The organism is Pseudomonas iridis (genome assembly GCF_017980685.1).
Lineage (GTDB): Bacteria > Pseudomonadota > Gammaproteobacteria > Pseudomonadales > Pseudomonadaceae > Aquipseudomonas > Aquipseudomonas iridis.
Genome location: NZ_JACXXO010000002.1, coordinates 514,855 through 572,525, shown reverse-complemented (window position 1 = coordinate 572,525; position 57,671 = coordinate 514,855). Strand labels below are relative to the sequence as shown.

The 57,671-nt window shown below is 60.3% G+C and carries 48 protein-coding genes and 3 pseudogenes (2 of these 51 only partly in view); 35 read left to right on the top strand and 16 right to left on the bottom strand.

The genetic code is table 11. The features are described 5' to 3' along the window. From aroQ to IEQ42_RS07355, 10 genes are all read left to right on the top strand, one after another. A protein-coding gene (aroQ, locus tag IEQ42_RS07400) for a type II 3-dehydroquinate dehydratase (protein WP_042557475.1) crosses the window boundary here: on the top strand, nucleotides 1-210 show its 3' portion. 243 nt of this gene lie to the left of the window's left edge; 210 of the gene's 453 nt are visible here — the last part of the coding sequence; its start codon lies beyond the left edge, outside the window; the stop codon is at nucleotides 208-210. A gap of 48 nt (nucleotides 211-258) precedes the next feature. Beyond that, entirely contained in the window at nucleotides 259-717 is a 459-nt protein-coding gene (accB, locus tag IEQ42_RS07395; protein ID WP_042557474.1) for an acetyl-CoA carboxylase biotin carboxyl carrier protein, read from the top strand. A 17-nt stretch (nucleotides 718-734) separates the two neighbouring features. Beyond that, nucleotides 735-2,093, top strand: a complete 1,359-nt coding sequence (accC, locus tag IEQ42_RS07390) for an acetyl-CoA carboxylase biotin carboxylase subunit (RefSeq protein WP_210703059.1) — start codon at nucleotides 735-737, stop codon at nucleotides 2,091-2,093. Between the two features lie 279 nt (nucleotides 2,094-2,372). Then, nucleotides 2,373-3,251 carry a 50S ribosomal protein L11 methyltransferase gene (gene prmA / locus IEQ42_RS07385; protein WP_042557472.1) on the top strand — a complete coding sequence of 293 codons (879 nt, stop codon included), beginning with the start codon at nucleotides 2,373-2,375 and terminating at the stop codon, nucleotides 3,249-3,251. A gap of 30 nt (nucleotides 3,252-3,281) precedes the next feature. Next, nucleotides 3,282-4,544, top strand: a complete 1,263-nt coding sequence (locus IEQ42_RS07380) for a DUF3426 domain-containing protein (RefSeq protein ID WP_210703058.1) — start codon at nucleotides 3,282-3,284, stop codon at nucleotides 4,542-4,544. A gap of 185 nt (nucleotides 4,545-4,729) precedes the next feature. Then, nucleotides 4,730-5,740 carry a tRNA dihydrouridine synthase DusB gene (gene dusB / locus IEQ42_RS07375; protein ID WP_210703057.1) on the top strand — a complete coding sequence of 337 codons (1,011 nt, stop codon included), beginning with the start codon at nucleotides 4,730-4,732 and terminating at the stop codon, nucleotides 5,738-5,740. After that, nucleotides 5,737-6,057, top strand: a complete 321-nt coding sequence (gene fis / locus IEQ42_RS07370; RefSeq protein ID WP_003221275.1) for a DNA-binding transcriptional regulator Fis — start codon at nucleotides 5,737-5,739, stop codon at nucleotides 6,055-6,057. The genes dusB and fis overlap by 4 nt, the downstream gene beginning before the upstream one ends. A gap of 82 nt (nucleotides 6,058-6,139) precedes the next feature. After that, a complete protein-coding gene (gene purH, locus IEQ42_RS07365) occupies nucleotides 6,140-7,747 on the top strand; it encodes a bifunctional phosphoribosylaminoimidazolecarboxamide formyltransferase/IMP cyclohydrolase (RefSeq protein ID WP_123530916.1) in 1,608 nt (535 codons plus the stop codon). 166 nt (nucleotides 7,748-7,913) lie between these two features. Further along, complete coding sequence (gene purD, locus IEQ42_RS07360) at nucleotides 7,914-9,209, top strand: phosphoribosylamine--glycine ligase (protein WP_042557467.1); 1,296 nt, start codon at nucleotides 7,914-7,916, stop codon at nucleotides 9,207-9,209. 99 nt (nucleotides 9,210-9,308) lie between these two features. Next, nucleotides 9,309-12,083 (top strand): hybrid sensor histidine kinase/response regulator, encoded by a 2,775-nt coding sequence (locus IEQ42_RS07355; protein ID WP_042557466.1) that lies wholly within the window; start codon nucleotides 9,309-9,311, stop codon nucleotides 12,081-12,083. A 5-nt stretch (nucleotides 12,084-12,088) separates the two neighbouring features. Here IEQ42_RS07355 and IEQ42_RS07350 read toward each other — a convergent pair whose 3' ends face one another. From IEQ42_RS07350 to IEQ42_RS07340, 3 genes are read right to left on the bottom strand one after another with little or no spacing between them, the layout of a single operon-like run. Beyond that, nucleotides 12,089-12,730: a hypothetical protein gene (locus IEQ42_RS07350; protein WP_210703056.1), complete on the bottom strand. Its 642-nt coding sequence runs from the start codon at nucleotides 12,728-12,730 to the stop codon at nucleotides 12,089-12,091. Further along, nucleotides 12,715-13,428: a hypothetical protein gene (locus IEQ42_RS07345; protein WP_210703055.1), complete on the bottom strand. Its 714-nt coding sequence runs from the start codon at nucleotides 13,426-13,428 to the stop codon at nucleotides 12,715-12,717. Before IEQ42_RS07345 ends, IEQ42_RS07350 begins: the two co-directional genes overlap by 16 nt. A 56-nt stretch (nucleotides 13,429-13,484) precedes the next feature. Further along, the gene (locus IEQ42_RS07340) at nucleotides 13,485-14,273 is read right to left on the bottom strand and encodes a hypothetical protein (RefSeq protein WP_210703054.1); all 789 of its coding nucleotides are present in this window, start codon (nucleotides 14,271-14,273) and stop codon (nucleotides 13,485-13,487) included. Nucleotides 14,274-14,504: 231 nt separating this feature from the next. On the opposite strand from IEQ42_RS07340, the gene IEQ42_RS07335 reads away from it, so the two are divergent. Further along, the gene (locus IEQ42_RS07335; protein WP_042557462.1) at nucleotides 14,505-15,098 is read left to right on the top strand and encodes a MarC family protein; all 594 of its coding nucleotides are present in this window, start codon (nucleotides 14,505-14,507) and stop codon (nucleotides 15,096-15,098) included. Between the two features lie 56 nt (nucleotides 15,099-15,154). Here the strand turns inward: IEQ42_RS07335 and IEQ42_RS07330 are convergent, their stop codons facing one another. From IEQ42_RS07330 to cobG, 5 genes are all read right to left on the bottom strand, one after another. Further along, a complete protein-coding gene (locus tag IEQ42_RS07330) occupies nucleotides 15,155-22,252 on the bottom strand; it encodes a TcdA/TcdB pore-forming domain-containing protein (protein ID WP_210703053.1) in 7,098 nt (2,365 codons plus the stop codon). A 350-nt stretch (nucleotides 22,253-22,602) separates the two neighbouring features. After that, nucleotides 22,603-24,303 carry a precorrin-3B C(17)-methyltransferase gene (gene cobJ, locus IEQ42_RS07325; RefSeq protein ID WP_210703052.1) on the bottom strand — a complete coding sequence of 567 codons (1,701 nt, stop codon included), beginning with the start codon at nucleotides 24,301-24,303 and terminating at the stop codon, nucleotides 22,603-22,605. Further along, nucleotides 24,303-25,037, bottom strand: a complete 735-nt coding sequence (locus tag IEQ42_RS07320; RefSeq protein WP_390896383.1) for a precorrin-2 C(20)-methyltransferase — start codon at nucleotides 25,035-25,037, stop codon at nucleotides 24,303-24,305. Before IEQ42_RS07320 ends, cobJ begins: the two co-directional genes overlap by 1 nt. Further along, nucleotides 25,034-25,660, bottom strand: a complete 627-nt coding sequence (locus tag IEQ42_RS07315) for a precorrin-8X methylmutase (RefSeq protein ID WP_210703051.1) — start codon at nucleotides 25,658-25,660, stop codon at nucleotides 25,034-25,036. Before IEQ42_RS07315 ends, IEQ42_RS07320 begins: the two co-directional genes overlap by 4 nt. Beyond that, complete coding sequence (cobG, locus tag IEQ42_RS07310) at nucleotides 25,653-26,966, bottom strand: precorrin-3B synthase (protein WP_332461526.1); 1,314 nt, start codon at nucleotides 26,964-26,966, stop codon at nucleotides 25,653-25,655. Before cobG ends, IEQ42_RS07315 begins: the two co-directional genes overlap by 8 nt. A 132-nt stretch (nucleotides 26,967-27,098) precedes the next feature. Between cobG and cbiE the strand changes: the two genes are divergently transcribed. From cbiE to ureC, 20 genes and pseudogenes are all read left to right on the top strand, one after another. Then, complete coding sequence (gene cbiE, locus IEQ42_RS07305; RefSeq protein WP_210703049.1) at nucleotides 27,099-28,310, top strand: precorrin-6y C5,15-methyltransferase (decarboxylating) subunit CbiE; 1,212 nt, start codon at nucleotides 27,099-27,101, stop codon at nucleotides 28,308-28,310. Beyond that, nucleotides 28,303-29,400, top strand: a complete 1,098-nt coding sequence (locus tag IEQ42_RS07300) for a cobalt-precorrin-5B (C(1))-methyltransferase (protein WP_210703048.1) — start codon at nucleotides 28,303-28,305, stop codon at nucleotides 29,398-29,400. The genes cbiE and IEQ42_RS07300 overlap by 8 nt, the downstream gene beginning before the upstream one ends. After that, nucleotides 29,397-30,125, top strand: coding sequence for a cobalt-precorrin-6A reductase (locus IEQ42_RS07295; RefSeq protein WP_210703047.1), 729 nt, complete (start codon nucleotides 29,397-29,399; stop codon nucleotides 30,123-30,125). Before IEQ42_RS07300 ends, IEQ42_RS07295 begins: the two co-directional genes overlap by 4 nt. Nucleotides 30,126-30,275: 150 nt before the next feature. Continuing rightward, nucleotides 30,276-30,438 (top strand): annotated as a pseudogene (locus IEQ42_RS27270) (addiction module antidote protein); the annotation flags it as partial. 96 nt (nucleotides 30,439-30,534) lie between these two features. After that, complete coding sequence (locus IEQ42_RS07290; protein WP_210703046.1) at nucleotides 30,535-30,933, top strand: DUF2946 domain-containing protein; 399 nt, start codon at nucleotides 30,535-30,537, stop codon at nucleotides 30,931-30,933. A gap of 48 nt (nucleotides 30,934-30,981) precedes the next feature. After that, nucleotides 30,982-31,461: a copper chaperone PCu(A)C gene (locus tag IEQ42_RS07285; RefSeq protein WP_150594088.1), complete on the top strand. Its 480-nt coding sequence runs from the start codon at nucleotides 30,982-30,984 to the stop codon at nucleotides 31,459-31,461. 21 nt (nucleotides 31,462-31,482) lie between these two features. After that, nucleotides 31,483-31,914 (top strand): DUF2946 domain-containing protein, encoded by a 432-nt coding sequence (locus tag IEQ42_RS07280; protein ID WP_210703045.1) that lies wholly within the window; start codon nucleotides 31,483-31,485, stop codon nucleotides 31,912-31,914. 84 nt (nucleotides 31,915-31,998) lie between these two features. Next, a complete protein-coding gene (locus IEQ42_RS07275; protein ID WP_210703044.1) occupies nucleotides 31,999-34,014 on the top strand; it encodes a TonB-dependent copper receptor in 2,016 nt (671 codons plus the stop codon). A 163-nt stretch (nucleotides 34,015-34,177) separates the two neighbouring features. Further along, nucleotides 34,178-35,554, top strand: a complete 1,377-nt coding sequence (locus tag IEQ42_RS07270; protein WP_210703043.1) for a PepSY-associated TM helix domain-containing protein — start codon at nucleotides 34,178-34,180, stop codon at nucleotides 35,552-35,554. Nucleotides 35,555-35,906: 352 nt separating this feature from the next. Further along, nucleotides 35,907-37,172, top strand: a complete 1,266-nt coding sequence (gene urtA / locus IEQ42_RS07265) for an urea ABC transporter substrate-binding protein (protein WP_042557449.1) — start codon at nucleotides 35,907-35,909, stop codon at nucleotides 37,170-37,172. Between the two features lie 161 nt (nucleotides 37,173-37,333). Then, nucleotides 37,334-38,836, top strand: coding sequence for an urea ABC transporter permease subunit UrtB (gene urtB / locus IEQ42_RS07260; protein WP_210703042.1), 1,503 nt, complete (start codon nucleotides 37,334-37,336; stop codon nucleotides 38,834-38,836). Then, complete coding sequence (gene urtC, locus IEQ42_RS07255) at nucleotides 38,836-39,915, top strand: urea ABC transporter permease subunit UrtC (protein ID WP_210703041.1); 1,080 nt, start codon at nucleotides 38,836-38,838, stop codon at nucleotides 39,913-39,915. The genes urtB and urtC overlap by 1 nt, the downstream gene beginning before the upstream one ends. Then, on the top strand, nucleotides 39,912-40,781 hold the full coding sequence (gene urtD, locus IEQ42_RS07250; RefSeq protein ID WP_042557446.1) for an urea ABC transporter ATP-binding protein UrtD: 870 nt from the start codon (nucleotides 39,912-39,914) through the stop codon (nucleotides 40,779-40,781). The genes urtC and urtD overlap by 4 nt, the downstream gene beginning before the upstream one ends. A 139-nt stretch (nucleotides 40,782-40,920) precedes the next feature. Beyond that, nucleotides 40,921-41,619 carry an urea ABC transporter ATP-binding subunit UrtE gene (urtE, locus tag IEQ42_RS07245; protein WP_047299522.1) on the top strand — a complete coding sequence of 233 codons (699 nt, stop codon included), beginning with the start codon at nucleotides 40,921-40,923 and terminating at the stop codon, nucleotides 41,617-41,619. Between the two features lie 43 nt (nucleotides 41,620-41,662). Then, on the top strand, nucleotides 41,663-42,502 hold the full coding sequence (locus tag IEQ42_RS07240; protein ID WP_210703040.1) for an urease accessory protein UreD: 840 nt from the start codon (nucleotides 41,663-41,665) through the stop codon (nucleotides 42,500-42,502). A gap of 157 nt (nucleotides 42,503-42,659) precedes the next feature. Next, the gene (gene ureA / locus IEQ42_RS07235) at nucleotides 42,660-42,962 is read left to right on the top strand and encodes an urease subunit gamma (protein WP_210703039.1); all 303 of its coding nucleotides are present in this window, start codon (nucleotides 42,660-42,662) and stop codon (nucleotides 42,960-42,962) included. A gap of 9 nt (nucleotides 42,963-42,971) precedes the next feature. Then, nucleotides 42,972-43,505 carry a GNAT family N-acetyltransferase gene (locus IEQ42_RS07230; RefSeq protein ID WP_210703038.1) on the top strand — a complete coding sequence of 178 codons (534 nt, stop codon included), beginning with the start codon at nucleotides 42,972-42,974 and terminating at the stop codon, nucleotides 43,503-43,505. Between the two features lie 5 nt (nucleotides 43,506-43,510). Further along, nucleotides 43,511-44,044, top strand: a complete 534-nt coding sequence (locus IEQ42_RS07225; RefSeq protein ID WP_210703037.1) for a GNAT family N-acetyltransferase — start codon at nucleotides 43,511-43,513, stop codon at nucleotides 44,042-44,044. Next, nucleotides 44,044-44,349: an urease subunit beta gene (locus IEQ42_RS07220; RefSeq protein WP_127925651.1), complete on the top strand. Its 306-nt coding sequence runs from the start codon at nucleotides 44,044-44,046 to the stop codon at nucleotides 44,347-44,349. The genes IEQ42_RS07225 and IEQ42_RS07220 overlap by 1 nt, the downstream gene beginning before the upstream one ends. A gap of 155 nt (nucleotides 44,350-44,504) precedes the next feature. Then, nucleotides 44,505-46,205 carry an urease subunit alpha gene (gene ureC, locus IEQ42_RS07215; RefSeq protein WP_210703036.1) on the top strand — a complete coding sequence of 567 codons (1,701 nt, stop codon included), beginning with the start codon at nucleotides 44,505-44,507 and terminating at the stop codon, nucleotides 46,203-46,205. Between the two features lie 69 nt (nucleotides 46,206-46,274). Here the strand turns inward: ureC and IEQ42_RS07210 are convergent, their stop codons facing one another. The 3 genes from IEQ42_RS07210 to IEQ42_RS07200 form a co-directional block, all read right to left on the bottom strand. Then, a complete protein-coding gene (locus IEQ42_RS07210) occupies nucleotides 46,275-47,600 on the bottom strand; it encodes a hypothetical protein (protein ID WP_210703035.1) in 1,326 nt (441 codons plus the stop codon). Between the two features lie 218 nt (nucleotides 47,601-47,818). Further along, nucleotides 47,819-48,124: a chaperone modulator CbpM gene (locus IEQ42_RS07205; RefSeq protein WP_042557437.1), complete on the bottom strand. Its 306-nt coding sequence runs from the start codon at nucleotides 48,122-48,124 to the stop codon at nucleotides 47,819-47,821. 23 nt (nucleotides 48,125-48,147) lie between these two features. Then, entirely contained in the window at nucleotides 48,148-49,098 is a 951-nt protein-coding gene (locus tag IEQ42_RS07200; protein WP_042557436.1) for a DnaJ C-terminal domain-containing protein, read from the bottom strand. Between the two features lie 292 nt (nucleotides 49,099-49,390). On the opposite strand from IEQ42_RS07200, the gene IEQ42_RS07195 reads away from it, so the two are divergent. Then, nucleotides 49,391-50,659 (top strand): Hsp70 family protein, encoded by a 1,269-nt coding sequence (locus tag IEQ42_RS07195; protein WP_042557435.1) that lies wholly within the window; start codon nucleotides 49,391-49,393, stop codon nucleotides 50,657-50,659. 102 nt (nucleotides 50,660-50,761) lie between these two features. Here the strand turns inward: IEQ42_RS07195 and IEQ42_RS07190 are convergent, their stop codons facing one another. The 3 genes from IEQ42_RS07190 to IEQ42_RS07180 all read right to left on the bottom strand — a co-directional run bounded on the left by IEQ42_RS07190 (nucleotide 50,762) and on the right by IEQ42_RS07180 (nucleotide 53,188). Beyond that, nucleotides 50,762-51,775: an AI-2E family transporter gene (locus IEQ42_RS07190; RefSeq protein WP_210703034.1), complete on the bottom strand. Its 1,014-nt coding sequence runs from the start codon at nucleotides 51,773-51,775 to the stop codon at nucleotides 50,762-50,764. Nucleotides 51,776-52,024: 249 nt separating this feature from the next. Further along, nucleotides 52,025-52,330, bottom strand: coding sequence for a PsiF family protein (locus IEQ42_RS07185; RefSeq protein ID WP_042557433.1), 306 nt, complete (start codon nucleotides 52,328-52,330; stop codon nucleotides 52,025-52,027). A 63-nt stretch (nucleotides 52,331-52,393) separates the two neighbouring features. After that, nucleotides 52,394-53,188: an AraC family transcriptional regulator gene (locus tag IEQ42_RS07180; protein ID WP_042557432.1), complete on the bottom strand. Its 795-nt coding sequence runs from the start codon at nucleotides 53,186-53,188 to the stop codon at nucleotides 52,394-52,396. Between the two features lie 96 nt (nucleotides 53,189-53,284). On the opposite strand from IEQ42_RS07180, the pseudogene IEQ42_RS07175 reads away from it, so the two are divergent. Then, nucleotides 53,285-54,168 (top strand): annotated as a pseudogene (locus tag IEQ42_RS07175) (DMT family transporter). A 121-nt stretch (nucleotides 54,169-54,289) separates the two neighbouring features. Here the strand turns inward: IEQ42_RS07175 and IEQ42_RS07170 are convergent. After that, the gene (locus IEQ42_RS07170; RefSeq protein ID WP_115145913.1) at nucleotides 54,290-55,168 is read right to left on the bottom strand and encodes an esterase/lipase family protein; all 879 of its coding nucleotides are present in this window, start codon (nucleotides 55,166-55,168) and stop codon (nucleotides 54,290-54,292) included. A gap of 186 nt (nucleotides 55,169-55,354) precedes the next feature. Between IEQ42_RS07170 and IEQ42_RS27265 the strand changes: the two are divergent. Beyond that, nucleotides 55,355-55,561, top strand: a pseudogene (locus IEQ42_RS27265) (LysR family transcriptional regulator); the annotation flags it as partial. A gap of 91 nt (nucleotides 55,562-55,652) precedes the next feature. Next, entirely contained in the window at nucleotides 55,653-56,186 is a 534-nt protein-coding gene (locus IEQ42_RS07160; RefSeq protein ID WP_047299512.1) for a ferritin-like domain-containing protein, read from the top strand. A gap of 117 nt (nucleotides 56,187-56,303) precedes the next feature. Here the strand turns inward: IEQ42_RS07160 and IEQ42_RS07155 are convergent, their stop codons facing one another. Continuing rightward, nucleotides 56,304-57,671 carry the 3' portion of an AsmA family protein gene (locus tag IEQ42_RS07155; protein ID WP_210703032.1) on the bottom strand. Its footprint extends 708 nt past the window's final position, so the window shows 1,368 of its 2,076 coding nt (coding positions 709-2,076); its start codon lies beyond the right edge, outside the window; its stop codon occupies nucleotides 56,304-56,306.

Here is a 57,671-nt window from a genome sequence, read left to right as displayed (position 1 = left end):
ACAAGTGTTGCATTACGTGACGCGTTGCTGGGAGTGAGCATCCCATTCATCGAAGTGCATTTGTCCAACGTGCACAAGCGCGAACCTTTCCGCCATCACTCTTACTTCTCCGACGTAGCGGTGGGAGTGATCTGCGGCCTTGGCGCCAGTGGTTACCGACTGGCCCTGGAGGCTGCACTAGAACTGCTTGAAACACAGGCAACGACTTGAACGACAAGCGTTAAGCGCCCCTGACCGACCCTTGGGAGTTGATGATTCATGGATATCCGTAAAGTTAAGAAACTGATCGAATTGCTGGAAGAGTCCGGCATCGACGAGCTCGAGATCAAGGAAGGCGAAGAGTCCGTACGCATCAGCCGTCACAGCAAGACCCCGGCTCAGCAGTACTACGCGCCTGCACCGATGCAAGCGCCGGCCGCTGCACCAGCCGCCGCTCCTGTAGCTGCAGCTGCTCCGGTTGCCGCTGCTGCCCCGGCGCTGAACGGCACTGTTGCCCGTTCGCCGATGGTCGGCACTTTCTACCGCAAGTCTTCTCCAGCCTCGCCATCCTTCGTTGAAGTCGGCCAGACCGTGAAGAAAGGCGACACTCTGTGCATCGTTGAAGCCATGAAGATGATGAACCACATCGAAGCTGAAACCAGCGGTGTGATCGAGTCCATCCTCGTCGAAGACGGCCAGCCGGTTGAGTACGACCAACCGCTGTTCACCATCGTTTGAACTGCGGAGAGCCTTTGATGACTGCGAAGTTGGAAAAAGTTCTGATCGCGAACCGCGGTGAGATCGCCCTGCGGATTCTGCGTGCCTGCAAAGAGATGGGCATCAAGACCGTCGCCGTTTACTCCAAGGCCGACAAAGAGCTGATGCACCTGGGTCTGGCAGACGAATCCGTCTGCATCGGCCCGGCATCGGCCTCTCAGTCTTACCTGCACATCCCGGCCATCATCGCTGCCGCCGAAGTGACTGGCGCTACCGCCATTCACCCAGGCTACGGTTTCCTCGCGGAAAACGCCGACTTTGCCGAGCAGGTCGAGAACTCCGGCTTCGCCTTCATCGGCCCGAAAGCCGACACCATTCGCCTGATGGGCGACAAGGTATCGGCCAAGCACGCGATGATCGAAGCAGGCGTGCCAACCGTTCCAGGTTCTGATGGCCCACTGCCGGAAGACGAAGAGACGGCGCTGCGCATCGGTCGTGAAGTCGGCTACCCGGTGATCATCAAAGCCGCTGGCGGCGGTGGTGGTCGCGGCATGCGCGTGGTGCACAGGGAAGAAGACCTGATCTCGTTCGCCAAACTGACCCGCACCGAAGCCGGCGCGGCGTTTGGCAACCCGATGGTCTATCTGGAAAAATTCCTGACCAACCCGCGTCACGTCGAAGTGCAGGTTCTGTCCGACGGCCAGGGTCACGCCATCCATCTGGGCGACCGCGATTGCTCGCTGCAACGTCGTCACCAGAAGGTTCTCGAAGAAGCGCCGGCACCGGGCATCGACGAGCAGGCTCGCCAGGAAGTTCTGGCTCGCTGCGTCAAGGCGTGCATCGACATCGGCTACCGCGGCGCCGGCACTTTCGAGTTCCTGTACGAGAACGGTCGTTTCTACTTCATCGAAATGAACACCCGTGTTCAGGTGGAGCACCCGGTTTCGGAAATGGTTACCGGTATCGACATCGTCAAGGAGATGCTCAGCATCGCCGCTGGCAACAAGCTGTCGTTCACGCAGGATGACGTGGTTATCCGCGGTCACTCGCTGGAATGCCGGATCAACGCTGAAGACCCGAAAACTTTCATGCCGAGCCCGGGCACGGTCAAGCATTTCCACGCTCCAGGCGGCAACGGCGTTCGCGTCGATTCGCACCTGTACAGCGGCTATGCCGTTCCGCCGAACTACGACTCGCTGATCGGCAAGCTGATCACTTACGGCGCTACCCGCGACGAAGCCATGGCCCGCATGCGCAATGCCCTGGACGAAATCGTGGTTGACGGGATCAAGACCAACATCCCGCTGCACCGTGATCTGGTTCGCGACGAAGGCTTCTGCAAAGGGGGCGTGAACATTCACTACCTCGAGCACAAGCTGGCTGACGAGAAGCACTAAGCTTCAGCCCGCACCAGACAAAGCCGCCTTCGGGCGGCTTTGTTGCATCTGCAGGTTTCCCTCCTGTGGGAGCGAGCCTGCTCGCGAAGAGGCCGTGCCAGTCGCCACCTTCATGGCTGACCCACCGCATTCGCGAGCAGGCTCGCTCCCACAGGTTCCACGCTTCGCTCAACATCTGCGCTACAAATGCAGCTCCCACAAACCCTGCGCGCTCGCGTAAACTTGCGCGCTTCTCGCAGACCGCTAGTCTGCAATCAATATTTTTCAAAGGTGCCCGCCATGCCTTGGCTGCAAGTACGACTCGCCATCAGCCCGGAACAAGCCGAAACCTACGAAGACGCTTTCCTTGAAGTGGGCGCTGTTTCGGTGACCTTCATGGACGCCGAAGACCAGCCGATCTTCGAGCCGGAACTCAACACCACTCCGCTGTGGGCGCACACTCACCTGCTGGCCCTGTTCGAGGGCGGCACCGAGCCTGCCCCGGTGCTGGCCCACCTCGAATTGCTGACCGGCAGCCCGCTGCCCGAGCATCACAGCGAAGTCATCGAAGACCAGGATTGGGAACGCAGCTGGATGGATGGTTTCCAGCCAATGCGTTTCGGCCAGCGCCTGTGGATCGTCCCGAGCTGGCATGCCGCGCCCGAGCCTGACGCAGTCAACCTGCTGCTGGATCCGGGCCTGGCGTTCGGCACCGGCACCCACCCGACCACCGCGCTGTGCCTGGAATGGCTCGACGGTCAGGACCTCAAAGACTGCAACGTGCTGGATTTCGGCTGCGGCTCGGGGATTCTGGCCATCGCCGCCCTGCTGCTCGGTGCCAAGGAAGCCGTCGGCACCGACATCGACGTGCAGGCGCTGGAAGCCTCGCGCGACAACGCCGGGCGCAACAATATCGCCGATGAGCTGTTCCCGCTGTACCTGCCGCAAGATCTGCCGCAGGTCAAAGCCGACGTGCTGGTCGCCAATATTCTCGCTGGCCCGCTGGTTTCGCTGGCACCGCAATTGTCCAGCCTGGTCAAATCCGGCGGGCGTCTGGCGCTGTCGGGCATCCTCGCCGAACAAGGTGATGAAGTCGCTGCTGCCTACGCTCAGGACTTCGATCTCGACCCGATCGCCAATCGCGATGGCTGGGTGCGCATCACCGGGCGTCGGCGCTAGAATGGCCGCCTGCATAATCCGGATCGCCGCATGACCGACAGCTTCGTCACTCAGTGCCCGCATTGCCAAACCAGTTTCCGCGTCAGCCATGCTCAGTTGAGCGTGGCCCGCGGGGTGGTTCGCTGCGGCTCCTGCCTGCAAGTGTTCAACGCCGCCAAACAGCTGCTTGAGCAGCACGCGGGCAAGGATGCGGTGACGCCGGTTGCACCCGCCAATGCCGAACAACTGCCGGTTGCACCACCGCCGGTGGTTGAATCGCCCGCGGTCGTCGAGCCACCTGTCACCCGCGCCATCAGCCAAAAGCAATGGAGCGCCTCGGAGCTGGACCTCGACAGTCTCGACCTGGACGAAGAACTCGCCCGCCTCGAACAACGGGAAATCCAGCCGACCACCGAATTCGGTCGTCCGCGCGAAGACTCCCTGAGTGCCCGCCGCGACAGTCCGGAACCGGATGAAGCGGTCTGGCCCGACAGCCTGTTCAGCCAGCCTGCCGATGAGAGAGCAGAGCCTGAAGCCGAACCGGAAGTGGTCGAGGAACCGGTCAAACCCGCACGCACCGAGCCCTCGCTGTCGCTGGAGCCGGTGGATCTGGATGATGAACCGGCGATCCCGCAATTGCGCCTGCACGATCCGATCGATCCGAATGCCCGCCGCGAACGCCTGTCCGCCAGTGACGACAGCGACGACGATCTGCCATTGCTCGAACCGCAGCGCAAAAGACGTGAGCGCGCAGACCCCGGTGTACGCGCCGAAGTCTTGCAGGACCTGACTGACGACCCGCTGCAACTGGACTGGCAAAAGCGCCGCTCACCCTGGGCCCGTCGCCTGCTCTGGCTGGTGTTGGTGTTGCTCGCCGCTGGTGGCCTCGCCGCCCAGTACATCGCCTACCATTTCGACGAGCTGGCGCGGCAGGATCAATACCGCCCATGGTTCCAGCAAGTCTGCCCGCAAATCGGCTGCACGGTGCCGTCCAAGGTCGACATTGCCAGAATCAAAAGCAGCAACCTGGTGGTGCGCAGCCATCCGGAGTTCAACGGCGCGCTGGTGGTCGACGCGATCATTTATAACCGCGCAACGTTCTCCCAGCCGTTTCCGTTGCTGGAGCTGCGGTTTGCCGACCTCAACGGCCACCTGATCGCCAGTCGGCGCTTCAAGCCCGGTGAATACTTGAGCGGCGATCTCGAAGGTTTGGCGGAGATGCCGCCACAAACGCCGATCCACATCGCGCTGGATATTCTCGATCCAGGCCCTAAAGCGGTGAATTACAGCCTGAGTTTTCATTCGCCCGAGTGAATCGCTTCATCGTTTCTGAATTGACGGCAATTTTCTGACTTCGCGCCGGGCTACCGAACCGCTGGCGATAAGAAAATAACTGTTCAGATTTTGTTCAATTCAGCCTTTATCCAGTCATCGAGAGCGGGTATCATGCCAACCCTTTTTCGAACTCTCATGATCCGGCCCCACTTCAGGGAAGTCCTATGTCGGCGGTACGCATCGGCCCATATACATTACAGAACGGCTTGATTCTCGCCCCGATGGCGGGGGTCACCGACCAGCCCTTTCGTCAGCTTTGCAAGCGTTTGGGCGCAGGGCTTGTGGTCTCGGAAATGGTCACCAGTGACATGAGCCTGTGGAACACCCGCAAGTCGCGCATGCGCATGATCCACGAAGGCGATCCCGAGCCTCGCTCGGTACAGATTGCCGGTGGTGATGCACAGATGCTGGCAAATGCGGCCCGCGCCAACGTCGAACTGGGCGCACAGATTATTGATATCAACATGGGTTGCCCGGCAAAGAAGGTCTGCAACAAGGCCGCCGGCTCCGCGTTGTTGAAAGATGAAGCACTGGTGACCGAGATCCTGCAGGCCGTCGTGGCTGCGGTTGATGTGCCGGTCACCCTGAAGATCCGCACTGGCTGGGATCGCGACAACAAGAACGGACTGACTGTGGCGAAGATCGCCGAGCAGGCCGGGATCACCGCGCTGGCAGTGCATGGCCGCACTCGCGCCGATCTTTATAAAGGTGAAGCCGAGTACGACACGATTGCCGCGATCAAGCAGGCCGTGTCGATCCCGGTGTTTGCCAATGGCGATATTGATTCGCCGGAAAAGGCCCGTTACGTGCTCGACGCGACCGGTGCCGATGGCCTGTTGGTAGGCCGAGCCGCCCAAGGGCGGCCATGGATTTTTCGCGAGATCGATCACTTCCTGCGCACTGGCGAGAAATTGCCGGCACCGGAGCTGATCGAGGTGGAACACATTCTGCTAGAGCATCTGGGCGCACTTCACGCTTTCTATGGGGATGTGATGGGCGTGCGTATTGCTCGAAAGCATGTGGGCTGGTATCTCGCAACCTTGCCGGGCGCCAAGGAGTTTCGCGCCCACTTCAATCGTTTGGATGGTACGGAAACACAATGCGCCAACGTTCGGGAGTTCTTCGCCGAGCGTTACAAGAGCCTGACAGGGGACGAAGAAGGGGTGGCCGCATGACGATGATGACCGAGACTTTAGTGAGTGGAACAGCACCCGTGAGCGACAACGTGAATTTGAAACAGCACCTCAATACGCCGAGCGAAGAAGGTCAGACCCTTCGCGGGAGTGTCGAGAAGGCGCTGCACAATTATTTCGCCCACCTTGAGGGCGCGTCCGTCACGGATGTGTACAACCTGGTGCTCTCCGAAGTCGAGGCTCCCCTGCTCGAAAGCGTGATGAACTACGTCAAGGGCAACCAGACCAAGGCCAGCGAGCTGCTCGGACTCAACCGAGGCACGCTGCGCAAGAAACTCAAGCAGTACGATCTGCTGTAAGCATTCAATCAAACCAGAAAGGCGCCCGCGTAAAACCGGTCGCCTTTTTTGCTGACTTCCTTTGCTTTTGATGGAAATTGAGATGACCGACCAGACTACCCGCCTGCCGATCCGCCGCGCCTTGATCAGCGTTTCCGACAAGACCGGGATCCTCGAATTCGCCAAGGAGCTTGAAGCCCTGGGCGTCGAGATCCTCTCCACCGGCGGAACGTTCAAGCTGCTGCGCGACAACGGCGTTGCCGCAGTGGAAGTCGCGGATTACACCGGTTTCGCGGAGATGATGGACGGTCGCGTGAAGACCCTGCACCCGAAAATCCACGGTGGCATCCTCGGTCGTCGCGGTATCGACGACGCCATCATGAACGAACACGGCATCAAGCCGATCGATCTGGTAGCGGTCAACCTGTACCCGTTCGAAGCGACCATCAACAAGCCAGGTTGCGACCTGCCGACCGCCATCGAGAACATCGACATCGGCGGCCCGACCATGGTCCGTTCGGCAGCAAAAAACCATAAAGACGTCGCGATCGTGGTCAACGCCAGCGATTACGCCAACGTCCTCGAAAGCCTCAAGGCCGGTGGCCTGACCTACGCTCAGCGTTTCGACCTGATGCTCAAGGCGTTCGAACACACCGCCGCCTACGACGGCATGATCGCCAACTACATGGGCACCGTGAACCAGGCCGCTGAAACCCTCAGCACGGAAGGTCGCAGCGAATTCCCGCGCACCTTCAACAGCCAGTTCATCAAGGCTCAGGAAATGCGCTACGGCGAGAACCCGCACCAGAGCGCGGCGTTCTATGTGGAAGCCAAACCTGCCGAAGTCGGCATCGCTACCGCGACCCAACTGCAAGGCAAAGAACTGTCGTACAACAACGTGGCCGACACCGACGCTGCGCTGGAATGTGTGAAGAGCTTCGTCAAGCCAGCCTGCGTGATCGTCAAGCACGCCAACCCGTGCGGCGTGGCGGTGAGCCCGGACGCCGAAGGCGGCATCCGTCAGGCCTACGAACTGGCTTACGCTACCGACACCGAATCGGCGTTCGGCGGCATCATTGCCTTCAACCGTGAACTGGATGCCGAGACCGCCAAAGCGATCGTCGAACGTCAGTTCGTTGAAGTGATCATCGCCCCTTCCGTGAGTGAAGAAGCCCGGGCCATCGTTGCCGCCAAAGCCAACGTGCGCCTGCTGGCCTGTGGCGAGTGGTCGGCTGACCGCGCTGCCGCTTGGGATTACAAGCGCGTCAACGGCGGCCTGCTGGTACAAAGCCGCGACATCGGCATGATTGGCAGCGAAGACCTGAAAGTCGTGACCAAGCGCGCACCGACCGAACAGGAAATCAACGACCTGATCTTCGCCTGGAAAGTGGCCAAGTACGTCAAATCCAACGCGATCGTCTACGCCAAGAACCGTCAGACCATCGGTGTCGGCGCTGGCCAGATGAGCCGCGTAAACTCCGCACGTATCGCTGCGATCAAGGCTGAACACGCGGGTCTGCAAGTGGCGGGTTCGGTGATGGCATCGGACGCGTTCTTCCCGTTCCGCGACGGTCTGGACAATGCGGCCAAGGTCGGCATCACTGCGGTGATCCAGCCAGGTGGCTCGATGCGTGATGCTGAAGTGATTGCCGCGGCTGATGAAGCCGGCATCGCGATGGTCTTTACGGGCATGCGCCACTTCCGCCATTGAAGCAGCCGCAAGTTTCAAGCTGAAAGCTGCAAGAAAGAGCAGACAGGTGTCGCTCCCTCTTGCAGGTGCAGCCTTATTAATTCAAAGCACAAGCTGTAAATGAGCGCCACGCAGTCGCTCTAACTTGCAGCTTGTAGCTTGCAGCTTTCTCCGAAGGAGTCTCTCTTTGAATGTTTTGATCATTGGCAGCGGTGGCCGTGAACACGCTCTGGCCTGGAAAGTGGCTCAGGATCCGCGCGTGCAGAAGGTTTTCGTTGCCCCGGGCAACGCCGGTACGGCGATTGAAGCCAAGTGCGAGAACGTCGCCATCGACGTGCTGGCCCTTGAGCAGCTTGCCGATTTCGCCGAGAAAAACGTTTCCCTGACCATCGTCGGCCCGGAAGTGCCGCTGGTCGCTGGCGTTGTCGACTTGTTCCGTTCCCGTGGCCTGGACTGCTTCGGTCCGACCGCTGGCGCTGCACAGCTGGAAGGCTCGAAGGCGTTCACCAAGGACTTCCTGGCGCGCCACAAGATCCCGACCGCCGACTACCAGAATTTCACCGAGATCGAGCCAGCACTGGCTTATCTGCGTGAAAAAGGCGCACCGATCGTGATCAAGGCCGATGGCCTGGCCGCCGGTAAAGGCGTGATCGTTGCCATGACCCTGGCTGAAGCCGAAGACGCCGTACGCGACATGCTTGCCGGCAATGCTTTCGGCGATGCCGGTTCGCGCGTGGTCATCGAAGAATTCCTCGACGGCGAAGAAGCGTCGTTCATCGTCATGGTCGACGGCAAGAACGTCCTGCCGATGGCCACCAGTCAGGACCACAAACGCGTCGGCGACGGCGACAGCGGCCCGAACACCGGCGGCATGGGTGCTTACTCCCCTGCCCCGGTAGTGACCGCCGACGTGCACAAGCGCGTGATGGACCTGGTGATCTGGCCGACCGTGCGCGGCATGGCCGATGAAGGCAACGTCTACACCGGTTTCCTCTATGCCGGTCTGATGATCGACAAGGCAGGCAACCCGAAAGTCATCGAGTTCAACTGCCGTTTCGGTGATCCGGAAACCCAACCGGTGATGCTGCGTTTGCAGTCCAGCCTGGTGCTGCTGGTTGAAGCCGCCCTGGCGCAAGCGCTGGACAAGGTCGAGGCGCAGTGGGATCCACGTCCGAGCGTTGGCATCGTGCTGGCCGCTGGCGGCTACCCGGGCGACTACGCCAAAGGCGCCGCGATCAACGGTCTGGACGCTGCGGCAAGCCTGGAAGGCAAAGTCTTCCACGCCGGCACCGCACTCAAAGATGGCCAGGTCGTGACCGCCGGTGGTCGCGTACTCTGCGCCACCGCAATGGGCGCCAGCGTCAGTGATGCGCAACAGCAAGCCTACAAGCTGGCGGCCGCGATCGACTGGGAAGGCAGCTTCTACCGCAAGGACATTGGCTACCGCGCCATTGCCCGTGAACGTGGCGAAACCCAGGAATAAGCAGTCCTTGAAGTCCGGCGAAGGAGACCGCTCCTCGCCGGGCTGTTCCGCCGCCGCGCGTCGTTATACTCTGGCATCAACCTAAGAAGGGATTTCGCCGTGCGCTGGCTCAGGATTGCCATAAGCTTCACCGTCACGTTGCTGACCTTGCTCTGCATGCTCCCGGCCCAGGCCACGCAAGGCAGTGGCTGGTCGGTATTGCTCGACGATCTGGGCAATCTGCAACTGAGCGATATCCGCTCAGCCCGTTACACCAACCAATTCAGCCCCATCGACCTTGACCGCCTCACCGCGGCCGAGCCCGAGGGAGCACTGTGGCTGCGCTTCAGGCTCGCGCCCGGCAAGCACGAACAAGTGCTGCGGATCTTCGCCCCGGACCTGTCACACCTCAATCTGTACGTGCTCGACGGCGACCAACTGATCGAGCAACGCAACACCGGCACCGACCAGCCCCAGGCTGAACGGCCGCTACCGAGCAGCGACTTCATGCTGCCGCTGCCGCAAAGCAGCAAGCCTCTCGACGTCTACGTGCGGCTGGTTTCCGACCATCAGTTACGCCCGCACATCACCCTGCAATCGGCGGTCATGAGCGCAGCCGACCAGAACCAGACACTGATCTTCGGCCTGCTGTTCGGCTGCCTCGCCATGCTGTTGCTGCACAATCTCGTGCGCTACGCCTACTCCCGCTCACGCAGCAGCCTGTGGCTGGCGATCTGCGAGGGTCTGTTGGGGCTCAGCCTGTTGCTGTTGCTCAACCTCGCCGGCCCCTGGCTGCCGAACTGGCATGCGATCCAGACGCCCGGGGCTTATCTCGCGTTGCTGCTGACCGCGCCGGCCGGTTTGATGTTTGCCCTGCGCTTCTTCGCCCCGCTGGGCCCGCATCCGCTGAACAAACTGTTGCTGGGCGACATTCTGTTCATCGTGACGTGCAGCTTGCTGCTGTTGTTCGTCAACACCTTGCCACTGAACATCATCACTTACGCGCTGGTGGCACTCGCCGGCCTGAGCATGTTGTTTGTCGCGTTCTATCACTGGCAGAAGGGCTACCGCCCGGCGCGGTTGTTTGTTGCTGCCATGGTGGTGTTCAACATCGGTACGCTGATCATTCTTCCGGCATTGCTGGGCCTGACACTGGTCGCGCCGCAAGGCCTGATCATGACGTTGATGGTGTTTATCTGCATCAGCGGGCTGTTGATGAGCATTGCGCTGGGCGAGCGTCAACGCAGCATCACCGAAAGCCGTTTCAGCATCAGTCGCGACCTCGCCGCAAGCAACGCCGAGATCAACGCCAAAGCCGAATTCCTCGCCAAGATCAGCCACGAGATTCGCACGCCGATGAACGGCGTGCTGGGCATGACCGAGTTGCTGCTCGGTACCCCGTTGTCGGTCAAACAGCGCGATTACGTGCAGACCATCCACAGCGCCGGCAACGAACTGCTGACATTGATCAACGAGATTCTCGACATCTCCAAACTCGAATCAGGGCAGATCGAACTGGACGACGTGCAGTTCGATCTCAACGCGTTGATCGATGACTGCCTGAGCATCTACCGCGCCAAGGCCGAACAGCAGAACGTCGAACTGATCAGCTTCATTCAGCCGCAAGTGCCGCGGGTGATCAGCGGCGACCCGACCCGTCTGCGCCAGACCCTGCTGAGTCTGCTGGAAAACGCCCTGAAAAAAACCGACGAGGGCGAAGTGCTGATCGTGGTCGCCCTCGATGAGCGCAGCAGCAAACCGCGCCTGCGCATCGCCGTGCAGGACAGCGGTCAGCCGATGGAGCAGGAGGAGCGTGACGCGCTGATGCACGCCGAGTTGCACAGCAAGCATTTCCTTTCGGCCAATCGTCTGGGTGGCAATCTGGGCCTGGTGATCGCGCGGCAACTGATCCGGTTGATGCAGGGTGAATTCGGCATCAAAAGCGGCACCAATCAGGGCAGCACCTTGTGGCTGACGCTGCCGCTGGACCCGGATCGCCTTGAACACCCGACCTCCGACCTCGACAGCCCGTTGCAAGGCGCGCGGGTGCTGGTGGTCGATGACAACGACACCTGTCGCAAAGTGCTGGTGCAGCAATGCAGTGCCTGGGGCCTGAACGTCAGCGCCGTGCCGTCGGGCAAGGAAGCGCTGGCGCTGCTACGCACCAAGGCGCACCTGCGTGATTACTTCGATGTGGTCCTGCTCGATCAGAACATGCCCGGCATGACCGGCATGCAACTGGCGGCCAAGATCAAGGAAGACCCGAGCCTGAACCACGACATCCTGTTGATCATGCTCACCGGCATCAGCAACGCGCCGAGCAAGATCATCGCGCGTAACTCGGGGATCAAAAGGATTCTGGCCAAACCGGTGGCCGGGTATACGCTCAAGACCACCCTCGCGGACGAACTCAACCAGCGCAACAAAGGCCAGGTGGTGTTCCAGCCGCAAGTGGTGACCGCGGCCACCGTGGCTAAAGTGCCGAGCGACTTCCGCATCCTCGTTGCCGAAGACAATACGATTTCGACCAAAGTGATTCGCGGCATGCTCGGCAAGCTCAATCTGCAACCCGACACCGCCAGCAACGGCGAAGAAGCACTGCAAGCGATGAAAGCCCAGCGTTACGACCTGGTGTTGATGGACTGCGAGATGCCAATCCTCGACGGTTTCTCCGCAACTCAGCAATTGCGCGCGTGGGAAGTCAGCAACCAACGCATCCGCACGCCGATCGTTGCGTTGACCGCGCACATTCTCGCCGAGCACAAGGAGCGCGCACGCCAGGCCGGAATGGACGGACACATGTCCAAACCGGTCGAGCTGTCGCAATTGCGCGAGTTGATCGAGCATTGGGTGGCCCAACGTGATCAACAGAACCGCACGGCGTCGACCTTCTGATTCGCTCAGATCTCCAGACTGCTCAGGTAGTTGAGCGAGCCAGTCAGCACCGACTTTTTGACCCTTTCCCGAAACTGAGCGTAATGAAGGGTGTTGAACGTGATAGCGGCGATCTGTTCGACGCTGTTGTGGATCAGAGTCTCGTCTTCGCCAAACAGAAATCCTGAGACCTGTCGCCTGATGCTGAACTGACGATGATAGATGCCTATCTCGACCTTGTTCGGGCCGCTCATGACGCAGGGAATTATCTGAAAGTAACCGGCATCGCCACGAATGCTCGTGGACTCGAACCGTTTGAGCGCCAGGGTATTACGCTCAATTGCCATCAGCGCACGACGCATTGGCTCGGAAAATTCCTCGCCCATGATGGTTGAGATCCGTTGCGTCGCCTGGCCGGCCATCAGACTGTTGCGTGATGGCGTCAGGGCCTGTGGTTTCGGCACATCCCAACCGATAAACCTGAGTACCTTGCAGTAGTACTCAAACCAGTCAGTCGATAGCCCGTCCTCAATTGCCGCGCGTGTCGCCATTTGTGCATGAGCGGTGCTCATGTAGATGTCATCTCGGTGGGGCGTCGGCACACCGCTGGCGAATGCCACAACACTGGCGCCCACCACGGCGGCCTGCGGTGTCATGGAATCCGACATGGCTTCACCTCCGTTGGCAGGGTCAACGTCGCAACATTGCCCGCAAGCCTGTCCCTTACTTTTACAGCAATCGCCGCACGCACAGGACCGTAGAGCTGTTCGACAAGGGTTTCACACGCGTGATGCACGTGAACCAAACCGTGCAAATCATTAGATTGATACGACTGCTGGAATGGATTGGGGCTCAATACCTTTCGCGTCTTGAACTCGACATACGCACTGGTAATCGAGGTGGGAGATTTCGCGTCTATCACCAGCAACCGTACACTCGTCAGCGGAGCTGACACTTTGGCTGGCGCAGGCTCAACTAATGTTTGCATGTGACTTCGCAGCAGTTGGAGCGCCGGCTCTTCGTCCGGTAACTTTGCAACTCGTGCCAGAACCGCAGCGATTGTATGGGCGTCACCTAATGCACCGTGAGTCAACATAGCGGTAAACGCATTTGGCACGAGTTCTTCTGTGTTGTGTCTGAACCCCCACGTCTGATTCGCTTTTTTTGGACGTAACCAGTACGCATCGAGAACTTCCATATAGGCGCCATACCAAATTAACCCAGGCGTTGTTTCAATCTTTTTATTAGCCACCAGTTGTGCAAGCAAGATCGAATTGATCAGATCATCGTAAGCCGCCGCACCATCAACTTCCGGCACAAGTACAATGGAATTTCCCACCACCATCGTCAAATATTCGTCGTCCATGTCACCCTCCTGAATATAAAAAGGGCAGCCGACATCGACCGCCCTTCCAGCACCGGTTAAATCTCGAACTCTTCGATTTTAGAAAGTGCATTCAGGCCCAACTTGGTGCGTATATAGTCGCGAGTCGCATTGGCGACATCCGTATTTTTTTCAAATACGGTCTCGCCCCGATACATTTTCACGTTGCGAACATCCACATCGACGAACAGCACTTTGTCCGACCTATTCCGGCGCTGAAAACGAACTGCACCGACAGCCATCAAGGGCACACCATTCACTTCGGTGCAGGCTCCGGTCGAGATACCACCCACGCCGTTATTCAGAAGATTTCGCTCATACAGCGTTAAGGCGGTCTCACGTTTGCTCAGTGCTGCAATTGCATCGGTTGCCACTTTCAGCATCAATGCGCTAGTCGGACCGGGCAATGCCAGACCCGAGATAACCGAACCTAGAATTTCCAGTACCAGTTTGTCCATACGGACACTGGTACCGCCGACTTCGAGGTTATTGTAATAGATGCTGGTAGCCGTCCAGCCCGCTTTGTTCATCACGTCACGGAACAACAAGTACCAATCCTGCCCCTGGTCTTCCCGCGGATACTTTTTGTTCGCTACCAAGCTTGCAAAAAGATAGGCATTTTGTGCGTCGGTTCGATTTACTTCACTGAGATAACCCGTAAAGGTCAAAATACCTTCACCAACGATAGAGCCTTTTTCCGGCACTACAACAGTATCGCCCGGTGAAAAACTGCGGCTACGAATAGCAGGCATGTCACCAACATCATATTGTTGAATATCACTCAGACATTTCTCGACAAACGCTTTCTGCATTACCTGATTACTCATCACAATCTCCTTATCATTATTAAAACAAATCCTCATGAACTTGCGAGAGCAACCATAACCAGCCAATCAAGAACATACAAACCTGAACATGTAACATAATCGTCAGCAAACAAAAACGACAACTAACCACCAAACAACAGCAACTCAAAACACTTTAAAAAGTCGCTACCGACAAAAACCTGAACGACTGATAGACTCCATTCCCACACTCTCCTGTCGTGAGCCAAAACCATGCTCCACGTGTTATTCAGCGTTTACCTGAAGATGCTGGTGCTCTACAGCCCGTTCTTCGTGTTGTCCTGCTTTATCAGTCTGACCCGTGGTTATTCGCGCAAGGAGCAACGGCGCCTGGCGTGGAAAGTGGCGATCGCCACCCTGGTTTCCAGCGTCCTGCTGTATTTGTTCGGGCGAGTGATCTTCGACGTGTTCGGCATCACCGTGGACGCGTTCAGGATCGGTGCCGGCAGCGTGCTGTTCATCTCGGCGCTGGGCATGGCGCAAGGCAAGTCGGTGGTGCAAACCGACAATGTGCAGCAGGATGTGACCATCGTGCCGTTGACCATTCCGCTGACCGTCGGCCCCGGCACTATCGGCGCCTTGTTGGTGATGGGCGTCAGCCAGCCACACTGGGACGACAAGCTCACGGCGATCGTGAGCATTGCGCTGGCCAGCTTCACCGTCGGCGTGGTGCTGTACCTGTCGAACCGCATCGAGCGGATTCTCGGCGATCAGGGTTTGCAGATTGTCAGTCGTTTGATGGGACTGTTTGTGTGCGCACTGGCGGCGCAGATCATCTTTACCGGGATCAAGGGTTATCTGGGGTAAAAAGGGTCGTGAGCTGATTCGCTCACGACCCTTCGCGTTCAGTTTGCCGTGATATTTCAGCCGATCTTTTCAACGACTGCTTTGAGCGTGGCAACCCCTTGGTCATTTTTGGTTTGTGAAATGGCGCTCAGCCATTGTTCGACCGGGAATGCGCAATGCTCGTCTGCAACTTTGACGCTGATCTGCATCGACATGCCCGGTTTGCCCTCTTCGGGTATGACATGTCGCAAGATCAGACTGTGTGCGTTGTCCGGATCGGTGAACACCAGTTGCCCATCAACCTGCGACATCAGCAGGCGCTCATTGCCAGCCATGTCCAGCACCAGCGTACCTTCGCCGGCGACTTGCCGGGCTGATGGCCGGCGACTATCAACCACAATGCAATCCAGACGCCGCCACGCGTCATCCGAGATCCGGTAGCTTGACGTCTGCGCACCGAAAGCCAGTACCAACGTGTTGATCCCGTCCGGCAGCAGCGCCACGAGATCGCTGACCTCGCCACTCACTTCAAGCGACAGCAACTCCCCTTCACGCTGTGCGTAACTGCCCGCCAGCCAGATGTCCTTCTGCGCACCACGGCTGAAAATCAAGCCGTCCACAGGATCGTACAGCAGCGGCACCGACTCATCGCGATTCCCCAGAAACACCGCCCACTGCCCGTCGGCGCGACCGCTAACATCGAACAGCCGGTCCAGTTGCGGCACGTAGTACGTGTAGCGATCCGCATGGCGTTTGACTGGCAGGAACGGTGCGTGGTTTTGCTTGTTCAATAGTGCTCGCAAGCGCTCCTGCAACTGTTCGGGACGTTGGCCGGCCACATCCGGCCATTTGTTTTCGAAACTGATAATGCGTGCAGGCTGCTGATCTATCAGTTCCAGATTGACGCCCTCGCGGGTTTGCCCGAGCAGGCCTCGGCCGTCCATCAGCACTTGGGTAAAGGACCATTGCGACCAGACCTTTTCCGCATCTGGCAAATGCTCCGGATGTAACAGGCGACTGCCATCGGCAAACGCCCGACGCAGCGCCTCGATGTTCATCAGAGGCTGGCGATAGAGTTGTCCCCAGGTATCCAGCAACCATGCGGCCTGTTTGTCTGGGGTCAGTCCAACCAGATTCAGCTCCGTGGCACCAGCGATTTTGACGAGCAAGAACGTGTCGTCGATGCACCACATCGCCAGCGAATGTGTGTCGCCGACATTGCTCAGCCCATTGATCGAGAACGGCGCCGCTTTCCACGTTTCGGCAAGCGCCGGTAAAGCGGCGAGCCAATCCGTCTGCATCTGCAACCAGTGCGTCCCGACGCCCACAAACTTCATCAAGCCTTGCTTGTCGACCTCGAACGACAGACCGTCCTCCCGGGTGGCGATGAAACGCTGGGCGAATTGGCTCACATCGATGACGTCGGTTGCGATAACTTGCGAGTCATCCGTTCCGGCCCCCCGCTGCAGCAGTCCGGCGCTTTTGCTGTAGAACAGCGGGAGATCGCCCAGACCTGCATCCCAGACCAGCATCTTCGTATCCAGATCGAGGCCACTGGCACGGTCTGGCTGGAAATACAGACCGTCGGCCAGACGAATCCAGCCGATATCTCGAACCGCTTGCTGGACCTGACTGCGTATCTGCACAAACTGAGCGGGCCGCCACATGCCCACGCTCGCCGCCATGCCGGAGGTGCTGTCGGCGTAGTCACGCGGCATTTTGAAGCGATCAACCAATGAGCGCCAGTAACTGGCCGGCCGACGCGGTGTGTAATCGCCCCAGGCAGCCGAAGTGTTGATGCACTCAAGCGTTACCGAGGACTCAGTCAGAAAATATTCAAAACCGCTCTCTACGCCGCTGTCGACCGCAAGCATCGTTTGCCGCACCCGAATGCCGCCGACAGTCTGTTCACAACCGATAATCCTTGAGCCACTGGCGGGATTCAGCAACCGGTAGCGATGGTTGACCGTGCCGGTGATCACGTCGACGCGCCAGACCGTTGCATGCTCGGGGTGATAGAACCAGGCGTGCACGGCATCGACTGCCGCCAGTATCACGCCATCGTTGATTGCCTCAGGCAGGTTGCGTGCATACAGCAACCGGGCGTTCGCCACGTCATAGTAAGCAGTGACGAACACCGGCTGGTTTGCCGCGCTCAGCGGCACCCTGAACTTGTTCAATGGCACATAAGCGGTGGCCACGCGTTGTTCTGCCACCAGCATTCGAATCCGCGCCAGCACCGCTGCCTGCGAGGTTTCTCTGCCTATCGAAATGTGCAATGAAGAAGCATTGGCCAAGCCAGTGGGATGCTCCAGCCTGATGGACACCAGGATCAGCCGCACGGCCTTCCAGTCGAGACGGAACAATTCACCGTTCGCCAGCTCGATGAAATCCACATGACCGTCGATGCGAATCCCGTCGACGTTGAGCGACGCGCCGTCAAAGCGAACGCTTTTTTCGCTGGCCCACGGTGCATGAAGTATCCACTGCGTCGCCGCATAGTTGTGTAGGGAAACCGCAACAAGGCCCGGCGTCAGCCAGAGCTGACGGGGGCCTGGTGAGTGGCTGAAGATCTCGTAGGAAATGCACTGCTTCCACTCCTTCGGCAACTGCGGGACGACCAACTGACGGACATGGTCATCCAGCTGCACTTCTATGTTTGTCGGCTTATGGACCGGTAGCAGTTTGTAGAGGATGTGTTTCAGCGATGGCGTGCTGTACAGGTAAAACCGTTGATTACCTTGTTTGTCGTACTCCAGCTTGTAAGCGGCACTGTTGCGTAATTGGGGATAGCGGGTATAGATGCCATCGTTGAAGCTGTCGGCAATCGCTTCGATGGCCGCAGCAAGAGGCGAGAGGTATGAATACCACTGCGGCCCGGGGGCCTCACTCGCTGCTCGCGGCGCAACCACCTCTCCTGGCTTTGGCACATACTCGTGTCCCGTGCCCCCCAGTTGATACTCGTATCCGTAAAAGCAGACAGGCGTACACGGCAGCACGACCGTATGGCGATCGGCGGCTCGCCCCTTGTCGAGCGTCATGACTGCGGGCAGTTCCAAAGCCTCCCGAATGTTGATGGCGCGGTGCATATGCTGTGCGGCACTGGTGTATTGCGGCAACTCCAGAGGACCGCCCACCCACGGGTAAAAACTCTGGCTGCTGAACCGGACTTGATTACCTTGCAGATCAAGTCGCGTGATGACCGCCTCGGCCGGGAACTGTAGAACCCCGTGTTCAAGCGTATAGGCTCCAGGCGTGTAAGCATTCTGGATATCGCGCAGATGGTTGCCGACAGCCGTGGCCTTGTCCCGGATCTGCCCCAGATTGCTGGCGATGGCTGTCACGCCGATGCCGATACCGAGCAAAGGTACAGACAGGAAAGCGGCTACCCCGCCAGCGACGCCACCGGCAGCCAGCGCAACGATATCCAGGCCCAGTGCCGCTACGTTGAAGGCCAGCGAGGTGGAAAACCGCGATCGCTGCTCATGGTTTTCGGCAATCGACAGGTTGTAAATATCGAACCCGATATTCGCCAGGGAGAACAGGAAACCGACGCCAGTGGCAGCACGACCGGCCAAACGTCCCGAAACCGAGGTCTGTTTCAGCGCCTGTTCGGCGGTCGACACCTGCTGCACCAGCCGGGCGATCTGCACCGCATCGCTGACCACGCCAAAACCCAGTTGTGCGTAGTTCACATACACCTGAACCTGAAGGGCAATCGCCAATGTCGGCATCTGTCCTTCACCGCTCTGGTAATCGCGCTGGCGCATTTCGGTAATCAGCGTCTGAATCGCAAAGGCGAAACTCAAGCGACTCCCGCCGTCGGCTTCACCCGCATGAGTGGCCTCACCGGCCAGGTTTTTTGCCAGACGCTGAAGGTGATGCCTGAGCTTGCTGAACCGCGCGTCGCTGGTGGAAACCTTGAGTGTGTTCTGCGGCTGGAGAACGTCAGCCATGGTCAACGAGTAACCCGCCTCCGGCGTTTTTTCGACGGTGTCCAGCAACGGCAGATATTCACGTCCCAGTTTGTACTCGGCACGCAGAAGGTCAGTGGCCTGGGCAAATTCCTGCGTCCAGTAACGAGCATCCAGCTGCGTCAGACTGGCCCCCATTCGAGCATTTTCATTCAAGGAGCGGGCGCGCCCGAGCGCCTGTTTTCCCCATACCGAAACACCTTGAACATCCGTAATCGCCGCACTTTGCAGAAAGCTGTCGAGCCGCAGATTAGAAGAAAGCACGGTGTCGGCTATCTTCGTGGTATTCAGTTCGATCACGTTGAATTGTGCTTTGGCGATGTCGTCCAGACCGTAAAGCCTGGCCATCGCGCTCTTTCCGGCGCTCAAGTAGAGCGCCATGCCCAAGGTCAGTTCTGGTGCCCCGGCGAAACCGAAAATCGCGAAGTTGGGGTCGTAAAAACGAAAAACCGGCGTGTCGCCCTGCATGACTTTGGCCACCAGCAGCGCGTGATTACCGGTATCAAGCAGCATGACGGCGGGTGCCGTTTTCGCTTGCAGCATCTGCACGACACCCTCAACCCCGAGCAGGCCGTGCGCGGTTCCGTGATCGGTGACTGGCGTCTGATGCAGCTCATCCAGCGCCAGCAGCAAGGCCCGGGAATCAGCGTCATCGGGTGTCTTGCCGGCGTTGGCCACACGCCCGATCAGTGCACGCTCGGCCGACTCGCCCTGAGCGAGTGCCGACGCAGTCAGCAGCGCCAGCGGATAGCAGCGGCGCCCCGGATCGCCTGCAGTGTTCATCAGCAAATCCTGCGGCATCTGCCGGGTGGAAATGGCACCCGCCTTGAAAAACAGATTACGCACCTGCCCGCCGCGCTTGAGGATTTGCGCGTGATATTCACGTCGCGCGGTGCGGTTGATCTGCTCAACGCGTTGACGCCACCTGTCAAGCGTCAACGGTTCGGTCAAGGCGATCACCTTGAGCTCCCGCGAAGTGTGGCTGTCAGGCAGGCCACCCAGCGCCGAGGCGGTTTCGTTGACTGCTGACTGGCGCTGGCGCACGGCGTTCTCGATGGCGTTGTAGCGGTCGAACAGACCGTCTTGCGTGGTTGCGTGCGCGATATCCGAGACTTGCTGCCAAACACCGGCGAACCCGGCGTCATCCAGGCTTGTAGCGCCGAAGATGCCGCCCAGTATCACGCGCAGCATCGGGCTCAGGTGCTCAGGGTTGAGCGAGCCGTGGGCGACGTGAGTGAACAGTTCATTAAGGTTGCTGGTGGGCTCGACGCCATGGGAAGCGGGAATCTGGTTGTCGGGTTGAGCGATGATTTGCTGCCGCGTTTCAAAATCTATGGAGAAGGCTGTATCAAAGGTGAAATCACCGCTCAACTTATCCTTCATCACGCGAATGAAGGAGCCGCCCAGTTCATCCATCAACGTTTGTAATACCGAAGTCAACAACACGGGTTTGCCTTCAATCACCGGCCAACCTTGCTTGAACGTCAGGGTGTGTTGCTTCAACAGGTCAGCCAGTTGGCCGGCGTAACGCGACTTTAGTTTGCCGGTTTGCCATTTTTCCACTTCTTTTATTAACCAGTCCTCCTCGGTACCGTTTACCGTCCAGCCGCTAACGAGCTCCTCTTCGGTAAATACGTTGTAGCCCTGCGTCAACTTGAGTTTGTCGCGCACGGCCAGCCATTGAGCAAGTTGAAGATGGGTGGCCGCATACTTACCGAGCCCTGCACTGGCAGCACTCGGACCGCTCAATACAATCGTGCCGCGTGATTCGGGACGAATCCCGTCTGAGTAATACTGAAGAATCGCCAGTTCCAGCCGGGGCAGATACAACTCATCCGCGTGCGACAGTGCGATGACGCGTGCGGCTTTTTCTTCCATTACATCGGCGATGACTTTATTCAGCCGTGCTTTCTCCCCCCATCCCGCGCCTGCTGCACCCATCCGCCGTTCGACTTCGGTGAGACAGTCGTAGTTGACCCGTATGACCTCCATGATGGAGCGGGTCATACCACTACCAGGATGGGCCAACATATGCGCATTCATTTCCCCCCTCGAAGGGTCGCTGTGTGCAGTCCCCAAGCGAATGGCTTGCCGAGGAACCCCCTTGTCCCGTGGCGCAACAAAAATATCCAGAGCACGCGGTTTGCTGCGCGCAAATGCAGTTAACGCCTCTACATGCCGGGCAGGAATCTCTCCGCTGATGCCTTCGTAACGAAGCGCATCGCGACCCGGCATCAGCGCTTCATTGTGATCCAGTAAAAGTTTAAGAACCGCAAATCGCTGTTCTCCATTGAAACCACTGATATCCACGCCACCCAACTTGTCGGCCAGCGGTGGCAAGTAATCCATGTCACTGTAACGGCCACCCTCCAGGTGCACGGCCTGCAAACGCACCACATCACTGGCCGCCGCGAAGTTGCCGCGCATGGCCACTTCGCGCTGATAGACGTCCTGTAAAAAGTGTCCGGCGAACGCCTGACGCACGTCGCGCAAATCCAGATCCGGTCCCGCCATGGCCTGATGCGAAGCCAGACACTTCTGGCGAAAGGCCTCAAGCGTCGCGCGATCCTTGCCATACGCCCGCACCATCAGGTCAATACGGGCCTCATCCGCCCTGCCGCGCCATTGCGGTTGTTCGATGTACGCGAACATCTGGTGCTTCAACACGCGCGCGCGATCCTCGATCATTCGGGCCAGTTCGCTAGGTTGCCCGGCCAGAGCGCCTCCCGACTCCATCGCATCAACACGTGCGCTGTCGAGAATCACCCGATTCATTTCAAAAGCAAGCAAGGCGTCGCTGTCGTACCAGAGATTCAACCGGTACTGCTCAGGCTTGAGCACTTCGCGCCAGATATTCATGTAGTCACGCTGGATCGCACCCACTTCACTGCCGCCCACCCATACGAAATGCATGATGTTCGGTACCGGTGTTGCCGCTCCGGAAAGGATCTCCACCGTCGCCGAAAGTCGCGCAATATATTCTTTCAACCCGCCTTGAATCCGATTGATCGCCACAGGGGCGGACGGTTTACTGCGGCTTAATAGTGATCCCAGTTTTTCCTGAAACAACTTCACCGCCAGCAGCTTTTCGGCAGCATCAACGGTTTTAATGGCAACTTCATGATGCGCATTCAGCATCGCGTATTCCGCTGAATCGGCAAACTCGATCAATGCGAGTTGCAGTACTGAAAAATCCTCCACCGAAATAAATCCGTTCGTGCTTGCATAACTTTCCCTAGCGCCCATCTGCATTCATCCTTGAGTCAATAGTTAGAACATCAAATAAAACTATTGTTTAAACAGGGCGCACTCAAACCAGAAAGAAACTCAACCAGTGTCACGCGAAACATCGAACAACATTCAAAGTGCACAACTGCATGATTTAGCAACAAGTCCAGCGCTTGTTTTCTGCCTGAAAACACACAAGGCCGCGAACCCGAAAGGGTCGCAGCCTTGTTTTTGCTATCACACTTTAAATGCGAAGGATTAACTCAATGTCACGCCAACTTGAAGTTACTTACAACTTCCTTGGCCGATCAATGAGTGAATTGTCAGGCAATCGGCTTTTCACCATACCAACGAGGCGTATACACCCATTTCCCTCCGCTGGCGCGGGCAAAAGTGCAAGTAGTGGAGGAGCCGATCAACACCATGGTGCGCATGTCCACCTGGTCCGGCGTCAAGGCGCCGAGAGTCGTGGTGCGCAGGGTCTGCCCCGGCCGGCCGATGTCACGCCCCAGCACCACCGGGGTTTGCGGTGTGCGATGTTGCGCGACGATTTCCAGGGCCCGCCCCAGTTGCCACGGACGGGCGCGTGAGATCGGGTTGTAGAACGCGAGCGCCAGATCCGCTTGCGCGGCCAGGTCGAGACGCTTCTCGATGATCGACCACGGTTTGAGGTTGTCCGACAGCGACATCACACAGAAATCATGGCCCAGCGGCGCGCCTGCCTGGGCAGCGGTGGCGAGGGACGCTGAGACGCCCGGGAGAATTTCCAGATCGACACGGTGCCACGCCGGATCATCCGACTCGTGCAACGCTTCGAGCACCGCCGCCGCCATGGCGAATACGCCCGGATCGCCGGACGACACCACGATCACCGAACGGCCCTCGGCCGCCAGTCTGAAGGCGTGGCGGGCGCGCTGCATTTCTTCGCGGTTGTCGGTGCAATGCTGCACTTGATCGTCGCGGAACGGGCCGGCCATGCGCACGTAGGTTTCATAGCCGAGCACGTCGGTGGCGCGAGCCAGTTCCGCTTTTACCGCGGGCACCATCAGTTCGGCAGCGCCGGGGCCAAGGCCGATCACCGCGAGACGACCGCGCGGGCGACCGATGTGTGCGACGTCCAGTGGCTGCTCGGCGACAGCAATGGCCAGGCCGTTTTGCTCAATGATTCTGGCTTCTGGCACCGCCACGCGCGCCAGTGCGCCGATGTCGCTTTGCGCCGTGACAAACCGCAACGGCACATTCAGCTCAAGTGCGGCTTCGCGCAGGTCCGCCGAAGCCATCGCGGTATCAGCCGCCACCAGGCAAGCCAGCGCCTGAACCGCGACGTTCGCCTGCTGCAACGCCGCACGAATCACACTCGGCAAATCCGCCACGTCAGCGCTCACCGCCACCGCCACACTGCGCGGATAGATCAGCAACTCATTGGCACTCGCCGCACGCTCGGCACTGCCGACGTGAATCGAGCGCTGTGCCTGTGGATCTTCCAGCAGTTGCGCCTGATCCAGCCACGGCGCCGCACCTTCGATGCGCACGCTATGCCCGGCCAGCAGATCGGAGACGAAGCGTTTACCCAGCTCCAGATCCGCCAGCGCGTAACCGCTCGGAGGGTTGAGCAGGCAGGTGCCAAAGCGCAGTTCGCCGCTGGTGGTGATCGCCGGCGCGACTTGCAGCCCCGCAGCGATCTCCCGCGCCATGACATTGACCCCGCCAAGGCCACCGAGCAGCGGCACCACGGCGCTGCCGTCTTCGGCGACGGCCAGTACCGCAGGCTCGGCGCCTTTCTCCAGCAACAGCGGCGCCAGTGTGCGGATGACAATGCCGGCTGCGCACAGGGCAATGATCGGCGTGGCCTGCTGGTACAACTCGCGCAGGGTCGCGCCGAATTCCTGATACGTGCAGTCGGCGCCTTCGACACGGCCGGCGAGACCGTGGATCTGCGCCGCCGGATACACCTGCTGGATGCGCCGGGCAGTGGCCAGGCTACCCTGACCAAGAATGACAATCGCGGGAGTGGATGAAGTCATCAGCCTTGCCACCGTTCGCCGGGCACGATGATCAGCGAGAAGTACGGCGACGACATCGGCTCGACCTGGTCGATCGGCACGATCTTCTGATTGGCCATGGTCGCACGCTCGACGTACAGCGCCCGCTCGGCCAGGCCGAGCTCTTCCAGCACCTGCCGCACTTTGTGGAAATTGCGTCCCAGCTTCATGATCACTGCGGCGTCGGCATCGGCCAGACGTCGCTTCAATTCTTCATGAGGCAAGACGCCGGAGAGCACCGACAGACTCTGATTGCGATACACCAACGGCGCGCCCAGCACCGATGCGCCGCCAAGCATCGAGCAAACGCCCGGCACCACTTGCGCCTCATAGCGGGTGGCCAGTCGATCATGCAAATACATGTAGGAGCCGTAGAAGAACGGATCGCCTTCACAGATCACCGCCACGTCACGGCCGGCGTCCAGATGCGCCGCAATCGTCTCGGCGGCTTCATCGTAGAAATCACTGATCACCTGTTCATACGACAGCGGCGCCGGCAGCGCTTCGGTGGTCACCGGGTACACCAGCGGCAGCAGATTCTGCGCGTCCTGCAAGTGCGCTTCGATGATGCCGAACGCGTTGCCCTTCTTGCCCTTGGCGACGAAGTACGCCACCACCGGCGATTCGCGCAGCAGGCGCAAGGCCTTGACGGTGATCAGTTCCGGATCACCGGGGCCGACGCCCAGGCCAATCAAACGTCCTTTGGCCTGCATCATTCGATCTCCGTCGCGAGGGCGTTGACCGCCGCAGCCGCCATGGCGCTACCGCCGAGTCGACCTTGCATGATCACAAACGGCACGCCACGGCTGTCGGCGGCCAGCGCCGCTTTCGATTCTGCTGCACCGACGAAGCCCACCGGGAAGCCGAGAATCAGCGCCGGCTTCGGTGCGCCGGCATCGAGCATTTCCAGCAGATAAAACAGCGCGGTCGGCGCGTTGCCGATCACCACGACGCTGCCCTCCAGGTGCGGGCGCCACAGTTCCAGCGCGGCGGCGGAGCGGGTGTTGCCAAGCTCGAGTGCCAACCCCGGCACGCTGTCGTCGCGCAGGGTGCAGATCACTTCGTTGTTGGCCGGCAGGCGCGCGCGGGTCACCCCTTCGGAGACCATTCGCGCATCGCAGAGGATCGGCGCACCGGCGGCCAGCGCAGCACGCCCGGCCTTGCCCGCACCCTCAGAGAATTGCAGACCGTCGATGGCCTCGACCATGCCGCAGGCGTGAATGACTCGCACCGCGAGTTTTTCCAGATCGGCGGGGATGCGCGCCAGATTGGCCTCGCTGCGAATGATCGCGAAGGAGTTGCGATAGATCTCCTGACCATCGCGGATGTAATCAAGCATCAAGGGGGGCTCCGGGAGCGGGCGTCGGGCAAGCATCGATAAGGAGTGCCGCGGCCGCTTCAATAGTAAGGTTGCGTGCGTGCAGCGTGCCGAAACCCGGCTGTGCTGCATCGCGAAAATAGAGGTCGTATTGACCGGCACTGACGGCCAGCAAGGTCGCCGGGGCACAGTGCGCGGCGGCGCACGAACGCGTGCAACCGGACAGGTGCACGCTTTGCGCTTGCGGCAGCAGCGTCGCCAGCAAACGGGCATCGCTTTTGGTGTCGGCCAGGCCTTTGCCACAGCCGTTGGCGCCGGTGCAGGCGATCATTCTCGACAGTGGCTCAGCGGCATCGGTCAGCAGGTGCAGTTGTTTGAGGCCTTCGATCACCTGGTTTACGTCGGTCTGCGTCACGTTCGGCAGCAGCAGGCTTTGCCACGGCGTGAAACGCAGGCTGCCGTCGCCGAAACGACGAGCCAGTTGAGCTGCACCGCGCAGCATGGTCGGGTCGAGGCGACCGAGTGGCGGCACGCCTGCGACGTAGACAAGGTTGTTGGTGTTTTGCGGATGAGGGCCGATGTGCAGATCGTCCGCAACCGGCAGACGCTGCCAACCGCTGATCGCTTTGATCGGCAGGCGTGTTCGGAGCTGCTCAAGAAACGCCAGCATCGGCAGTTCATCGAGCAAATGGCGCATGCGCGTTTGCTCGGGCCGCGCCAGTTCGAGGAACAGCTCCAGCACCGCGACCACCAGCGCATGGCCATTTTCCAGCGTCACCGCCCCGACCGCTCGATCAGTCGGGCACCCGGCCAGACCGAACGCCAGCAACGTCTCGCCATCGCGCTCGAACGCCGACAACCACAGGTCGTGGGGATGTTCGAGCATCGCCAGCGCTTCACCGCCATCGAGTTGCACGGCGAACTTGGCGCTCAACTCGTGAAAACGTGGATGGCTTTGCAGCGTGTCGAGGATCTTCCCGGCGAGTGCGCGGGTGTCGAAGCGCATCTGGCGGTCGATCCCGGCGGTTGGGCTGAGCATCAGATTGCGCACATCATCGCCTGCGGCGGTGCGCGGCCCGAGTCCGGCAGCCAGCAAACTGTCGATCAGGGCAGCGGATTGCTGGCCGATGCCACGGATTTGCAGGTTGGCGCGATTGGTCGCCTCAATCGCCCCGCCAGCGAACTGTTCGGCGGCATTGGCCACCGCGTCAGCCTGATCGGCGCTGATTGAACCGCCATTGAGCTTGATCCGGCAGATGCCCCCGTCCAGTGCCTGGACGATACGCAGCAACCCCGGGCAAGCCGAGGGGCGTATGGCGGTGGACATCGGGCGTTCGTTCAAGGGGCTGACCGGCTGCGTGGGAAAGGCGCTTCGCGGGCGAAGGCGCGGTATTATGCCTGCTTTGTCCGGCGGCATGAAAAGACTGCCCGTCGGAACGGCATGTTTAGAGGAATATAGATGTCACCCTGGCTGACGGTTGTGGGAATCAGTGAAGACGGCTTCAAGGGCCTGGGCAAAAACGCCCGGCGTGCCCTGATGGGCGCCTCGCGGATCGTCGGCGGTCAGCGCCAACTGGACTTGTTGCCGCTGTGCATTGGCGGCGAGCGGCAGTTGTGGCCGAGCCCGTTTTCGCTGGCGCCAGTGCTTGAGCAGCGCGGTGCAGCGGTGTGCGTACTGGCCAGCGGTGACCCGATGTTCTACGGCGTCGGCGCCAGCCTTGCGCGGCAACTGCCGAGCGACGAGATGCTGATCCTGCCCGCGCCATCCTCCTGCTCGCTGGCCGCCGCCCGCCTCGGCTGGCCGTTACAAGACGTCGTGACACTGTCGCTGGTCGCCCGTCCGCTGGCCGCGCTCAATGCGCAGTTGTTCAGCGGCGTGCGTCTGTTGCTGCTGAGCAATGACGGCGCCAGTCCCGCGGCAGTCGCGCAATTGCTGCGTGAACGCGGCTTTGGTTCGAGCCGCATAAGCGTGCTGGAACATCTGGGCGGCGACGCCGAGCGGCGCATCGACGCCAGCGCCAATGACTGGTGCGACCCGCCGATTGCCGATCTGAACGTGATCGCCATCGAATGCCGCGCCAACGCCGACACCCCGCGGCTGTCGCGTCTCGCCGGCCTGCCCGACTCGGCATTCCGGCATGACGGCCAACTGACCAAACGCGACGTGCGCGCGATCACCCTCGCCCGCCTCGCGCCGACTCCCGGCGAACTGCTGTGGGATGTCGGCGCGGGCAGTGGTTCGATTGGCATCGAGTGGATGCGCGCTCACCCAAGCTGCCGCACGCTGGCCATCGAAGCCGATGACGGCCGGCAGCAATTGATCGAACACAACCGCGATGCGCTGGGTGTGCCGGGGCTGCAATTGATTCGTGGCAAAGCACCGCAGGCATTGGCAGGACTGGAGCGACCGGACGCCATTTTCATCGGCGGTGGCGTGACCCGCGAAGGCGTGTTCGAGGCCTGCTGGGAGCAACTCAAGCCCGGCGGCCGACTGGTCGCCAACGCGGTGACCCTGCAAAGCGAAGTCACCCTGATGCAATGGCGCGAACGTTACGGCGGCGAGCTGACGCGCATTCATGTCGCTCAAGCGCAGCCGCTCGGCGAGTTCGACACCTGGCGCCAGGCGCTGCCGATCACCTTGCTCGATCTGGTCAAACCTTTCGATGCGTGACGAAACCGCCGAACAACCCGCGCCCCTGCGCAGCGGCCTGACCACCGGAAGCTGCGCCACCGCCACCAGCCTCGCCGCCGCCCGCCTGCTGCTTGGCGGAGCCTGCGCCGATGCCGTGCAAATCATCTTGCCCAAGGGCAAACAGGTGCAGATGCGGCTGGAGTTCTGCCGATTGACCGACGACGGCGCCGAAGCCGGGACGATCAAGGACGCCGGCGACGACCCGGACGTGACCCACGGCGCCTTGCTCTATTCGCGGGTGCGGCTATTGGCCGAACCGGGGATTCGCTTCAATGCCGGTGCGGGCGTTGGCACCGTGACCCGTCCGGGACTTGTGCTGGCCGTGGGTGAACCGGCGATCAATCCGGTGCCGCGCAAGATGATCAGCGACCACTTGAGCCTGCTCGCGGCCGAGACCGGTTATGCCGGCGGCTTCGAGGTCACCGTCAACGTCGAGGGCGGCGAAGCCCTCGCGCTGAAGACCATGAACCCGCGCCTGGGCATTCTCGGCGGCTTGTCGATCCTCGGCACCAGCGGCATCGTCCGGCCATTTTCCTGCGCGGCGTACATCGCCTCGATTCATCAAGGCATCGACGTCGCCAAGACCAACGGCTATCTGCACATCGCCGCCTGCACCGGCAACGCCAGCGAAGACACCATGCGCCGGGTGTACAACCTGCCGGAAATCGCCCTGATCGAAATGGGCGACTTCGTCGGCGCAGTGCTCAAGCATTTGCGCAAAGTGCCTGTGGATAAACTCAGCCTGTGCGGCGGTTTCGGCAAGATCAGCAAACTGGCGGCCGGGCACATGGATCTGCACTCGCGCCATTCCAGCATTGACCTGCCGCAACTGGCCGACTGGGCGGCGGCAATCGGCGCCAATGAGACTTTGCAGCAGAATATTCGTGAGGCGAATACCAGCCAGCAGGCGTTGGCGTTGGCCAGTGCGGTGGGCATCGCACTGGGAGATGAAGTGTGTCGTCACGCGTTGGAGTTTGCTCGCAGCGTGGTGCCGGCGCAGGTGCAGGTCGAGGTGTTTGCGATAGATCGTCAGGGTGGCGTCGTTGGCCATGCCGGAGGTTTTGCATGAAGCGGACTCTGTTGTTGGGCGGCGTGACTGAGGCGCTGGCGATTGCCCGTACCCTCGACCCGCAACATATTTACAGCCTGGCCGGGGTTGGTCGTGTGCCCACCGATCTGCGCTGTCAGGTGCGCGTCGGTGGCTACGGTGGCGCTGAAGGTCTGGCGCAGTTCATTCGGGATGAAGGCGTTGATCTGCTGCTCGACGCTACCCATCCCTATGCCGCACAAATCAGCCAGAACGCCGTCACCGCTGCGCAACAGACCGGCATCCCCTGCTGGGCCCTGCGCCGTCCGGCGTGGCAGCCGCAGCCCGGTGATGACTGGCGTGAAGTCAGCGACTGGGCCGAACTGATCGACGCCCTCAAACCGTTTCGCCGCCCCCTGTTCACCTTGGGCCGCGAACCGTTGCAACACCTCGACGAAATCCCCGCCGAACAATTCTGGACCCTGCGCGCCCTCGACGTTTACCCCGGTAACGAACGCTGCGAAGTCATCGGCGCACGTGGGCCGTTTGTGCTTGAGGATGAACGGGCGCTGTTCGAGCGGTGCCAGATTGATGTGCTGATCAGCAAAAACAGCGGCAGCACGGCGACCGAACCGAAGCTGGAAGTGGCGCGGGAGCGTGGGGTGCCGGTGATTGTGTTGAAGCGGCCTGGGTTGCCGGGGGTTGATCGGGAGTTTGCCTCGGTCGACGAAGTCATCACCGCCCTCGCGACCTTTAACCAGATCTAATTGTCCGCAAACCTCAAGTACGCCTTCGCGGGCAAGCCCGCTCCCACAGGATCCAACATCGTTCACAAAATCGAGGACACCATCGATCACTGTGGGAGCGGGCTTGCCCGCGAAGGCGTCTGATTGGCCACCCCATGATCTAAGCCCTGTGACATAGCCCGAGCTCAGGGCATGTCACAAGTGGCACCGCGATGCTGGTTTCGACCGGGAAAGTCTTTATAAAGCCCTGAGCAGCACTGGCAATTGCGAATTCGCAACTATCATAAAAGTCATGGAAGCCTTGGGTTTGCTATTACACGCCGTCGCTCAGTGAGCGCTCTGCGACACCAAACCGCACGACGCTTTTTTACTTATCGGCCCTGATCAGGCTAAATACCACGCCTGATCGCCCACCCTATGGATCTGTCCCATGAACCGACAACGGCTCGCGCTTGCCTGGATTGCCTGCTTTGCAGTGCTGTTCAACATGCTCGCCATGCCGATGACGGGAGCGATGGCACAGGCGGCCAATTCACCGGCCGAGCAATTGTTGTGGAGCAGTTTCTGCACTGGCAGCGGGACGAAAATGGTGGCGATCAACATCGGCACCATCGATCAGCAAGCCCCGCCGAATGACACCCATTCCAACATGCAGCATTGCTGGTGTTGCTCGGGCTCAGCGCCGCTGGTTGCGCTGCCGGGGCATGCACCGCAGCTGTATTTCGCGCGTTTCGAAAGCAATCGCAGTGTGGCGCCCGCCTCATTGCAAACCCCCACGCCGCGCCAGCAATGGCCGAGCCTGAACCCCCGCGCCTCCCCTCTGGTTTGATTTGTTCGCGCAATCAATCTGCGTTTCAAATCGTTCTGGAGAACTGCCATGTTGAACAAATTCATCGTCATCGCTGCGCTGTTGCTGCCTGCGTGCTTCGCCCATGCCCACGAATACAAGGCCGGCGAGCTTGAAATTGCCCACCCGTGGTCACAGGAATTACCGCCCAATGCCCCCACGGTTGCCGCGTATTTCGTGATTCACAATAACGGCAAGACCGCCGACCGCTTGCTCAGTGTCGACTCGCCCATCGCCCCCGAAGCACAACTGCATGAGCATGTGATGCAGGGCGACCTGATGAAGATGCAGCAGGTGCCAAGCGTAGATATTCCTGCGGGCGGCAACGTGACCTTCGCGCCAATGGCCTATCACGTCATGCTGCTCAACCCGACGGACCGCAGCCTGCTCAGCGACGGCAAACGCTTCCCGTTGACGATGCATTTCGAGAAGGCCGGAGACGTCACCGTCGAAGTCGCCGTGCAGAAGAAACCACCCGAAACCACAAAGGCCCACGCGCACGCTCAGTAATCAGCCCGGCTGATCCTGCCCATGCGCCCGCCTCGCGCCAGGTCCATCGACAACCGCCGTCAGCACGGCAGTTGGATCGCCCTGTTCGCCATGTTGATGATCTTCATCGGCCCACTGATTTCTCAGTCGATGCCGATGAATCAGCACGCCTCGACATCCACGCCAATGAGCATGGACATGTCGATGGACATGCCCGGCATGGATCACGCCGGGCATGGCGCAAAACCCTCCGCCGAACATTGCCCGCCACAGTCCTCGCAGCATGTGCTGTGGGAAAAATGCGGCTATTGCAGCCTGCTGTTCAATTGCCTGGCACTGACCGGCGGCGGCGATTTCGTCGCCTTCAATATCCTGCCGCTGAACACCTTCACTTCACCCTCGCCACGCCTGGGTCATGCCCGGCCAACCTTCTTTCCCGGCGCTCGCCCCCGCGCCCCGCCCGTCACAGCGTAAACACGCACCTTTGATTGCACACGGTTGAAAAGACAGCCTCAGGCTGCCGGCCGTGTCGTTTACGACTGTTTGATGGAAATTGTCATGTCCAGGTTTTCTGCTGCTCCCCGCTCGGGCTCTGCCCAGGCGTCCTTCGCTTTGAACGAATCGCGCATTCGTTTCAGGCACGCTATCGCCGTCCTTTGCGGCATCCTGCTGTCCCCGCTGGTGCTGGCCGATGATCACGCCGATCACCGTGAAGAACTGAGCCCGACGGTGATTACCGCCATCGCCCCGAGCTCGCCATTGACCATCGTCACCAACCCCAAAGACCCGCGCCAGCCAGTGCCGGCCAGCGATGGCGGCGATTACCTGAAGACCATTCCGGGCTTTGCACTGGTGCGCAACGGCGGCACCAACGGTGATCCGGTACTGCGTGGGATGTTCGGGTCGCGCCTGAATATTCTTACCAACGGCAGCATGATGCTCGGCGCCTGCCCAGGCCGGATGGACGCGCCGACCTCCTACATCTCGCCGGAAACCTACGACAAACTCACGGTGATCAAAGGCCCGCAAACCGTGCTCTACGGCCCGGGCGCCTCGGCCGGGACCGTGCTGTTCGACCGAGAACCGGAAAGCTTCGGCGAACTCGGCACGCGGGTGAACGCCAGCATTCTGGCCGGCTCCCACGGGCGCTTCGACAAAGTCGTCGACGCCGCTGCCGGCGGGCCGCTGGGCTACGTTCGGGTGATCGGCAACACCGCGCACTCCGACGACTACCGTGACGGCAACAACGACATCGTCGCCTCGCGCTACGACAAGTGGAACGGCGATGTCGCCGTGGGCTGGACGCCGGACGCCGACACCCTGATCGAACTCACCGCCGGCAAGGGTGATGGTGAAGCCCGCTACGCCGGACGCGGCATGGACGGTTCACAGTTCCTGCGTGAAAGCCTCGGCCTGCGTGTCGAAAAATCCAACATCACCGACGTGCTGGAAAAGCTGGAAGCGCAGGTCTATTACAACTACGCCGACCATGTGATGGACAACTACAGCCTGCGCACCCCGTCCGGCACCGGCATGATGGCGGGGCCAATGGCATCCAATGTCGACCGCCGCACCCTTGGCGCACGGGTCAAGGCAACGTGGCGCTGGGCTGATATTCAGCTGATCACCGGCCTCGACGCGCAGACCAACGAACACCGCCAGCGCAGCGGCATGGGCATCGATACCTACAAGGATCAGCCCTACACCAAGGACGCCGACTTCCATAACTACGGCGTGTTCAGCGAAATGACCTGGTACGCCGCCGACCGTGATCGGCTGATCACCGGCGCCCGCGTTGACCGTGCATCGGCCAAGGATTACCGCCAGACCAGCGGTTCGGGAATGATGGCCCGGCCCAATCCGACCGCCGATGACACCCGCGCCGACACCTTGCCGAGCGGCTTCGTGCGCTACGAGCATGATTTGGCCGACAGCCCGACCACGCTCTACGCCGGTATTGGCCACGCGCAGCGCTTCCCGGATTACTGGGAGCTGTTTTCACCGAAATCCGGACCCGCCGGCTCGGTCAATGCGTTCGACTCGATCAAACCGGAAAAGACCACCCAGCTGGATTTCGGCGTGAACTACAAGAGTGCCGATCTTGAGGCCTGGGCCTCTGGGTACATCGGCGTGGTGCGCGACTACATCCTCTTCGACTACACCCCGGGAATGATGGGCATGAGTACTTCCCGCGCCGAGAACATCGACGCGCGGATCATGGGCGGTGAACTCGGCGCCGCGTACAACCTCACCGACCACTGGAAGGCCGATGCGACCCTGGCTTACGCCTGGGGCAAGAACAGCAGCGACGGTTCGGCCCTGCCACAAATGCCGCCGCTGGACGCACGTTTGGGCCTGACCTATAGCGAAAACAACTGGAGCGCCGGCGCACTGTGGAGGGTGGTTGCTGCGCAAAACCGTATCGATCAGAACAAGGGCAACGTGGTCGGCAAGGCTTACGCCGAACACCTGAACCTGGCGGGCAACGCCGGTTTCGGCTACCCGGCCAACGACCCGCAAGCCATCAATGAGCCGGGGCGCACGCTCTGGACCAAGGTGGACATGAGTTTCTAACACCCACCCATGTGGGAGCGAGCCTGCTCGCGAAGGCGTCGTGCCAGACGACATCAATGTTGGATGTGCCGTCCCCTTCGCGAGCAGGCTCGCTCCCACGGGGAATGCGGTGTAGCAACCTGAATGAACAACTAAAAGATCCAAGCCAAGCGGAGCAAACGTGATGCAAAAGCCCAAACCGAATTTCTACAACCTGGCCTGGCGTTGGCATTTTTATGCCGGATTGTTCGTCGCGCCGTTCATGGTGATGCTGGCCCTGACCGGCATCATTTACCTGTTCAAACCTCAACTCGATTCGCTGATGTACAGCAGTCTGCTCAACGTCCCGGCCGGTCATCACACCGTGCCCGCCGATGACCTGCTGCAGCGGGTCAAAAGTGCTTATCCTCAGGGCCAGATCACCCAGTACCTGCCACCGGTCAACCCCGAGCGCAGCGCGCAATTTGTCGTGACCAATGCCGGGCAGGAACTGAACGTATTCGTCGATCCGTACCACGGCGACATCCTCGGCGAACAGGATGCCAAGCAGAATCTGCAAGCCATCGCCCGCGCCATCCACGGCGAGTTGATGATCGGCACCGTCGGTGACCGACTCATCGAGATGGCCGCCGGTTGGGGTGTGGTGCTGGTGGTGTCGGGGGTTTTCCTGTGGTGGCCGCGCGGTCAGGCGGCGGGGATTGTGTGGCCACGCCTGAACAGTCGCGGCCGCGTGTTGTGGCGTGATCTGCATGCGGTCACCGGGTTCTGGGGCGCGACATTGCTGCTGGTGATGCTGCTCAGCGGCATGACCTGGACCGGTTTCTGGGGCAAGCAATACGCGCAGGTGTGGAACGTGTTCCCGGCAGCGATGTGGGAAAACGTGCCGACCTCCGACGTCGAGGCCCGCAGCCTCAACAGCGCCACGCGCCAGACCGTGCCATGGGCGATGGAAAACACGCCGATGCCAATGTCCGGCGACCACGCCGAACACATGGCCCACGGCGCTGCCCCGGCCGGTCCTGCCGCGCCGAGCATCAGCCTGCAAGATGTGCAGAACATCGCCTCTGAACGCAAAGTCGAACCGGGCTACAGCATCACCCTGCCCACCACCGCGACCGGTGTGTTCACCATCGCCGTGTTTGCCGACGACCCACGCAATGACGCCACGCTGCATGTCGATCAGTACACCGGCAAGGTTCTCGCCGACGTGCGTTTCGAGCATTACGGCACGGTCGCGCGGGCCACGGAGATCGGCGTGATGCTGCACGAAGGCAAGATGTTCGGCACCTTCAACCAGATCGTCGTGCTGCTGATCTGCCTGATGATTCTGCTCAGCGCCGTCAGCGGCGTGGTGATCTGGTGGAAGCGTCGCCCACAGGGCAAGTTCGGCGTGCCACCGCTGCGTCATGACCTACCGAAATGGAAAACCGGCGTGGTGATCATGCTTGCGCTGGCGGTGATCTTTCCGCTGGTGGGGGCTTCGCTGGTGGTGGTGTGGTTGCTGGATCGACTGCTGCTGTCGCGGTTTGGCAGCCAGGCTGAATCGGCCTCATCTTCATAAGCGCCTCCGCGCCGGCTCTACTGAGGAAACACAAATCAAATTGTGGGAGCGAGCCTGCTCGCGAAGTGCGGCGTGTCATTCAACGATGATGTTGGCTGACACGACCTCTTCGCGAGCAAGCTCGCTCCCACAACAGTTTTTACGGTGGCCATGAAATCGCGCCCCAATCTGGCGCGCACGCCTGCACCGACGCGCCCTCCGCGTTCGTTCATGGTGCATGCCATCCACGTGCAAGCGCTCTAACACGACATTTCCCTGCCCAAACCCGACCGGGCACAGCCCTTGCAAAACATCCTTCAGTCGTCCGCATCTGCCAACCATAAAAAACTTTAACGTTCATGGAGATCGCACAATGAAGCGTCGCAGTTTGATCAAGGCTTTCACACTCACGGCATCCATTGCCGCGATGGGCATGACCTGGACTGTCCAGGCAGCCGAGACCATCAAGGTCGGGATTCTGCATTCGTTGTCCGGGACCATGGCGATCTCCGAAACGTCGCTCAAAGACATGGCGCTGATGACCATCGACGAGATCAACGCCAAGGGTGGCGTGAACGGCAAGATGCTCGAACCGGTGGTGGTCGACCCGGCCTCGAACTGGCCGCTGTTCGCCGAGAAAGGCCGGCAGTTGCTGACCCAGGACAAGGTTGCTGTGGTGTTCGGCTGCTGGACCTCGGTGTCGCGTAAATCGGTGCTGCCGGTGTTCGAAGAACTCAACGGTCTGCTGTTCTACCCGGTGCAGTACGAAGGTGAAGAGATGTCGCCGAACGTCTTCTACACCGGCGCCGCGCCGAACCAGCAGGCCATCCCCGCTGTTGAATATCTGATGAGCGAAGAAGGTGGCAGCGCCAAGCGCTACTTCCTGCTCGGCACCGACTACGTCTACCCGCGCACCACCAACAAGATCCTGCGTTCGTTCCTGCACTCCAAAGGCGTGGCCGACAAGGACATCGAAGAGGTCTACACCCCGTTCGGTCACAGCGACTATCAAACCATTGTTGCCAACATCAAGAAGTTCTCGGCCGGCGGCAAGACTGCTGTGATCTCGACCGTCAACGGCGACTCCAACGTGCCGTTCTATAAAGAACTGGCCAACCAGGGCCTGAAAGCCACCGACGTTCCGGTGGTGGCATTCTCGGTAGGCGAAGAAGAATTGCGCGGTATCGACACCAAACCGCTGGTGGGCAACCTCGCCGCGTGGAACTACTTCGAGTCGGTGGAGAACCCGGCGAACAAGAAATTCGTCGCCGACTGGAAAGCCTACGCGAAGAAACACAACCTGCCCGGCGCTGACAAAGCGGTGACCAACGACCCGATGGAAGCCACTTACGTCGGTATCCACATGTGGGCGCAGGCGGCCGAGAAAGCCAAATCCACCGACGTCGACAAAGTCCGCGAAGCCCTCGCCGGTCAGACTTTTGCCGCACCGTCGGGCTACACCCTGACCATGGACAAGACCAATCACCACCTGCACAAGCCGGTGATGATCGGCGAGATTCAGGCCGACGGTCAGTTCAACGTGGTGTGGCAGACCGAAGGGCCGATTCGGGCGCAACCGTGGAGTCCGTTTATCGATGGCAACGACAAGAAGCCGGATTATGCGGTGAAGAGCAACTGAGTCACTGGATGTCGGTCTTGCGCCTGACGCAAGGCTGACGCAATTCCCTGTGGGAGCGAGCCTGCTCGCGAAGACGTCGGCACATCCAGCATTGATGTGACTGACAGAACGCTTTCGCGAGCAGGCTCGCTCCCACAATGTCCGCGTCAAGGCGACTGACTATGCCCACTGCCCTCTACCGATTCATCTGTGCCATCGCACTGTTGTTACCGATGCTGGCCCACGCCGGTGACGCCGAAGACTTCGTCGCCGCCAAGCCCATGCAACAAGCCAAACTGCTGGAAACCTGGGCCGCGCAGCCCGACCCGGCCCGTATCGAACTGATCAACGCGCTGCAACAAGGCGAGTTGACCGTCGACGGCCAACCGAAAACCCTGCGCCTGAACAATCGCCTGCGGGGTCTGATCGACACCGCTCTGGCCAGCCACCAATTGCTCGCCGCCGACGCCAAAATCCGTCTGAGCGCCGCGCAGCAATTGCAGAAAAGCGCCAAACCGGCGCAGCTGAAATTCCTCGACCAGCAACTGGCTGGCGAAAAAGATGAAAACGTCCACGCGGCCCTGAGCCTGGCGCTGGCCAATCTGCAACTGGTCGACAGTGATCCGGCAGTGCGACTCGCCGCAGTGCGTCTGCTCGGTGAAACCGGCGATCCACTGGCGCGTACACGCCTCGAAGGTTTGCTCGAACCCGGCGTCGAAACCGATGCCAGCGTGCGCACCGCCGCGGAAACCAGCCTCGCCCAGGTCAAACGCAAACTGCTGATCGGCGAAGTGCTCGGGCAGGCGTTCAGCGGCATGTCGCTGGGTTCGATTCTGCTGCTTGCGGCACTGGGTCTGGCGATCACGTTCGGCCTGCTCGGCGTGATCAACATGGCCCACGGCGAGATGCTGATGCTCGGCGCCTACTCGACGTATGTGGTGCAGTTGATGTTCCAGCGCTACGCCCCGCAGGCCATCGAGTTCTATCCGCTGATCGCACTGCCGGTGGCGTTTTTCGTCACCGCCGCCATTGGCATGGCGCTGGAGCGCACGGTGATTCGTCACCTCTACGGCCGACCGCTGGAAACCCTGCTCGCCACCTGGGGCATCAGCCTGATGCTGATTCAGTTGGTGCGTTTGCTGTTCGGTGCGCAGAACGTCGAAGTGGCCAACCCCGAGTGGCTGTCCGGCGGGATTCAGGTGCTGCCCAATCTGGTGCTGCCGTACAACCGCATCGTCATTATCGCTTTCGCGTTGTTTGTGGTTGTCCTCACCTGGCTGCTGCTGAACAAGACACGCCTTGGCCTCAACGTTCGCGCGGTCACGCAGAACCGCAACATGGCCGCCTGCTGCGGCGTGCCCACCGGTCGCGTCGACATGCTCGCCTTCGGCCTCGGTTCCGGTATCGCCGGACTAGGCGGTGTGGCGCTGAGCCAGATCGGCAACGTCGGCCCGGATCTGGGCCAGAGCTACATCATCGACTCGTTCCTGGTGGTGGTGCTTGGCGGTGTTGGCCAGTTGGCCGGTAGCGTACTCGCGGCATTCGGCCTGGGCATCGCCAACAAGATTCTTGAACCGCAGATTGGTGCGGTGCTCGGCAAGATCCTGATCCTCGCGTTGATCATTCTGTTCATCCAGAAACGTCCGCAAGGCCTCTTCGCATTGAAAGGACGGGTGATCGACTGATGAACCAGCCCCTGCTCGTTACGGCCACGCAAAAGGCCGGCCCGAAAATCATACTGGCGGTGGGTGGTGTGATCCTCGCACTGCTGATCGCCCTGCCGCTGCTGTCACTGTTATCGCCGGACAACGCGCTGCATGTCTCGGCGTACACCCTGACGCTGGTCGGCAAAATCCTCTGCTACGCCATCGTCGCTCTGGCGCTGGATCTGGTCTGGGGTTACGCCGGTTTGCTGTCGCTGGGCCACGGTCTGTTCTTCGCCCTCGGCGGTTATGCGATGGGCATGTACCTGATGCGTCAGGCTGCCGGCGATGGCCTGCCGGCGTTCATGACCTTCCTGTCGTGGAGCGAATTGCCGTGGTACTGGACCGGCACCAGCAGCTTCCTCTGGGCCATGTGTCTGGTGGTGCTGGCGCCGGGATTGCTGGCGCTGGTGTTCGGCTTTTTTGCCTTCCGCTCGCGAATCAAAGGCGTGTATTTCTCGATCATGACCCAGGCCCTGACCTTCGCCGGAATGCTCCTGTTTTTCCGCAACGAGACCGGGTTTGGTGGCAACAACGGCTTCACCAATTTCCGCACGATTCTGGGTTTCGGCATCACTGAACCGGGCACTCGCGCGGTGCTGTTTCTGGCGACGGTTCTGTTGCTGGTGGCGAGTCTGTTTATCGGCTGGCGTCTGGCGCGCAGCAAGTTCGGTCGGGTGCTCACCGCGCTGCGTGATGCGGAAAACCGTCTGATGTTCTGCGGCTATGACCCCCGCGGTTTCAAGCTGTTTGTCTGGGTGTTGAGCGCGGTGCTGTGCGGCTTGGCCGGTGCGTTGTACGTGCCGCAAGTCGGGATCATCAACCCGAGCGAAATGTCGCCGACCAACTCGATTGAAGCGGCAGTGTGGGTCGCCCTCGGCGGACGCGGCACCTTGATCGGCCCGTTGCTGGGTGCTGGCGTGGTCAATGGCATGAAGAGCTGGTTCACCGTGGCGTTCCCTGAATACTGGCTGTTCTTCCTCGGTGCGCTGTTCATCATCGTGACCCTGTACTTGCCCAAAGGCGTGATCGGTCTGCTGAAAAAACGAGGTGAATCATGAGAGTCACAGCCAGCGCAGAATTCATGCTTGAACCCGCCTTCTTTCCCGTCGAGCCGAACAAGGATGCCGGGACCAGCCGCGATTCCATCGGCCTCGGCCAACGCGTCGGCCCGGGCCTCGATACCCGCCACGGCACGATCCTGACCCTGGAAGACATCAGCGTCAGCTTCGATGGCTTTCGCGCACTGAACAATCTCAACCTGTACATCGGCGTCGGCGAATTGCGCTGCATCATCGGCCCCAACGGCGCAGGCAAAACCACGTTGATGGACGTGATCACCGGCAAGACCCGTCCCAGCCACGGCAAGGCCTGGTTCGGCGAAACCCTGGACCTGACGCAGATGAGCGAGGTGCAGATCGCTCAGGCCGGCATCGGTCGCAAGTTTCAGAAACCCACGGTGTTCGAAGCGCTGAGCGTGTTTGAAAACCTTGAACTGGCGCAGAAAACCGACAAATCGGTGTGGGCCAGTCTGCGTGCGCGCTTGAGCGGCGAACAACGTGATCGCATCAGCGAAGTGCTGGACACGATTCGCCTGACCACCTCGGTCAATCGTCAGGCCGGGTTGTTGTCCCACGGGCAGAAACAGTTTCTGGAAATCGGCATGTTGCTGATGCAGGACCCGCAACTGCTGTTGCTCGATGAGCCGGTGGCGGGCATGACCGATGCCGAAACCGAGTTCACGGCAGAACTGTTCAAGCGCCTGGCCGGCAAGCATTCGCTGATGGTGGTGGAGCATGACATGGGTTTTGTCGGCTCGATTGCCGACCACGTGACGGTGTTGCACCAGGGCAGCGTGTTGGCGGAAGGGTCGCTTGAGCAGGTGCAGGAAAACGAGCGGGTGATTGAGGTCTACCTCGGCCGCTAAGGTTTGCGAATACAAAACCTGTGGGAGCGAGCCTGCTCGCGAAAGCGGTGCATCAGGCGCTGAAATGGCTGAATGTCATGCCGCCTTCGCGAGCAGGCTCGCTCCCACAGGGTTCTGTGTGGAACAGAGGAATTTGGACATGCTGCAAGTCGAAAAGCTGCACCAGTATTACGGTGGTAGTCACATCCTGCGTGGCCTGAGCTTTGACGTGAAGGTCGGCGAAGTTACCTGCCTGCTCGGGCGCAACGGCGTGGGCAAGACCACGCTGCTCAAATGCCTGATGGGCCTGCTGCCGGCCAAAGAAGGCGCGGTGAACTGGGAAGGCAAACCCATCACCACGTTCAAACCGCACCAACGGGTCCACGCCGGAATTGCCTATGTGCCCCAGGGTCGCGAGATTTTCGGCCGGCTGACGGTGGAAGAAAATCTGCTGATGGGCCTCTCGCGGTTTCCCGGCAGCGAAGCGAAGGAAGTTCCTGCGTTCATCTACGAATTGTTTCCGGTGCTGCTGCAGATGAAACAGCGTCGCGGCGGCGACTTGTCCGGCGGTCAGCAACAGCAGCTTGCCATCGGCAGAGCACTGGCCAGCCGTCCGCGCCTGCTGATCCTCGACGAGCCCACCGAAGGCATTCAGCCGTCGGTGATCAAGGAGATCGGTGCGGTGATCAAGAAGCTGGCGGCGCGTGGCGACATGGCGATTCTGCTGGTGGAGCAGTTCTACGATTTCGCCGCGGAGTTGGCCGATCAGTACCTGGTGATGTCCCGGGGCGAGATCGTGCAACAGGGTCGCGGCGAAAATATGGAGGCCGAAGGTGTGCGCGGGCTAGTCACGATTTAACGATACGATCTAACCTGTAGCTTCCTAACGATAATTACAAACCATGAATTTACCCATTTCCACTGCCCTGTTTACCCCGAGCTGGCACGCTGAGCTGGAGCTGGCCTACGCGCGCTTCGGCGATTGCACGCGCCCGGTCATGCGCCGTCACCTCGGCCCGCTGCGGGTACAAAAGCATCTGTACGCCGAAGGTCCTGAAGTGTGCCAACACATCATCGTCCACCCGCCCGGCGGGATCGCCGGCGGCGATCGGCTGGACATCAGCGCCCGCGTCGAGGCGCACGCCTGGGCGCAGATCACCAGCCCCGGCGCGGCCAAGTGGTACCGCGCGGCAGGCCCTGCTTATCAGCAGCTGGATTTGAAGGTAGCTGCCGGGGCGACGCTGGAATGGTTGCCGCAAGAGACCATCGTCTACAGCGCCGCGCAGGCTGAACTGACGACGTCGATTGATCTTGAAGGCGATGCACGGTTGTTCTACTGGGACGTGGTCGCGCTGGGCCGTCCGGCCAGTGGCGAGCGCTTTGATCTGGGCCATTTTCAGAGTCATCTGGATATTCGTCGTGATGGTCGATTGCTCTGGCATGAACGTCAGCGCATTGTCGGCGGGGACGGTTTGCTCGATTCGCCGATCGGGCTGGACGGTAATCCGGTGTTTGCAACGTTGTTGGTGACCGGTGAAATCGATGCTGAATTGCTTGAGCGTTGCCGCTCGTTGGGCCACGAAGTACGTGGGGATCTGACGCAGTTGCCGGAGCTATTGGTCGCTCGGTGTCTGGCCAGTGAAGCATTGCTCGCCCGGGCCTGGCTCATCGATTTATGGCGTTTGCTCAGACCCGCCCTGCTGGGTCGCGACGCCCAGCCCCCACGAATCTGGAACACCTGAAATGCAATTCAATGTGGGAGCGAGCCTGCTCGCGAAAGCGCTGTGTCAGCCAACACATGTGCTGAATATGAGTCCGTATTCGCGAGCAGGCTCGCTCCCACAGGGATCTGTGCCAACAGTCCCGACTCTTTTCAATCTGCCCTGATGGAATCCCACAATGGACCTGACCCCACGCGAAAAAGACAAGCTGCTGATCTTCACCGCCGGCCTCGTCGCCGAGCGGCGTTTGGCTCGCGGCGTGAAGCTCAACTACCCGGAAGCCATGGCCTACATCTCCGCAGCCCTGCTCGAAGGCGCCCGTGATGGCCGCACCGTGGCCGATCTGATGCACTTCGGCACCACCCTGCTCAGCCGCGACCAGGTAATGGAAGGCATCCCGGAAATGATCCCGGAAATTCAGGTTGAGGCAACGTTCCCCGACGGCACCAAACTGGTCACCGTCCACCAACCGATTGTCTGAGGCCGCGCCATGACTTACGCCATTCGCGATGCCCTCCACGCCGACCTGCCGGCGATCCGCGATATCTACAACGACGCAGTGCTCAACACCACGGCGATCTGGAACGAGTCGGCCGTCGACCTCGGCAACCGGCAAGCGTGGTTCGCCGCACGGCAGGCTCAGGCTTACCCGATCCTGGTGATCGTCGACAGCGACAACACGGTACTCGGCTACGCTTCGTTCGGTGACTGGCGGCCCTTCGACGGCTTCCGCCACACCGTCGAGCATTCGGTGTACGTGCGCAGCGACCAACGCGGCAACGGCCTCGGTCCGCAACTGATGAAGGCACTGATCGAACGCGCAAAAACCTGCGGCAAACACGTCATGGTCGCCGCCATCGAAAGCGGCAACGCCGCCTCGATTCGATTGCACGAGCGCGCCGGTTTCCTCATCACCGGGCAGATGCCGCAAGTCGGTACCAAATTCGGCCGCTGGCTGGACCTGACCTTCATGCAACTGACCCTCAACCCTGGCGCGGAGCCGCCTGCCGCCAACAAGGAGTGACACCGATGAACGCCGCCCAACTGCGCCGCGTCAACGCTGAAAGTTTTGCGCATTATCGTCAGGGACTGATCGATCTGCTGCTTGATGCCGTGGGGTATGGCGCCAGTGTCGGCTTCATGGCCGACCTTGATGCCGCGCAGGCCCGCGCCTATTTCGATGAGGTGCAAGACAACGTCAACAAGGGCAGCGTGTTGCTTTGGGTGGTGGTCAACGACGAGCAAGTGCTGGCCAGTGTGCAGTTGGGTCTGTGCCAAAAGGCCAATGGCCTGAATCGTGCCGAGGTGCAGAAATTGTTGGTGCGCGAACACGCCCGTCGTCGCGGCCTCGGTCAGCAATTGATGAGTGCGCTGGAGCTCGAAGCGCCCAAGCAAAAGCGCGGCATGCTCTACCTCGACACAGAAGCGGGTTCGCCGGCTGAAGATTTCTATAAAGCCCTGGGCTACACCCGCGCCGGGGCCATCCCCGACTACGCCTGCGACCCGCACGGCACGTATCGACCGACCGCCCTCTATTACAAAATTCTGCAAGGAGCCCAGTGATGATTCCTGGCGAATACCAGATCCAGCCCGGCGACATTGAGCTCAACGTCGGCCGCCGCACCCTCAGCCTGAAAGTCGCCAACAGCGGTGATCGACCGATCCAGGTCGGCTCGCACTATCACTTTTTCGAAACCAACGACGCCCTGACGTTTGATCGCGCAGCCAGCCGTGGCATGCGCCTGAACATCCCGGCGGGCACGGCGGTGCGCTTTGAGCCGGGGCAGAGCCGGGAAGTCGAGCTGGTGGATTACGCCGGGCATCGGCGGGTGTTCGGTTTTGCCGGGCGGATCATGGGGGACTTGTAATTGCGCGTGTAACGCAGCCCCTCACCCCAGCCCTCTCCCGAGGGAGAGGGAGCCGATCACCGATAGCCGCTACGCCGCGGTCAGTCCCCTCTCCCTCTGGGAGAGGGCTAGGGTGAGGGTCGACGGCCCGCCACTATTTTCCTGAAGGACGCAGCATGAAGATTTCTAAACAAGCCTACGCCGACATGTTCGGCCCCACCGTCGGCGACAAGGTGCGCCTGGCCGACACCGAACTGTGGATCGAAGTCGAACAGGACTTCACCACCTACGGCGAAGAAGTGAAATTCGGTGGCGGCAAAGTCATCCGCGATGGTCAGGGCCAAAGCCAACTGCTGGCCGCCGAAGTCGTCGACACGCTGATCACCAACGCGCTGATCATCGATCACTGGGGCATCGTCAAGGCTGACGTCGGCCTCAAGGATGGGCGCATCGCCGCAATCGGCAAGGCCGGCAACCCGGACGTGCAGCCCAACGTGACCATCGCCATCGGCGCCAGCACCGAGGTCATTGCCGGTGAAGGCATGATCCTCACCGCGGGCGGCATCGACACGCACATCCACTTCATCTGCCCGCAGCAGATCGAAGAAGCGCTGATGAGTGGCGTCACCACCATGATCGGCGGCGGCACTGGCCCGGCCACCGGCACCAACGCCACGACCTGCACTTCCGGGCCGTGGCATCTGGCGCGCATGCTTCAGGCCGCCGACGCGTTCCCGATGAACATCGGCCTCACCGGCAAGGGCAACGCCAGCCTGCCGGAGCCGTTGATCGAGCAGGTCAAGGCCGGCGCCATCGGCCTCAAGCTGCACGAAGACTGGGGCACCACCCCGGCGAGCATCGATAACTGCCTGAACGTCGCCGATCAGTACGACGTGCAGGTGGCGATCCACACCGACACGCTCAATGAATCCGGTTTTGTCGAAACCACCCTCGGCGCGTTCAAGGGCCGCACCATCCACACCTATCACACCGAAGGTGCCGGCGGCGGCCATGCGCCGGACATCATCAAGGCCTGCGGTTTCGCCAACGTGCTGCCCAGCTCGACCAATCCGACCCGACCGTTCACCCGCAATACCATCGACGAACACCTCGACATGCTGATGGTCTGCCACCACCTGGACCCAAGCATTGCCGAAGACGTGGCGTTCGCCGAGAGCCGCATTCGCCGCGAAACCATTGCCGCCGAAGACATTCTCCACGACCTCGGCGCGTTCTCGATGATCAGCTCCGACAGCCAGGCCATGGGGCGCGTCGGCGAAGTCATCACGCGCACCTGGCAGACTGCCGACAAGATGAAAAAGCAGCGCGGCCCGCTGCCACAGGACGGCGCCGGCAACGACAACTTCCGCGCCAAACGCTACATCGCCAAATACACGATCAACCCGGCGATCACCCATGGCATCAGCCATGAGGTGGGCTCCATCGAAGTGGGAAAATGGGCGGATCTGGTGCTTTGGCGTCCGGCGTTTTTCGGCGTGAAACCGACGTTGATTCTCAAGGGCGGCGCCATTGCGGCAAGCCTGATGGGCGACGCCAACGCCTCGATTCCTACGCCGCAACCCGTGCACTACCGGCCGATGTTCGCCAGTTATGGTGGCTCGCTGCACGCCACCAGCATGACGTTCATCAGTCAGGCGGCGCAGGAAGCCGGATTGCCGGAACAACTGGGACTGAAAAAGAAAATCGCGGTGGTCAAAGGTTGCCGCGATGTGCAGAAAACCGATCTGATCCACAACGATTACTTGCCGAACATCGATGTCGATCCACAGACCTATCAGGTCAAGGCCGACGGTGTGTTGTTGTGGTGTGAACCAGCAGAAACGCTGCCGATGGCGCAGCGTTACTTTCTGTTCTGATTGCGACCTGTCTCCGGGAGGTGGAAAGCTCGAGACCTCCCGAAGCACATGGCGCGCCTTGGTCGCCCGTTATGGGAAGAGCAGCTTCATCGCTTCATCAGAGTAGTTGTAGTCCCAGCGCAATTCCGTTCCGGCCGCAATATCCTGCGTCGCAAAGAATGCATTCAACGAGTATTTGTTGCGGTTCGGTTTGTCGCCCATCAACAGGTCAGCCTCGACAGTGAAGCCGACCACCTGAAGGTTATAACCATCGCGCGCCTGCGCGATGGGCTTGCCAGCGGCATCGTAAATAAAACAGGTGTTGATTCTGGAGATGATGTTATCCCCGGCGACATGCATTCCGGGGATGGCTACGCTGGCCTTGAGCGTATTGTCGGAGACAGACATGGCGAACGTCAGCTCGTTGGGCTGCAGGAACCGTCCAGGGCGTAATGTGCCGCCGTAAACACCGATCAACTCGCCATTGGCGATGCGTCTGTTGGCAACCACCATGGATTGTCCGATCAGCGCAGCCTCGCCGGGGACCTTTACATCCGCTTCGGTGAACCGCCGCCACTGCAACTTTTCTTCGTACAACCTGGCGACCTGCTCATATCCCTGAAACTTGATATAGGGCTTGATCTGCTCGGACGTGTAGCGCTCGCCTGATTCCAGAACGACTTCGCGCTCAAGCTTGCGAATGCGCACAGGCCTGCCAAAACGGTCTCTTAACGGGTACTTGCCGTTGTTGACGCGGTCGTAGGAACCCAACGCGTTGGTGTCGGCGGAGTAGTGCTCTTCGCGCCTCATGCCCACCAGTTCGCGTTCGGTGAAGTGCGCGATCGGCATCGATTCGGAAGCCAGCTCGAACTCGTCATCAGATCGACCTGTATCAGGCTCACTGCGCGATCTGTTCGGTGCCGCCTCAGCTCGTTTCGGCGCGGAAGGGACCCAGAACTTGCTGACAGGGTCGAACACAAGCTCCGGACCTGAGGGAATCCGCTCACTCGGTTTCTTGGCGCGGTATCGCCCGGTTTGCGGGTCGACACCGATTTGCAGGACGCCGTCAGGCAAATCGACGTACAGGCGATCCTTGAACATCCGGAACCCTTGGGCATCCGCCTCGGGCAGGTCGAACTGCGCAATAACCGGTCGGTGACAATCACCCAATGCAGCGACGGACTCGGTCGATGGCGTAAATAGCTCTGTGACCCGGATCGAAGCAGTCGCCGTCGGCAGGTCAGGGTCGACTGAGCCTGTTATGGGCTCTCTGGAGGATGAGGAACGCAAGGTGTGCGATGAGCCGACGTCAACACGTAGCGGCGGTTCTGATCGCGAATGTGCATCGGTGGTCTGGGCGGGGCGAGGGTGTACATCAGCCGAGCCGCTTGCTCGGCGGGAGGGTCTTTTGAGCATTGCTGTTCATCCTTGAAAGGTTATCTGGCGTCGTGGCCCGTTGAGGCGGCACCGGCAAAGCCGAAATGCACGTAATCAACGGTGTCACTGGCGCGCATATCCATATGCGCGGCGCCGACTTAATCACACCCGGACGAAAAAATGAAACCGAATAATCGATACTGAAAGTGGCTCGCTGACGGGAAATTACGCCCGCCCATACCGAGGCCGCGATTCGATTATTCGACGACCAGTCGCCCCAACCGCTGCTTGAGCATAAGGTTCTCGGCACGCAGTTCGCGAACCTCTTCGAGCAGGTCAAGCGCCAGTGCGACGCCTTCCCACTCCAGATCGAGATCGCGCCGCAGCTTGGCGGCGCGTTTGGCCAAAGCCAGTTCGTAATCGGTGAAGCGCCACTCCCGGGGCTGCGCACCCTGAGGTTCGAGGATGCCGTGTTCGACGATTTCGATCACGTAGACGTCCGACAAATCGGCCGCCTCACAGAATTCTGCCATGTCCAGTTGAACGATCAGGGGGCTGCTCATGATGGGCTACTCCGTCGTCGGGTTCAGAAGTTCTCTCGCGGATTGAAAGCGGCTTTCTTCGCCAGTTCCTGCCACAGCGCCTTGACCTCGTCATCGGCGGTCTTTGGCATGACGGCTTTGAGCTGCACGAACAGATAACCACGCTCACCGGCCTTGTTTTTCAGACCATGGCCCTTGGCGCGCATGCGCTGGCCGTTCTGGCTGCCGGCCGGCACCTTGAGGTTGATCTTGCCGGTCAGGGTCGGCACGGCCACTTCGGCACCCAGCGCCAACTCCCACGGTGCCAACGGCAGCGTGATGATCAGGTTCTCGCCTTCGACATCAAATTTCGGGTGCGGCGCCAGACGGATGGTCAGGTACAGATCGCCACTCGCTCCCCCCCCCACACCCGGTGCACCCTGGCCCTTGAGGCGGATGCGCTCGCCGTCGGTCACGCCCGCGGGGATCTTCACGTTCAGGCTTTTGCTGGTGTTGCTGACGTGCTGGCCCGCCGCGTTGTATTGCGGCACCTGGAAGGTGACCTTTTTCGATTCGTTCGAAAGGGTTTCTTCGAGGAAGATCGGCAGTTCCATTTCCACGTCTTGCCCTCGGCGCCCTGCACTGCGTTGTTGCCGACCGTCACCGCCACCGAAACCGGGGCCGCGATTGCCGAAGATCGAACTGAAGAAGTCCGAGAAGTCACCGGTGTCCTGACCGCCGCCGCCAAAACCGCCACGGCTCTGCCAGCCCGGTGGCCCCTGGAACGGCTGACCGTGCTGGCCGTAGCGGCGCAGCTCGTCGTATTCGGCGCGTTTGTCGGCGCTTTTCAGCGCTTCATAGGCTTCCGACGCGTCCTTGAATTTGGACTCGGCGTCTTTTTCCTTGCTGACATCGGGGTGGTACTTGCGCGCCAGCTTGCGATAGGCAGCCTTGATAGCCTTGTCGTCTGCTGTCGGCTCCACGCCGAGTATCTTGTAATAGTCTTTGAAGTCCATTGAAGGAATCACCATCCGTTATCGATTTCGCGCCCATGCCAGCATGCGCCGATTCGCGCGTGCCGGGTTGACCGATCTCAAGTTTGTGACCGGGTGGCGCTGCAGAAGTTTATCGGCAGTGGACGGCGGTTCTTGCGACCGCCGGTGTATCTGCCGGCCCATGCCAGCAAGTTTGGGGCAAAGCTGCGAGTTTCAAGCAAGATTAGTCATCAAATAGCAGATGACCGGCCTACGAATCTGCCGCGCACTGACATACACTGCGCGGCCGTTTTTTTGACCGGAACCGAAAGACATGAAAGACGCCTCTCCAGCCCGTGCCTGCGGCATCGACTTCGGCACGTCCAACTCCACCGTCGGCTGGCTGCGCCCCGGCATGGAAACGATGATCGCGCTGGAAGACGACAAGATCACCCTGCCGTCGGTGGTCTTCTTCAACTTCGAGGAGCGCCGCCCGGTGTACGGTCGCCTGGCGCTGCACGAGTACCTGGAAGGCTACGAAGGCCGCCTGATGCGCTCGCTGAAAAGCCTGCTCGGCTCCAAGCTGATCAAGCACGACACCAGCGTCCTCGGCACGGCGATGCCGTTCAAGGACCTGCTCGGCCTGTTCATCGGCCAATTGAAGAGCCGCGCCGAAACCGCCGCCGGTCGGGAATTCGAGCAAGTGGTGCTCGGCCGCCCGGTGTTTTTCGTCGATGACGATCCGCTGGCTGACCAGGAAGCCGAAGACACGTTGGTGGACGTGGCGAAAAAGATTGGTTTCAAAGACGTCTCGTTCCAGTACGAACCGATCGCTGCGGCCTTCGACTACGAGTCGACCATCGAAAAGGAAGAGCTGGTCCTGATCGTCGACATCGGCGGTGGTACATCCGACTTCTCGCTGGTCCGCCTGTCGCCCGAGCGTCGCGGTGTGGATAACCGCCACGACGACATCCTCGCCACCGGCGGCGTGCACATCGGCGGTACCGACTTCGACAAACAACTGAGCCTGCAGGGCCTGATGCCGCTGTTCGGCTACGGCAGCCGCATGAAGAGCGGCGCCTACATGCCGACCAGCCACCACATGAACCTGGCGACCTGGCACACGATCAACTCGGTGTACTCGCAAAAATCGAGTCTGGCGCTGGGCAGCATGCGCTACGACATCGAAGACACGGGCGGCATTGATCGTCTGTTCAAGTTGATCGAACAACGCGCCGGGCACTGGCTGGCGATGGAAGTCGAGGAAACCAAGATCGAGCTGACCCACGCCGACAGCCGCCATGTGCCGCTGGACCGCATCGAAGCCGGGTTGAGCGTGGAACTGACGCGGGCGTTGTTTGAATCAGCGATCGACGCGCTGCTGGAGCGAGTGCGCGGCAGCGTCACGAATTTGCTGAACGATGCCAATGTGCGCGTCGATCAAGTGGATACGGTGTTCTTCACCGGTGGTTCCAGCGGCATCCCGGCGCTGCGCAACAGTGTTTCGGCGATGTTGCCGAATGCGCGACATGTCGAGGGGAATATCTTCGGCAGCATTGGCAGCGGTTTGGCGATTGAAGCCCGTAAACGGTATGGCGTTTAACGCCAGCTGCAAGTTGCGAGCCTCAAGCTGCAAGCAGGATCAAAAGCGCATCTGCTTTTGCCCTTACTTGCAGCTTGCAGCTGAAAACTCGAAGCTGCCGTTTTAAACCATTCCGCCGAGCTTCAACTCACTCTTCAGATACGCATAGTAAATCGGCCCCGCCACCACGCCCGGCAGGCCGAATGCGGCCTCGAATACAAGCATCGCCAGCAGCAACTCCCACGACTTGGCACTGATCTGCCCGCCGACAATGCGCGCGTTGAGGAAGTATTCGAGCTTGTGGATAAAAATCAGATAACCCAGTGCGGCCATCGCCACCCAGATCGACAGCGACAGGCCGACGATGGTGATCAGCGTGTTCGATATCAGGTTGCCGATCACCGGTAAGAGGCCGAGCAGGAAGGTCAGGACGATCAGGGTTTTGGTCAGCGGCAGATGAACGCCGAACATCGGCAGGATCACCGCGAGGAAAATCCCGGTGAAAAACGTGTTCAGCAGAGAAATCTTGATCTGCGCGAAAACAATGTTGCGAAAGGCCTGTACCAGCAGGTGCAGACGGTCGAACAGCGCGGCGGCCAACGGTTTGCGCTTGGTCACGTCCGGTATGCGCTGCAAGGCGATGATCGCGCCGAGCACCATGCCGATCAGCAAGGTCACGAACATGTGCGCCGCGTCTTTGCCCACCAGTTGCAGATCGGACAGGTGTTTGCTCATCCATGCGCCGATGGCCACGCGAAATTCAGCGGCGCTGGCCGGCAAATAGGCGTCGATGAACGGCGGTAACTGACCGCGAGCACGGTCGACCACGCCCATGAATTTGTCCAGAGAGGCGCCGGGATTCTCCGCCTCGTGCAGGAGGAAACTGATAGCCCCGGCGAAGAGCAACGCCAGCGCACTGACCACCAGCGTACCGAGCAGTGCCACCGCCAGCCAACGGGCGCGGCGGCCTTCGATCAGCCGTTGCAATTGAGGGGTGAGCATGTTGACCAGCTCGAACACCAGCAACCCGGCCAGCAGGCTGGGCAACAAGCGCAGCGGCAGGACGAGCAGCAACCCGCCGAAAATGATGATGCAACTGACCCAGAACACAACATGACGCTCAGAAAACGTTGGCATACAGCCTCAAAACGAACGGCGTTAAAGGGTGGGCAGTCTGCCAGCGATCGAGGGGGAGCACTAGGGATATGCAGGGGCAAGCCTGATCGGGGCCATGAGTCAAAAGCTCAGGGGGCTATCTGGCCTCATCGCTGGCAAGCCAGCTCCCACAGTGATTGCGTCGTACACAAATTATCTGAGCCCACCAAAACCCTGTGGGAGCGGGCTTGCCCGCGATGAGGCCGGCACGCTCACCACAAGGTCAGAGGATCACTTTTTCTTCAGGCACTCACTCATGAATGCCTTGCGCGCATCGCCGCTCAGGGCTTTGGTTTTCGCATCGGCGTTGCACGTGGTCATCTTCTGCTGCTGCGGGGTCAGGGCCTTGGCGTCATTGGCCGCTGGTGCTGCCTTGAGGCAAGTGCTCATGAAGGTTTTGCGCTCATCGCCTTTCAGACTCTTGGCGGTCGCATCGGCATTGCAGGTGGTCATTTTGTTCTGTTGCGCCGTGGCGGCGAAACCCTGGGAGCACAGGAGCAAACCAATCATCAACAAAGGCACACGCAACATCTTCATGGAGTTTTCTCCTTGTCGCCGCCTCGATGGAGGCGGCCTTCGCTGGAGTGTAGCCAAATCCTGTTACATCTTCCTGCCTTCCAGGTGACTGCGGCGGTACTGCTCCGGCGTGCAGCCGGCCTGCCGCGCGAACATGGCGATAAACGCCGAGCCGCTGCTGTAGCCGAGATCAAAAGCGATTTCCTGCACGCTGCGCGGCGTTTCCAGCGCTTCAATGGCCGCGAGATAGCGCAGACGCTGGCGCCACTCACCGAAGCTCATCCCCAGTTCTCGAACAAACTGCCGCGCCAACGTGCGCTCGCTGACATGCACCTGCAACGCCCAGTGCGCCAGCGGCTGGTTGTTGCCTGGCTCCGCTTGCAGGGTCTCAAGAATCGCCAGCAGTCCGGGGCTGCTTGCATACGGCAGATAACACTCATGCACTGGCGCCTGTTGCAGTTGATCGACCAGCACCTGAGCCAGACGCTGATCAGCCTCCCGTTCGGGAATCTTTACGTCACGGGCGGCGAAGTCCTTGAGGATCGCCTTGAGGATATCGCTGATCGCCAGCGTGCAGGCCCGCGCCGGCAGCTCGGCGCAAACCTTGGGATCGAGACATACCGCCCGGTAATTGACCGGCTGATGACTGTAGAAACTGTGTTCGACCTGCGGCGGCACCCACACTGCGTATTGCGGCGGCGACATGAAACGACTGCCATCGACGTCCATGTGCAACACCCCATGAGCGGCGTATTCCAAAGTGCCCCACGGATGGCGGTGCGGTGCGGCAAACTCATGGGCGTTGAAATCGGCGTAACGGAAGTACACCGCTGACGGCAGTTCGCTGAAATCGAGCAGATCGATGTGTTTACTGTTCATGCTGTCCGCTTTCAGTGGCAGGTTGTCTGGTTCGAAGTATAGGGCTGCATCCAGACAGGGGATAATCACGTTTCATCAACGTACTGGTTTCAACGCATGCAATACGCTTTTCCCCTGCTGGCGATCTTTATCTGGGCCGGCAACACTGTGATCAACAAACTCGCGGTCGGCGCGATCTTCCCGGCCGAGATCGGTTTCTACCGCTGGCTGCTCGCCGGTTTGCTGTTCACCCCGTTCATGCTCAAACAAGTGATCGCGCATTGGCCGCAGATCCGCCCCAACCTGGGCAAGATTTTCGTCCTCGGCGTGCTCGGCATGGCGGTGTATCAAAGCCTCGCCTACTTCGCCGCGACCCTGACCACGGCAACCAACATGGGCATCATTCTGTCGCTGATGCCATTGATGTCGCTGGCCATGGCAATCATCAGCCTCGGCCAGCGCCTGACTGCCGGTGCGTTGGTGGGGGCGGTGCTGTCGTTCGCCGGTGTGCTGGTGGTGGTGTCGTCGGGCAGCCTCGGCGCGTTGCTGCAACACGGCGTGAACCTTGGCGATGCGATGATGCTGATCGCCACGCTCGCCTATGCGATTTACAGCACCTTGCTGAAGAAATGGCAGCTGCGCCTGCCGCCGTGTTGCTGTATCTGCAGGTGCTGGTGGCGATTGTGGTGTTGTTTCCGCTGTTTGCCGCCTCACCGAAAACCGGGCTGACGCTGCAGAATATTCCGCTGGTGTTGTATGCGTGCCTGCTGGCCTCGATGCTCGCGCCGTTGGCGTGGATGCAAGCGGTGATGCGCCTGGGGCCGAGCCGGACGACGTTGTTCTTCAACTTGCTGCCGTTGATTACCGCGCTGATTGCCGCGCTGGTGTTGAAGGAGCAACTGGCGATGTATCACCTGGTGGGTGGCTTGCTGACGTTGGGCGGGGTGATTCTTTCCGAGCGCTGGACGACGGTGTTGGGCCGACAGACCAGTATCGCCTGATCGGGCCTCATCGCTGGCAAGCCAGCTCCCACATTTTTCGGCGTCAGGCACAAGTTTTGTAACCACCCCGAATCACTGTGGGAGCTGGCTTGCCAGCGATGAACGATGACTCGGTTGTGAGTTAAAGCCCGGCAGCTTTCAGGCGCGCCGCATGCTCGACAAACAGCCGCACCGGATCCGCGCCCTTGCCCACCAGCCCCAGCGACTGGTTGACGATGTCGAAGTGATCCAGCGGATAGTCGTCGCCAATCACCGTGCCCAGATGCGAGCTGTAACGCCCGACCATCCCGTCACACTGCCCAGGCTCACGGACAAAGGTTTTCGCAAACAACCGACAGCTGCGATTGGTCCCGTCGAACAGATTGCCGCCACGATCCGTCTTGCCCGGTTGCAACGTCCCTGACCACGAGTAATACCGCACGCCGTTGACCTCTTCCGGCCCGTGGCCGCCCCAGGTTTCAGGCAGGCCCTGTGGATAACGCTGATTGAACAGCGCCACGCCTTCAGTGGTCAGCGATTGATGCGAGGCGTGGATATCCACCGGCAGTTTCGGCCCGTGATAACCGGTATCCAGCAACGCCATCAGCCAGCCGACAACACGCAGCAGCACTTCGAGGATACGACCCTTGGCACTGTCTGCGGGGTAGTGTTTGTGCAGATAGTCGGCCAGTTCCGAACCATGATTGGGCCCGGCCACCGACGTGACCGACGCAACCAGATCCGGACGTTTCGCTGCAGCGTAACGCGCCGTCAACGAGCCCTGACTGTGGCCAAACAGATTGACCTTCTGCGCCCCGGTTTCGCGCAAAATCTCGTCGATGCGCGCGAGCAACTGCTCGCCACGCACCTCGGTCGAATTGAGCGGCGACACCTGCACCGCAATCACGGTTGCACCACCACGGCGCAACGCCTTGATGATCCCGAACCAATATGGATAAATCACCAGCCGGATAAATCCGAGCATTCCCGGCACCAGCACCAATGGATAACGCGTCGACATGGGCAAACATCCTTGTGGTCGGTGAGTGGATGCAAGGCGTGCAAAACACCCGCCAAGCATCCGCTGTAATGATGACAACGCAGCGTCCAGCCTACTTCAGCCCTGCAACCCCCGCCACAATCAGGCCACCTGGAACTCCCTCGCGATTTCGAGCAAGCGCTGCTCCGCCTCGGCCACCGATACCGCATCGCCAATGGTTTGCTGGTGCCACTTCAAGGCGATGGGCAAGTCGACGGTGCCGGCTACATCGCGCTGTGTGTGCCGGGGCGCGAGCGGCATCCGTCGGTGCGGGCGTTTTTCGCGTGGTTGCAGGAAGAGGCGCTTTTGTCCGGGCTGGCGCCAAGGTCACAGCCTTCGGCAGCGCACACAGGGCAAGCCGTGCAAATCTCATAAAACTTTTTGCATCGCGTATGACTCACAACCTGGGTAGGCGATCGCGCCTGTAGAGCGTGGCGCCAATCGGATTAGCCTCCAGGAGACTGAAATGAGCAACGACCTGCATCTGTCTGATGTCCAAACCCTGCGCGAACGTGCGCGCCAACACGTCGAGAACGGCGCCGTAACCGAAAGCTACAGCGCCAACCGTGAAGAGGTGCTGCGTTTGCTCAACGAATCGCTGGCCACTGAACTGGTCTGCGTTTTGCGCTACAAACGTCACTACTTCATGGCCAGCGGTCTGAAGGCCAGCACCGCCGCCGATGAGTTTCTCGAACACGCCAAGCAGGAAAGCGAACACGCTGACCGACTGGCCGAGCGTATTGTGCAATTGGGCGGCGAACCGGAGTTCAATCCGGACATGCTGTCGAAAATGTCCCACGCGCAATATGTGGCCGGCAACAGTTTGAAGGAGATGGTCTACGAAGACCTGGTGGCCGAGCGGATCGCGATTGATAGCTATCGCGAGATCATTCAGTACATCGGCGAAAAAGACCCGACCACCCGCCGCATCTTCGAAGACATCCTCGCGCAGGAAGAAGAGCATGCGGATGACATGGCCGACATTCTGAAAGATCTGTAAACCTTCAAAATCTCTTTCGCGAGCAGGCTCGCTCCCACAGTTGACCGCATTCCTTCAGATGGATGCGGTTAAATGTGGGAGCGAGCCTGCTCGCGAAGAGGCGCGTATGGGCACCCGCTATTTTGTAGGTTTCACAGTCACCGGTGCCTTACCGGCCTTCATCTGCTCCAGCAACGGCGCACACTGATTCGGCTCGCCACCGCTCGGCGCCACCAATGCCAGCAACCCTGCCGCCGGCGCCGCAATCACTCCCAACGCCACCATCCCCGCGCCGCGCAACAACAGCGGGACTGGTTTAACGCCAGCGTCGGGTTTGATGAACTTGCCGCGTACATACAGCGGCGAACGCAACGAGATCAAACGCCAGCCCTTGGATTCCGGCGTCACCGTCAGGTCCAGTTGCTCGGTCGCCATGTTCGCCGTGCCGTCGATATAGATGATCGCGTTCTCGGTATCGAAGACAAACAGCCGCGTGGACGCCAAACCCGTCTTGATATCGAAGTCCGCCGCCGCGCAGTTGATCTTCACTTCTTTGTCGCCAAAGATTTTGCCGACCACGTAGTTGCCGACGTTGAGACCTGCCAGTTCCATCAGTTCGCGACTGATCGCGCCGTCGTTGATCAGCATCTTCAAGCTGCCGTTAGCGCCGCCCAGCAGCTTCGCTACCGAGTTACCGCGCCCACTGACATTGGCGTCGCCATTGAGCTCGCCGAAACTGGTTTTCATCGGCTCGAAGGTCGGGAACAGTTCCTTGAGTTTGAACCCACGCGCCGTCAACTTCGCCCGGCCTTCCAGCGGCTCGGTGCGCCCGTTCAGACGAATTTGCGCATCGAGTTTGCCACCAGCCACGCCGAAGCGCAGCGGCTCCAGACCGAGTTCGCCGTCGTTGAGTATCAGATGGGTATAAAGGTCGGTGAACGGCAGTTTTTCGCTGTGGACGATACGCTTGCCGGTGAACTCGACATCGGCGTCCATCGCGCGCCAGCGGTCAGTCTTGAATTCGTCCACCGGCAGGACCTTGTCTGCCGGTTGCTTGCTCTGCGCACTGCCAGTTTTTGGCTTGTCGTTCGAGTCGGCACCGATCAACGGCCCGAGGTCAGCGAAGAGCAGTTGGTTGGACACCAGCGCGCCGCTGAGCTTGGGCCGAGGCTGACTGGCAACGTAAGTCAGGTCGCCGTGGATATCGCTGCTGCCGATCTTGCCGTTGAATTGTTCATAGGTGAATTTCGCGCCGGCATCATCGTGCAACTTGGCGATGAGATGACCATCGGTGGCGTACGGCGGCGTGTCCGGCAGGGTCACCCCGGTCAGCGGATAGAGGTTACCGAGGCTGTCACCGGCCAGTTTCAAACGCAGGTCGAGGGCGCCGAGGTTGAGCGGGTCGGTCAGGGTGCCGGCCAGTTCAATGCGGGTATCGCCGATTTTCGCCTGGGCCTGCAGCGGGAACGGTTTGCTCGAGTCCTGCAAGGCCAGCAGACCGCCGAT

Coding starts and splice junctions, on each gene's coding strand:
- purH (WP_123530916.1), top strand. CDS start 6,140: ATGACCGACCAGACTACCCGCCTGCCGATCCGCCGCGCCTTGATCAGC.
- ureA (WP_210703039.1), top strand. CDS start 42,660: ATGGACCTGACCCCACGCGAAAAAGACAAGCTGCTGATCTTCACCGCC.
- IEQ42_RS07300 (WP_210703048.1), top strand. CDS start 28,303: ATGCGTGACGAAACCGCCGAACAACCCGCGCCCCTGCGCAGCGGCCTG.
- IEQ42_RS07180 (WP_042557432.1), bottom strand. CDS start 53,188: ATGAACAGTAAACACATCGATCTGCTCGATTTCAGCGAACTGCCGTCA.
- IEQ42_RS07225 (WP_210703037.1), top strand. CDS start 43,511: ATGAACGCCGCCCAACTGCGCCGCGTCAACGCTGAAAGTTTTGCGCAT.
- IEQ42_RS07295 (WP_210703047.1), top strand. CDS start 29,397: ATGAAGCGGACTCTGTTGTTGGGCGGCGTGACTGAGGCGCTGGCGATT.
- IEQ42_RS07170 (WP_115145913.1), bottom strand. CDS start 55,168: ATGTCGACGCGTTATCCATTGGTGCTGGTGCCGGGAATGCTCGGATTT.
- urtA (WP_042557449.1), top strand. CDS start 35,907: ATGAAGCGTCGCAGTTTGATCAAGGCTTTCACACTCACGGCATCCATT.
- ureC (WP_210703036.1), top strand. CDS start 44,505: ATGAAGATTTCTAAACAAGCCTACGCCGACATGTTCGGCCCCACCGTC.
- IEQ42_RS07380 (WP_210703058.1), top strand. CDS start 3,282: ATGACCGACAGCTTCGTCACTCAGTGCCCGCATTGCCAAACCAGTTTC.
- urtB (WP_210703042.1), top strand. CDS start 37,334: ATGCCCACTGCCCTCTACCGATTCATCTGTGCCATCGCACTGTTGTTA.
- IEQ42_RS07240 (WP_210703040.1), top strand. CDS start 41,663: ATGAATTTACCCATTTCCACTGCCCTGTTTACCCCGAGCTGGCACGCT.
- dusB (WP_210703057.1), top strand. CDS start 4,730: ATGTCGGCGGTACGCATCGGCCCATATACATTACAGAACGGCTTGATT.
- urtE (WP_047299522.1), top strand. CDS start 40,921: ATGCTGCAAGTCGAAAAGCTGCACCAGTATTACGGTGGTAGTCACATC.
- IEQ42_RS07270 (WP_210703043.1), top strand. CDS start 34,178: ATGCAAAAGCCCAAACCGAATTTCTACAACCTGGCCTGGCGTTGGCAT.
- cobG (WP_332461526.1), bottom strand. CDS start 26,966: ATGTCCACCGCCATACGCCCCTCGGCTTGCCCGGGGTTGCTGCGTATC.
- IEQ42_RS07285 (WP_150594088.1), top strand. CDS start 30,982: ATGTTGAACAAATTCATCGTCATCGCTGCGCTGTTGCTGCCTGCGTGC.
- IEQ42_RS07350 (WP_210703056.1), bottom strand. CDS start 12,730: ATGTCGGATTCCATGACACCGCAGGCCGCCGTGGTGGGCGCCAGTGTT.
- IEQ42_RS07335 (WP_042557462.1), top strand. CDS start 14,505: ATGCTCCACGTGTTATTCAGCGTTTACCTGAAGATGCTGGTGCTCTAC.
- urtC (WP_210703041.1), top strand. CDS start 38,836: ATGAACCAGCCCCTGCTCGTTACGGCCACGCAAAAGGCCGGCCCGAAA.
- IEQ42_RS07275 (WP_210703044.1), top strand. CDS start 31,999: ATGTCCAGGTTTTCTGCTGCTCCCCGCTCGGGCTCTGCCCAGGCGTCC.
- prmA (WP_042557472.1), top strand. CDS start 2,373: ATGCCTTGGCTGCAAGTACGACTCGCCATCAGCCCGGAACAAGCCGAA.
- IEQ42_RS07190 (WP_210703034.1), bottom strand. CDS start 51,775: ATGCCAACGTTTTCTGAGCGTCATGTTGTGTTCTGGGTCAGTTGCATC.
- IEQ42_RS07210 (WP_210703035.1), bottom strand. CDS start 47,600: ATGCTCAAAAGACCCTCCCGCCGAGCAAGCGGCTCGGCTGATGTACAC.
- urtD (WP_042557446.1), top strand. CDS start 39,912: ATGAGAGTCACAGCCAGCGCAGAATTCATGCTTGAACCCGCCTTCTTT.
- accB (WP_042557474.1), top strand. CDS start 259: ATGGATATCCGTAAAGTTAAGAAACTGATCGAATTGCTGGAAGAGTCC.
- IEQ42_RS07320 (WP_390896383.1), bottom strand. CDS start 25,037: ATGATGCAGGCCAAAGGACGTTTGATTGGCCTGGGCGTCGGCCCCGGT.
- IEQ42_RS07280 (WP_210703045.1), top strand. CDS start 31,483: ATGCGCCCGCCTCGCGCCAGGTCCATCGACAACCGCCGTCAGCACGGC.
- cbiE (WP_210703049.1), top strand. CDS start 27,099: ATGTCACCCTGGCTGACGGTTGTGGGAATCAGTGAAGACGGCTTCAAG.
- IEQ42_RS07220 (WP_127925651.1), top strand. CDS start 44,044: ATGATTCCTGGCGAATACCAGATCCAGCCCGGCGACATTGAGCTCAAC.
- cobJ (WP_210703052.1), bottom strand. CDS start 24,303: ATGACTTCATCCACTCCCGCGATTGTCATTCTTGGTCAGGGTAGCCTG.
- IEQ42_RS07290 (WP_210703046.1), top strand. CDS start 30,535: ATGAACCGACAACGGCTCGCGCTTGCCTGGATTGCCTGCTTTGCAGTG.
- IEQ42_RS07160 (WP_047299512.1), top strand. CDS start 55,653: ATGAGCAACGACCTGCATCTGTCTGATGTCCAAACCCTGCGCGAACGT.
- accC (WP_210703059.1), top strand. CDS start 735: ATGACTGCGAAGTTGGAAAAAGTTCTGATCGCGAACCGCGGTGAGATC.
- IEQ42_RS07205 (WP_042557437.1), bottom strand. CDS start 48,124: ATGAGCAGCCCCCTGATCGTTCAACTGGACATGGCAGAATTCTGTGAG.
- fis (WP_003221275.1), top strand. CDS start 5,737: ATGACGATGATGACCGAGACTTTAGTGAGTGGAACAGCACCCGTGAGC.
- IEQ42_RS07195 (WP_042557435.1), top strand. CDS start 49,391: ATGAAAGACGCCTCTCCAGCCCGTGCCTGCGGCATCGACTTCGGCACG.
- IEQ42_RS07340 (WP_210703054.1), bottom strand. CDS start 14,273: ATGAGTAATCAGGTAATGCAGAAAGCGTTTGTCGAGAAATGTCTGAGT.
- IEQ42_RS07345 (WP_210703055.1), bottom strand. CDS start 13,428: ATGGACGACGAATATTTGACGATGGTGGTGGGAAATTCCATTGTACTT.
- IEQ42_RS07200 (WP_042557436.1), bottom strand. CDS start 49,098: ATGGACTTCAAAGACTATTACAAGATACTCGGCGTGGAGCCGACAGCA.
- IEQ42_RS07315 (WP_210703051.1), bottom strand. CDS start 25,660: ATGCTTGATTACATCCGCGATGGTCAGGAGATCTATCGCAACTCCTTC.
- IEQ42_RS07230 (WP_210703038.1), top strand. CDS start 42,972: ATGACTTACGCCATTCGCGATGCCCTCCACGCCGACCTGCCGGCGATC.
- IEQ42_RS07185 (WP_042557433.1), bottom strand. CDS start 52,330: ATGAAGATGTTGCGTGTGCCTTTGTTGATGATTGGTTTGCTCCTGTGC.